The organism is Haemophilus sp. oral taxon 036 (assembly GCF_002998595.1).
GTDB lineage: Bacteria > Pseudomonadota > Gammaproteobacteria > Enterobacterales > Pasteurellaceae > Haemophilus > Haemophilus haemolyticus_K.
The window spans coordinates 57,672-115,342 of sequence record NZ_CP027235.1; the positions used below are offsets into that span (position 1 = coordinate 57,672).

Consider the following 57,671-nt stretch of genomic DNA (forward strand, 5'->3'; position numbering starts at 1 on the left):
CATCGTGATCGAATAAAAAAGTCACGAAGATTTTTGCGTAAGATAAATCACTCGACACTTCCACATCAGAAACCGTCACCATCCCAATACGAGGATCTTTCACTTCGCGTTGTAAAATGACTGCAATTTCTTTTTGTATTTCTTGAGCGACGCGATCGCTACGTTTAAATTCTCTTGCCATAATTATTCCTTATTTATAAAAGCGCCCCATTCTACTGGAAATCATTGGATTTAGCACGCAAAAATCCCTTTCAACCTGATACTGTTTTTCGATAAAATGACACCTGATAATTTGTTTGAATATTCAAACTTCTGATAAAAATTACTTTACAGAGGGCATAATTTATGCAAACGAGATGACCAAGATTGTCGATGAAAATCACTCATTACAACAAGCTTTTTTAAATGAATTAGACGAAAAACTCAAAGGCGTACTCCAACGCATCAGCGGCTATGCCGTAAACGAAGACACCCTACGCGGACTGATTATCCTCTTCTCCGATACCAACTTTACCCGCCCTAATTACAACACATATGACGTATAACGTGATGTGAATATTTCACTAGTCTACACTGGAAATCCAGTCGGTTTACTTGGCAAATGGGTTCTCGTTCATGTAGGCTTTGCAATGAGTGTTGTTGATGAAGATGAAGCCAAGAAAACCCTAGAAGCTTTACTTGCAATGAGTCAACTCGAACACGAAGTTGGGGATTTTTTAGGATTAAATCAAAAATAATAAAATAGTCGTTCTAATTGAACGACTATTTTATTTATATGCTATTCCAATCTAAATTCTGATAAAATATATAATTATCTTTATAAAATTTGGGGAAATCTTCATGATCTTCGTTTAACCAAGGTTTAAACTTTCCTGTGTAATGAATAATATTTGGTACAAAAGTAAAATGAGGACTTAAATCTATTTTCTCCTCTCTCAATCTATCTTCCAACAAACCTACTTGAAAATTAAACCTAACAGGTAATAATTTAATTAACTCCTTACTTAAACCAAAATTAATCGTATCTTGATCACCATATTCAAATTTCTTTCCATACTTTAATGCACTATCAATAAAATAGTTATCAACATTTAATTTACGCCATTTATTTAAATTAATTAGCATCACACCAGAATTAATATACTGTTGTTTATCAAAATACTTATGGAACCAATGGAATTCCATACCATAATCAGTAACAGCTCCCAATAAATAATTATCTATGTCAATATTCCAAAGTTCATCTATTGGCTTATTAATAATTACATCTACATCTAAATAAATAACTTTTTCTAGGTTTTCTGGGAGTAAACGATGAACAAACAATCGAACTAATGAAAATGCCCCAATATGATCTGGAGATCCTACTGTTGGAAATATAATTAACTTATTAACATCTTCAATATACAAGTCATACAGAGAATTGCCTCGATGAGCTAAATACTGCCCTACTCTCGTTAATTCAGCTCTTGAAATACCATCATGAATAATATAAATATTTACATCATGATGGTGATAGTGCACTGACTTCAGAGCTACCTCTAAATAACTAGAATAATTTTTATCTAGTACAAATACAATATTCATTATTTAAAAACCTTAATATAGAAAATAAAATCCTTTTCTCCTTTCAGTATATATTAGATTGCTATCAAGTTATTTCATCCCCAATTTTTCTGGTTTATCAGAAAATACTTAGCAAAACAAAGAAAAAAATAAAAACGTCGGAGAAACCGACGTTTTTATGATTGAAATTAAAGTGCTTCAATCGCTTTATACTGCTCTTGGATTTTTTCTAATCCTGATTGGTATTCCGCTTGTTTTTCACGTTCTTTGGCAATCACCGCTTCAGGTGCTTTAGCTACGAAAGCTTCATTGCTGAGTTTGTTCTCGATACGTTTAACTTCGTTTTGATATTTTTCAATTTCTTTAGTTAAACGGGCAAGCTCTGCTTCTTTATTGATAAAGCCAGCCATTGGTACGAGTAATTCAGCATTGCCAACAAGTTTCGCTACCGCAAGTGGTTCTGTTTCGTTTGCGGCTAATACTTGAACGTTGTCTAATTTCGCCATGGCTTTTAAAAGAGCGGTCTGTTTTTCGAGAATTTTTGCATTTTCTGCGCTTAAATTACGGAATAACAGATCTAAGCCTTTGCTTGGTGCAATATTGCTTTCTGCACGGATATTACGCACTGCAACGATCACTTCTTTCAACCACTCAATTTCAGCTTCTGCTTCTGGATCAAAGCCGTTCTCTTCCACTTGTGGGAAAGGTTGTAACATAATGCTATCAGCCGTAATGCCCACAAATCCTTTCACTTTTTGCCAAATTTCTTCGGTAATAAATGGAATAAGCGGATGCGCTAAACGTAATAATTTTTCTAACACGTGAACCAAAGTTTGGCTTGCCGCACGGATTTGTGCTGCATTGCCGTTGGCAAATACTGGTTTAGTCAATTCTAAATACCAGTCGCAGAATTGGTTCCAAGTAAACTCATAAATCGCATTGGCACAAAGATCGAAACGATATTGGCTTAATGAATTACGGAAAGTTTCTACTGTGCGATTAAATTCTGATTGAATCCAACGATCTGCTAATGAGAACTCAATCTCGCCTTCGCTTAAATCTAATTTGTCATTCGTTAATACGAAACGGCTTGCATTCCATAATTTATTACAGAAGTTACGATAACCTTCTAAACGTTTCATATCCCAGTTGATGTCACGGCCGTTTGAAGCCAACGCAGCTAATGTGAAACGTAATGCGTCTGTACCGTGAGCTGCAATACCTTCAGAGAATTCTTTGCGCGTTGTTTTAGCAATTTTCTCTGCTAATTGCGGCTGCATCATGTTACCAGTGCGTTTTTCAAGTAAATCTTCAAGGCTGATACCGTCAATCATATCGATTGGATCAAGTACGTTACCTTTTGATTTAGACATTTTTTGGCCTTGCTCATCACGGATTAAGCCCGTGACATACACGGTTTTGAATGGTACTTGTGGTTTGCCGTTTTCATCTTTCACAAAATGCATCGTAAACATAATCATACGTGCAACCCAGAAGAAGATGATATCGAAGCCGGTGATTAACACATCCGTCGGGTGGAACATTTTGAGTTCTTTGGTTTGCTCCGGCCAACCTAAAGTGGAGAACGTCCACAAGCCTGAGGAGAACCACGTATCCAGCACGTCTTCATCTTGTTTGAGTTCAACCGCAGAATCTAAGTTGTATTTTGACCGCACTTCTTCTTCATTACGTGCCACATAAACATTGCCCTCTGCATCATACCACGCCGGAATACGATGTCCCCACCAAAGTTGGCGAGAAATACACCAATCTTGAATATCTCGCATCCAAGAGAAGTAAAGGTTTTCGTATTGTTTCGGCACGAATTGGATTTCGCCATCTTCCACCGCTTTAATTGCTACATCAGCAAGCGGTTTCACGCTAACATACCATTGGTCGGTTAACATCGGCTCGATTGGCACACCACCACGATCGCCATAAGGCACTTTCAAATCATGTGGTTTGATTTCATCTAATAAACCTAGCGCTTCAAAATCTGCCACAATTTTCTTACGTGCAGCGAAACGCTCTAAGCCACGGTAATCCGCAGGAATAATTGCTTCATAGCCAGCAAGTGGTTTACCATCAGTACCGATAATTTCCGCTTCATCACGAATATCTGCATTTAAGGTTAATACGTTAACCATCGGCAAGCTGTGACGTTTACCCACTTCGTAGTCGTTGAAGTCATGCGCAGGGGTAATTTTTACCACACCAGTACCGAATTCACGATCTACATATTCATCGGCAATAATCGGAATTTCACGGTTTGCCAATGGCAGAACCACGGTTTTACCGATTAAAGATTGATAACGCTTATCTTCTGGATGCACAGCTACTGCCGTATCGCCCAACATGGTTTCTGGACGCGTGGTTGCCACCACTAAATAATCTTTACCATCTGCCGTTTTCGCACCGTTTGCTAACGGATAACGGAAATGCCAAAGAGAACCTTTGCTCTCTTTGTTTTCTACTTCTAAATCAGAAATCGCGGTGTGAAGTTTTGGATCCCAGTTCACCAACCGTTTGCCACGGTAAATCAAACCTTCTTCGTGCAAGCGAACAAACACTTCTTTTACGGCATTCGACAAACAGTCGTCCATCGTGAAACGCTCACGTTCCCAGTCGATTGAGTTACCTAAACGACGCATTTGTTGGCTTATTGTGCCGCCTGAATAGGCTTTCCAATCCCAAATTTTATTGATAAATGCTTCACGACCATAATCATGGCGAGTTTTACCTTCTTCTGCGGCGATTTTACGCTCCACCACCATCTGGGTTGCGATACCCGCATGGTCTGTCCCCGCTTGCCATAAAGTGTTATGCCCTTCCATACGGTTAAAACGGATTAAGGTATCCATTAAGGTTTGCTGGAACGCGTGTCCCATATGTAAAGAACCCGTTACATTCGGCGGTGGAATCGCAATGCAATAGCTCGGCGCGTTTTCATTTTCAGACGGTTTAAAATAACCGCTCTCTTCCCAATGTTGATAAAGGGCTTGTTCTACCGCAGACGGATTAAAACGGTCTGCCATTTCGAATTTTTGTGTCATTTATTTTTCTCTTTAACTAACTTACAGTCTAACTATTCACATTCAGGGAGATCCCATTTCTTTGCGGGAATTTCATTCTTATAACGAATAATAGTGTCATTTTCGCTGAGTAATCCATCTAATGTATAATGTCTCTTTGTTGTTTCACTATAGGTAGCGTTGTTATAAGTCCCATTTTTATCCGGTAAAAGATAGAAAATCTCATTAATATCCTCATCCATCTTTAAAATAGGTATAGGTTTATTAGCTATTCGTTGAAGATAATAATACCCTTTATTTTCAATAATAAATTTAAAAGTTTGAGAACTTATATTTGAATTATTAGATCTTTTTGTTAATTGCACATAAGATCCTGCTTTTACTCTACTTTCAGATAAATATTTTTCGGAGTCTTTAAATGGTGAATTATTAAATACCCCATTTTTAAAATCAGGTAGAAAAAGCTCACGTAAAACTAAAGCTCTTCGAGGGCCATCTTGTACTAAACATTGCTTAATATCATCTTTCTTATAGATAGTTATAAGATGAGTTGCGTAATTTTTTACACTTAATGTGCCATAGTCACTACCTTCATAATCTTTATATTTCGGATATATCCCATCGAAACTAAGACATGCCGACAACGATTGAAAAATAGGAAGCAATAAAATCAGTCTAATATATTTTATATACATGGTTTCCTCTGATTATTTTATCTTAAAATTGATTAATACGAACTTCTCTTCATTCAGATAAATCCCCCGAATCACCTCTTTCAACTCCTCCAATCCCATATTTTCCTGCTTCGCATGCTGTTCCGTTAGTTCATCAAGGGTAATCGGCGACACACCTAATACTTCAATAGTGCAGAAATATTGATTATCTTCAAATCGACCAACACGTAAAATATCGCCTGCTTTAAAATGGCTTTCGGATTTATCCCGAATGGTGATGGTTTTTCGCCCGGCGAGAATATCGGTTTCAAAGCGTTGGTAGAAAGTAATGTCGTTCATTTATTAACCCACGTTTTCAGTAGAAAGATTCCAACCTTGCAGACGTAATTGTTTATAGCGTTCTCGAGCTTGTGTTTTTAAGGCATCATCTTTCGGTACAAAATCAATAAGCTGTGTAAAGCTATGGCTAAAATCTGGGATTTCTTGTTGCAAATTAATTAGCACATCACGGCGTTGTAAATTTCGTTTCCCAAGCCATGAAATCTCAATCGGTGTAGGATATTGTGTTGCCTCACCCGATAAATTATGCGGAACAAATTCATTGGGATCTCGTTGCCACAAACGCTCATCAATCTCTAACGCTTGAGCCTCACTTTCACAGCTAATCAATACTTTTTTCCCTGAACGCCATATTGAGGCAGCAAGATTACAGGCTATTTCTTCAACAGTTAATGTACAATTTTCCGTAAGAATGTAAAATTGCGCAGTTTTTGCCATTTTAGCCCCGTTATTTTCTCAATCTTGCCCTATAAAAAGGGTAAAATTCTAACGAAAAAACCCTAAAAAATAAATAATTAAATATACATTATTACAAATGCGTGAAAATCCACCGCACTTTTATGATCTATGTCACAAAACTGATTTTTAACGTTTTTGTTACGTTCCACTCATAACTCGGAAGTGTTAAAATCAATCCAGTTTTAATTTTCATTCAATTCATAGGAGTACAGAATGGCATTTCGTATTGAAAAAGACACAATGGGTGAAGTTCAAGTTCCAGCAGATAAATACTGGGCTGCACAAACTGAACGTTCACGCAATAACTTTAAAATTGGTCCTGCCGCCTCAATGCCACATGAAATTATCGAAGCTTTTGGCTATTTGAAAAAAGCAGCCGCATTTGCTAATCATGATTTAGGTGTATTACCTCTTGAAAAACGTGATTTAATTGCACAGGCTTGTGATGAAATTTTAGCAAATAAATTAGATGATCAATTCCCACTCGTTATTTGGCAAACCGGTTCTGGTACACAATCCAATATGAATGTGAACGAAGTAGTTGCAAATCGTGCTCATGTGTTAAACGGTGGCAAATTAGGTGAAAAATCCATCATTCACCCAAATGATGATGTGAACAAATCACAATCTTCAAATGATACTTTCCCAACGGCAATGCACATTGCGGCATATAAAAAAGTAGTTGAGCACACCATCCCTTGTGTTGAACGTTTACAAAAAACTTTTGCGGCAAAATCTGAAGCCTTCAAAAACGTGGTAAAAATTGGCCGCACTCACTTAATGGATGCAACACCACTAACATTAGGCCAAGAATTTTCGGCTTATGCTGCTCAATTAGATTTCGGCTTAAAAGCATTAAAAAATACTCTTCCACATTTAAGCCAATTAGCATTGGGTGGAACTGCGGTTGGTACAGGTTTGAACACGCCGAAAGGCTATGATGTGAAAGTGGCAGATTACATTGCGAAATTCACCGCACTTCCGTTTGTCACTGCAGATAATAAATTTGAAGCATTAGCCGCTCATGATGCGATTGTTGAAACTCACGGTGCATTACGTCAATTAGCAATGAGTTTATTTAAAATTGCGAACGATATTCGTCTATTAGCATCAGGTCCACGTTCGGGAATTGGCGAAATTTTAATTCCTGAAAATGAACCAGGTTCTTCAATCATGCCAGGTAAAGTAAACCCAACTCAATGCGAAGCGATGACAATGGTCTGCGCACAAGTATTTGGTAACGACACCACCATCGCATTTGTAGGCTCACAAGGTCACTTCCAATTAAATGTGTTCAACCCTGTGATGATTGCAAACTTCTTACAATCTGCTCAATTATTGGGTGATGCTTGCGTATCTTTCGATGAACACTGTGCAGTGGGTATTGAACCAAACTATCCTCGAATTAAACAACAACTTGAAAATTCATTGATGTTGGTGACCGCACTTAATACGCATATTGGTTATGAAAACGCAGCTAAAATTGCAAAAACGGCGCACAAAAATGGTACAACATTGCGTGAAGAAGCAATTAATTTAGGCTTAGTTTCTGCCGAAGATTTTGATAAATGGGTTCGCCCAGAAGATATGGTGGGTAGCCTAAAATAATTCACTGCACAAATTAACACCATTGATATTAAAGGCGAGTAAAATTACTCGCCTTTTTACTCGTTTCTCATTTGTTTTTTGATGCGGTTTGTTATAATCAACACAATTTTATTCACGGCAATTTATTATGAAAATGAAATCCCTTTTTGTGGCAATAATCACGTTTTTTTCTGCCGCACCTTTTGCTCATTGGCAACCCATCGGAAATGCCGAATACACGTGGGGGCCGTTCCATGTTTATACCATTGGTTTATTTTCCGAAACGGGCACTTATCAAGAAAATGAACGCCCATTAATGCTCTCTTTCAAATATGAAAAACCCATTGAAGGGAAAAATTTTGCGATTACGCTTATTAAAGAAATCGAAACCTTAAAACTTAATGATGGCGATACTCAAAGTTGGCTTAAAGAAATGCAATCTACATTTCCTGATTTCTCACCAAACGATATCTTGAACTATATTGCCTTACCAGATAGAGGCTACTTCGTTTTAAATGACACTGTTTTGGAACATGATTTTGATGCTAAATTTAATCAAGCATTTATCGGCATCTGGCTTGCACCGAATAGTACTTTTGTAAAACTTCAGCCACAATTATTAGGCAAAACGAAAAGCAATCATGAAGCAGCTGAATTTTATCTTAAACCTGAAATTGAATCCTTTGATGAACAAGATTCTACGCCTGAACTACCGCCAAACTATCTGTTAAATCAAGAGAGAAAATCTTTTGGATAAATAAAAACGCCGCCTTTTATCAAAAAGTGCGGCGATTTTATTTCCATTTTATTTCTGAATAGTAGCAAGAAATTCTTTACGCGTATCACGATCTTTTAAAAATACGCCTCCATAAGCAGAGGTAATAGTATAACTATTTGTATCTTTAATTCCCCGCGCTTTCACACAAAAGTGTGTTGCCTTAATATAAACGGCGACATCATCTGTTTCTAAAATAGTTTGAAAAGCTGTGAGAAGTTGTTCTGTTAGCCTTTCTTGTACCTGTGGACGCTGTGCAAAAAACGACACAATACGATTAATCTTCGAAAGACCAATAACCCAATCTTTTGGATAGTATGCCACACAAACTTTACCATCAATCGTCACAAAGTGATGCTCACAAGTACTCGTCAATGTAATATCATTAACCTGTACCATTTCACTCACTTTCATTTGGTTTTTAATTTTTGTCATTTTAGGGAAATTTGCATAATCCATTCCACTAAAAATCTCATCAATAAACATTTTTGCCAAACGATTAGGTGTTTCTTCAAGACTATCATCTCGCAAATCCAATCCAATTAATTTCATCACTTCATGCATATGTTTTGCAATACCTAAGCGACGCACTTCTTTACATTGGTTTAGATCTATCATCGGCGTTTCAATGCCCTTAGCAATTAAAGCATCGCGCACACTTATTGCATCTTGTGAAATATCAGTCATAACAGTCTTTCCTAAAAAAATAATGCGTTATTCTAACAAAGGATAAAGCGAACGCAAAATGAGAAAAATCACTAAGTAAAATGAAATCTTTAGTTTTAAGATTTTTCAGACTACAATACTTTAAATTTTACTTTAATTAAGGAATCTCTATGCTCACGTTGGATCAAGCCCGTAATAATATGCTAGAACAGATCACCTTTCCTACACAAATTGAAACACTTAATTTACAACAAGCCGCTAATAGAATTTGTGCAGAAGATGTTATTTCCCCTATTAATGTCCCTTCTTTTGATAATTCTGCAATGGATGGCTATGCTGTACGTTTAGCTGATTTAGAAAAATCACTGACTCTTTCTGTTGCAGGTAAATCCTTTGCAGGAATACCATTTCAAGGCTCATGGCCTGCTCAGAGTGCAATAAGAATTATGACTGGGGCAATGATTCCTGAAGGCGCTGATGCTGTCGTAATGCAAGAACAAGTCAACATAAATGAAGACGGAACAATCACCTTCTCTGAATTACCTAAAATCAATCAAAATATTCGTCGTATTGGAGAGGATGTTAAAAAAGGAGATATTGTATTAACACAAGGTGATGAATTAAATGCCGTTTCTTTACCATTATTAGCTTCTTTAGGTATCTCAGAAGTAAAATGTTATCATCGATTAAAAGTGGCCATACTTTCCACTGGGGACGAACTTGTCGAGGTAGGTAAACCGTTACAAATTGGACAGATTTACGATACAAACCGATTCACTGTAAAATTACTGCTAGAAAAACTTCATTGTGAAGTTATTGATTTAGGATTATTACCAGACAATGAGGCTGAATTTGAAAAAGCCTTTATATCTGCACAAAAACAGGCTGATTTAGTGATTACCAGTGGTGGGGTATCTGTTGGAGAAGCAGATTTCACTAAAACAGTATTAGAAAAAGTAGGTGAAATTAATTTCTGGAAACTTGCCATTAAACCTGGTAAACCTTTTGCTTTTGGTAAACTAGAAAATGCATGGTTTTGTGGCTTACCTGGTAACCCTGTCTCTGCACTTGTGACTTTTTATCAACTCGTTCAGCCCCTTATTGTAAAATTGCAAGGTCAAAAACAATGGAAAAATCCAGCACGTTTTTCAGCAATTGCTTCAACAAACTTAAAAAAAGCTCCTGGTCGCTTAGATTTCCAACGAGGTTTTTATCACATCAACTCACAAGGACAAATTGAGGTTAAGTCTGTTGGGTTTCAAGGATCTCACTTATTTAGTGCATTCATAAAAAGTAATTGTTTTATTGTATTAGAACAAGAGCGTGGCAATGTATCAGCAGGTGAACGTGTAACCATAGAACTCTTCAATCATTTATTGGGATAACCTATGACTGAATTAAGTTACGAAGAAGAGCTACGATATAACCGGCAAATCATTCTTAAATCGATTGATTTTGAAGGACAAGAAAAACTAAAAGAGAGCAAAATTCTCATTGTAGGTTTAGGTGGATTAGGCTGTGCGGCTAGTCAATATTTAGCCGCTTCAGGTATAGGACACCTAACCCTATTAGATTTTGACCATGTTTCACTTTCCAATCTACAACGTCAAGTGCTTCATTGTGATGCTAGACTGAATATGCCAAAAGTTGAATCTGCTAAAATAGCTCTAGAACAGCTTAACCCACATATTGATATTCAAACAATAAATGAAAAACTAACCGAAGAAAAACTGTCCGAATTAATACCGCACTTTGATCTTGTCTTAGATTGCACTGATAACGTCGATATTCGCAATCAACTTGATCGCCAATGCGAGAAGGCGCACATTCCCTTAATCTCTGGTGCAGCAATCCGAATGGAAGGCCAGATTTCAGTCTTTACCTATGAATCAAATACACCAACCTATCGTGAACTAAGTAAATTATTTGGGCAGAATATATTAAGTTGTGTAGAAGCTGGAGTAATAGCCCCAATTGTTGGGATTGTTGGTTCTATTCAAGCATTAGAAGCAATTAAAGTGCGTTTAAAAATTGGCAAAAATTTATGTGGTAGATTACTCATTATTGATGGCTTCTCAATGAACATTCGAGAAATAAAATTACCAATAAATAACCCTTAGTTTTATGAGAATATTTTATGATGACTGAAATCAAAAAACTTGATCCTGATACAGCAATTGATATTGCGTACGATATTTTTCTAGAAATGGCAAGTGAAAATCTTGATCCAGCCGATATCCTTCTCTTCAACCTACAATTTGAAGAACGAGGTGGTGTTGAGTTTGTAGAAACTGCCGATAACTGGGAAGATGAAATTGGCGTACTCATCGATCCGAATGAATATGCCGAGATTTGGGTTGGATTAGTAAACAATCAAGATGAAATGGACGATATATTTGCAAAATTTTTAATTTCTCACCGAGAAGAAAATCGTGAATTTCATGTTATCTGGAAAAAATAATATCAAATACTAAAACTAAAAAATCCCTATTGAATTCACAATAGGGATTTTTCTATTTAATCACAAAATTATTTAGTAGCTTCTTTCACCGCATCAATTGTTTGATTCGCTTTTTCACCTATAGATTGTTTCATTTCTTCCATTTTTGAAGACGCTGCATTTTTGGCTTGTTCAACTTTTTCCATTGCCACATTCTTCGCATCTTCAACTTTAGCCATAGCTGCATCTTTAGTTTCAGCCATTTTTTCTGCTGCCGCTGATTTTGCAGAATCTACAGCGTTGCTTGCCATATCCTTCATATCAGATACAGCTTGTTGTGCAGTAGTTTTTACATCTGCTGCAGCATTAGTTGCAGCTTCTTTCACATCCGTAACAGCTGAAGTTGCCGCTTGTTTTGCCTCTGCAACTTTTTGTGCTGCCTCATCTTTATCAAAACAACCGGTTAAAGCGACCGTTGAACCCAACACTAATGCAGCTAATGCTAATTTTTTCATGATAAATCTCCATCTAGTATTCATTTTGCAAAGCCCTATTGCTTTGTGTGACGTAGTTTACGCATATTTCTTAAAAAGGAAATAGGTAAAATAAAAATTTACATTTCTTTAAAAATCTTTACAAACAAAAATAAAACTAACTAATTGATAAATAAAGAATATTTATAAAGCTCCATGGAGAATATTTATTTTTTGTAAAGATAAATAACCATTAATTTGATTATTAATAACATAATTAGATCAATGCATCTGCATTTTTATACATGAGAATTTTTGCATATTGTCCAGACCAATTTAAATATGCAATAGTCGCTGGGTAAAAACTGATTGGATTTCGCTTTCCATAGAGCTCCGCTACAATTTCACCGACTAAAGGTAAATGAGAAATAATAAATATAGATTTTATACCTTCATTACGCAATACAGAAAAATAATCCGTCACCATTTCTGCATGGCCATAAGGTGTAACACCGTCCCAAATTTCTATTTTTGATGATAGTTCACCATTAAAAGCCTGATTTACCTGCTCGAAAGTTTCTTGTGCTCGCACATAAGGACTAATAATAATACGATCTGGCGTGGCTAACTCTAACTGTTTTCTTAACCATTGCCCCTGAGTAAAGGCTTGTTTAATACCATAGGCAGTTAAGCGACGAGCTTTATCACTATTAGCCATTACTTCAGCCTCGCCATGACGCATAATAAAAATATTCATTTTGCTTTCCTAAGCATTTGATAAAAATAAACCGCACTAAATAAAGTGCAGTTAAAAAATTAATGAGATTTAACTACTTCTGCAATTTCTTCTGCACATTGTTGTGCAAGTTCAGCATCTTGGCATTCCACCATAACGCGAATAAGTGGTTCCGTACCCGATTTACGCAATAAAATACGACCTTTGCCTTCTAAACGTTTTTCAACGTCTGCGGCAACAGATTTTACAGCGTCACTTTCAAGTGGATTATCCCCACCCGCAAAACGTACATTAATTAACACTTGTGGGAATAATTTAACCGCACTCGCTAATTCATTTAATGATAATTTATGCTGAGCCATCGCCGCCAGTACAGCTAATGAAGCAATAATGCCATCACCCGTTGTATTCTTATCCGCAATGATAATATGACCTGAATTCTCACCACCAAGCGTCCAATCGTTTTCAACCATTTTTTCCAATACATAACGGTCACCCACATTTGCACGTAAGAAAGGAACGCCAAGCATTTTCAACGCAATCTCTAAGCTCATATTACTCATTAATGTGCCAACGACACCGCCTTTTAATTGACCTGAACGCAATGCTTCACGTGCAATAATAAAGAGAATTTGGTCACCATCGACTTTATTTCCTAAATGATCGACCATCATAATTCGGTCACCATCGCCATCATAAGCCAAACCAACATCCGCTTTAGTTTCAACAACTTTAGCTTGCAATGCTGTCACATCAGTTGCACCACATTTTTCATTAATATTCAAACCATTTGGATCTGTACCAATTTCAATGACTTCCGCACCAAGCTCTCTCAATACGTTAGGTGCAATATGATAAGTCGCCCCATTTGCACAATCTACCACGATCTTATAACCTTCCAAGCCTAAGTGTGCTGGAAATGTACTTTTACAAAACTCAATGTAGCGTCCTGCTGCGTCATTAATACGGCTTGCTTTACCTAATTCGGCAGATTCCACACAATCCATCGGTTGCTCTAACATCGCTTCAATGGCTTCTTCAATTTCATCAGGCAATTTAGTGCCTTTTGCTGAAAAGAATTTAATGCCATTATCATAATAAGGATTATGAGAGGCTGAGATCACGATACCCGCTTCAGCACGAAAAGTTCTGGTCAAATAAGCAATAGCAGGTGTAGGCATAGGGCCAGTAAATGCAGCAGATAAACCCGCAGCAGCCAAACCTGCTTCAAGGGCTGATTCCAACATATATCCAGAAATTCGGGTGTCTTTACCGATTAAAACCATTTTAGAACCTTGAGAAGCCAATACTTTTCCCGCAGCCCAGCCTAATTTTAATGCGAAATCTGGTGTAATTGGATAACTACCTACTTTTCCACGTACGCCATCTGTTCCAAAATATTTACGATTTGCCATAATACAATTCCTTTAATTTTTTTATAAAACCATCAGGCATTTTCTGTTGCCTGCCAAACTTTGAGCATATCTGATGTTGCAGCAACATCATGTACGCGTAAAATTTTTGCACCTTTTTGCGCTGCAATAAGCGCACCTGCCGCACTACCTATCACTCTCTGATCGACGGGTTTATCAAGCACCGCACCAATCATTGATTTGCGAGATAATCCCGCTAACACTGGATATCCGCTATGACAAAATTCATTAAGATTTTGTAATAATTGATAATTATGCTGTACAGACTTACCAAAACCAAATCCCATGTCCCAAATTAAGTTTTCTTTTTTAACACCAGCAGAAAGACATTCATTAGTACGTTTCTGTAAAAAAGCCAATACATCTTGCACGACATTTTCATAATGAGGATTTGTCTGCATCGTTCTAGGTTGACCTTGCATATGCATAATGCAAACAGGCAAAGCAAGTTTCACCGCCGTTTCTAATGCATTTGGCTCTTGCAAAGCACGAATATCATTAATCAAATCCATTCCAACACTTGCCGCTTCACGCATCACAACTGCTTTTGAAGAATCGACAGAAATCCAGCAATCAAAACGGCTTCGCACTGCCTCCACTACTGGCACAACACGATGCAATTCTACTTGCTCAGATACTTCATCCGCATTAGGGCGTGTAGATTCACCACCAATATCAATAATTGTCGCACCTTCTTCCAACATTTTTTCAACTTGAAAAAGGGCTTTATCCAAACTAAAAAACTGTCCGCTATCAGAAAAAGAATCAGGCGTAAAATTAAGGATTCCCATAATCTGAGGAACACTTAAATCAAGACATTTATTATTCGCGTAAAGTTTCATAAAGTGCGGTGGATTTTTAGATTAATTTTAGTCGGGCGATTATAGCGGAATACGCTGAAGAAAAAAATCATTAGGGAAAAATAAAGCCTTTCCGAAGAAAGGCTTTTTTGATTAGAGAGTTGATTAGGAATTAGAATCTGAAGAATTTTCACCCGCACTTTGAGCATTATTGCTATTTGCATAAGCAGCTTGCCCGGTGTGCTCTTCCCATCCAGATGGCGGAGTGACTGGTTCACGATTCATCAATTGTTTGATTTGTTCTTCTTCAATGGTTTCATATTTCACTAACGCATCTTTCATGGCGTGAAGAATATCCATATTGTCGATCAAAATCTGTCTTGCTCTCGCATAGTTACGATTTACAATTGCACGAACTTCTTCATCAATTGCATGAGCCGTTTCATCTGACATATGTTTTGCTTTCGCCATTGAACGACCTAAGAAAACCTCGCCCTCATCTTCCGTATAAAGAATCGGACCTAATTTGTCAGAGAATCCCCATTGCGTCACCATATTACGCGCGATATTAGTCGCGACTTTAATATCATTTGATGCACCCGTTGAGATATTTTCTTCACCATAAATCAAATCTTCTGCCAAACGACCCGCATACAAGGTAGAAAGCTTACTTTCTAATTGTTTTTGGCTAATACTAATTTGATCACCTTCAGGCAAGAAGAATGTCACACCCAACGCACGACCACGCGGAATAATAGTCACTTTGTGTACAGGATCATGTTCAGGCACTAAATAACCCACAATCGCATGACCAGCTTCATGATAAGCAGTCGATTCTTTTTGCTTATCCGTCATAATCATGGTACGACGCTCTGGCCCCATATTGATTTTGTCTTTTGCTTTTTCAAACTCAAGCATGGTTACCGTACGTTTATTCACTCGAGCAGCAAACAAAGCCGCCTCATTCACTAAGTTTGCTAAATCTGCACCAGAATAGCCAGGCGTACCACGCGCTAATGTCATTGCATCAACATCTGGTGCTACAGGCACTTTACGCATATGTACTTTTAAGATTTGCTCACGACCTTTCACATCAGGTAAACCAACAACAACTTGTCGGTCAAAACGGCCTGGACGAGTTAAAGCTGGGTCAAGCACATCTGGGCGGTTAGTTGCTGCAATAACAATTACGCCATCATTACCGCTAAATCCATCCATTTCAACTAGCATTTGGTTTAAGGTTTGTTCACGCTCATCATGTCCACCGCCTAAACCCGCGCCGCGTTGACGACCCACTGCATCTATTTCATCAATAAAGATTAAGCAAGGTGCATTTTTCTTAGCCTGTTCAAACATATCACGTACACGAGATGCACCAACACCCACAAACATTTCTACGAAATCAGAACCAGAAATAGTGAAGAATGGAACTTTTGCCTCCCCTGCGATAGCACGAGCAAGTAAAGTTTTACCAGTACCTGGAGGCCCAACCATCAGGATACCTTTTGGAATTTTACCGCCCAAGTTTTGGAATTTATTCGGATCACGCAAGAAATCAACAATTTCGCCCACTTCTTCTTTTGCTTCATCGCAACCAGCGACATCCGCAAAAGTAACCTTAATCTGATCTTGGTTCAACATTTTGGCGCGACTTTTACCAAAGCTCATCGCCTTGCCGCCACCGCCTTGCATTTGACGCATAAAGAATACCCAGACGCCAACAAGGAATAACATTGGGAACCAAGAAATTAAAATTTGGGATAAGAAACCACGTTTTTCAAATGGCGTACCTTCCACTTTCACTTTTTTGCTTAACAAATCATCAAGCAATTTTTTATCTTCAAGTGGGGGCATTACGGTTGAATATTTAGAACCATCCGTTTTCGTTACCGTAATTTCATTGGCATCAAAACGCGCTTCTGTCACTTGTCCATTGCTTACATCGTAAACAAAGGTTGTATAATCAGTAGAATTATCTACCGAAGAGGAATTAAAACTCTGGTATGCTGTCATCATAATGACCGCTACTACCACCCAAAGCACCAGATTTTTGACCATATCGTTCAAAGTCTAACCTACCTTTCCTAAGTTAAAAAATTTTTTACAAGATACTACACATCATTAGCAATGAAAAGCTATCAAAGCAATTAGCCTTTATAGCCTGTCGCCACAATATATACTTCACGAGAGCGTCCGCGTGATGCTTCAGGCTTACGCACTTTCACCACATTAAATAAAGAACGAATTTCTCTTAAATATTCATCAAAGCCTTCACCTTGGAAAACTTTAACAACAAAGCTTCCTTTGGTTGCCAAGACCTGTTTACACATATCTAAAGCAAGCTCGACCAAATACATTGCGCGCGGAATATCCACTGATGGCATTCCACTAAAATTAGGTGCCATATCAGACATCACAACATCAACTTTATCTTCGCCTACACGCGCTAATAAAGCATTCAAAACATTTTCATCACGGAAATCGCCTTGCAGAAAATCAACGCCTACAATGGGATCCATTTCCAAAATATCACAAGCAATCACTCGACCTTTGCCACCAATTTGTCCCACCACATATTGCGACCAACCGCCAGGTGCAGCGCCAAGATCGACCACAGTCATTCCTTGTTTAAATAATTTATCCGTTTGCTGAATTTCATCAATCTTAAAATACGCGCGTGAACGTAACTTTTGCTTATGCGCTTTTTGCACAAATTGATCACTAAAATGTTCATTTAGCCAGCGAGAAGAACTTGCTGAACGTTTTTTCTTTCCCATAATCTTCTATTTTTGGTAGTAGTTTTGCTTATATTTGGTTACAATCTGCCGAATTCAAGCCGAGGCTGATTGAAATCAGTGAAAAACATTGAGAAAATCAACCGCTCTTTTTAATTAGGAATCCTTATGACAACCTTATCAACCAAACAAAAACAATTTTTAAAAGGTCTTGCGCACCATCTTAACCCAGTCGTTATGCTTGGTGGAAATGGCTTAACCGAAGGCGTACTTGCTGAAATTGAAAATGCACTTAATCATCACGAACTCATTAAAGTAAAAGTTGCTGGTGCAGATCGCGAAACAAAACAACTTATTATCGATGCGATTGTGCGTGAAACTAAAGCAGCACAAGTACAAACTATCGGGCATATTTTGGTACTTTATCGCCCAAGCGAAGAAGCAAAAATTCAGCTTCCACGCAAATAACAACAAAAGTGCGGTCATTTTTAACCGCACTTTTTTATTTAAATATAATTCACTTCAATAATATCAAACTCAACGACACCGCCAGGCGTTGTAATATTAACGGTATCATCTAATTCTTTACCAATTAAACCTCGCGCAATGGGAGAATTAACCGAAATCAAACCCGATTTAATGTCAGCCTCATCATCGCCCACAATGCGATAAGTGACTTCTTCGTCTGTATCAGTATTTACAAGCACAACCGTTGCACCAAAAATGACTTTACCGTTATTTGGCATTTTTGTTACATCAATAATTTGAGCATTACCAAGTTTACCTTCAATCTCTTGAATACGACCTTCACAAAAACCTTGTTGCTCACGAGCTGCATGATATTCTGCATTTTCTTTTAAATCACCGTGCTCGCGTGCTTCTGCTATCGCTTTAATAATTTCAGGACGACGTACATTTTTTAAGAAATCCAATTCTTCACGTAATTGTTCTGCGCCACGCACAGTCATTGGAATTTGTTGCATTGTTTTTCCTTTTACTAAATAAAACAAAAACCACGGCAAAACCCTAAAATCTTGCCGCAGTATTATTAAAAATAAACTTGAAATGAGAAAATGATTTACTCAATTTCATTCGGGGCTTATTATTGTTCGTCTAAAAAAAAATAGCAACCATAACAAACCTAATATGAAAAAATTATCTTCAATTTCCACCGCACTTGGATCCTTTTTACTTTCCATAAGCTTTAGCCTTCCAACCTTCGCAAATATTAATGTTTCAGACTTGACACAACAATTGCCTGAAGGCTCTAGCGTAGGTTTTATCGCAAAAAATATAAATCAAAACCAAATTATCTCGGATTATAATGGCTCAACCTTTATGCTTCCTGCAAGTACACAAAAAGTTTTTACAGCTGTTGCCGCTAAACTTGCATTAGGTGATCAATTCCAATTTGAGACCGCGCTTTTGAGTAATGGGAAAATTCAAAATGGGAATTTAGAGGGTCACTTAATCGTGCGTTTCACAGGCGATCCAGATCTCACAAGTGGCCAACTTTATACCTTACTTGCAGAATTAAAAAAACAAGGTATCAAAAAAATTAATGGCGATTTAGTATTAGATACATCTGTTTTTTCGAGTCACGACCGAGGATTAGGTTGGATTTGGAACGATCTGACCATGTGTTTCAACTCTCCCCCATCTGCTGCGAATATTGATAACAACTGTTTCTATGCGGAACTAGATGCCAATCAAAATCCCGGTGAAACAGTAAAAATCAATGTGCCTGCACAATTTCCAATTCAAGTGTTCGGACAAGTCTATGTAGCGGATAGCAATGAAGCGCCTTATTGTCAGCTTGATGTTGTTGTACATGACAATAATCGCTATCAAGTAAAAGGATGTTTAGCCCGTCAATCTAAACCTTTTGGCTTAAGCTTTGCTGTGCAAGATACGGATGCTTATGCTGCCGCGATTATTCAACGCCAATTAAGACAATTAGGTATTGAGTTTAATGGCAAAGTCATGCTGCCACAAAAACCACAACAAGGTCAGCTATTAGCGAAACATTTATCCAAACCATTACCAGATTTATTGAAAAAAATGATGAAAAAATCGGATAACCAAATTGCCGATTCATTATTCCGAGCGGTGGCATTCAATTACTATAAACGCCCTGCATCCTTTCAATTAGGCACATTAGCGATTAAATCCATCTTGCAAAAACAGGGAATTCGTTTTGGTAACAGTATCTTAGCCGATGGATCTGGTCTGTCTCGCCATAATCTTGTAGCACCTAAAACGATGCTATCCGTTTTAGAGTACATCGCTAAAAACGAAGATAAATTGCATTTAATGGAAACTTTTCCAATCGCAGGTGTAGATGGCACGATCAGTGGGCGAGGTGGATTAATTAGCCCACCATTAGTAAAAAATGTTATTGCTAAAACCGGTTCTTTGAAAGGGGTTTATAACCTAGCCGGCTTTATGACAAATGCTCGAGGGGAAAAAGTAGCCTTTGTACAATTTATTAATGGCTACTCAACAGGCGATTTGGAAAGCAAAACCAAACGAGCACCATTAGTTCAATTTGAGAGTGGCTTATACAACGAAATCTATAAATATTGATAAAACCTTCTAAAAAACACCGTACTTTACCATCCAAAGTGCGGTGTTTTTTTAATTACTTAACATACTCATTACCTAAAAATAATGGCCCTAAATGGCTTTTAGGAAGACCAAATTTTTCAGGATAAATTACATCGACTAAATATAGTCCATCAGGTTTTGCAGTTGGTGCCGCAAGCTGACGATTTTTTTGCTCTAGTAACCATTTCATCCATTCAATTGATTCTTTACCTGCACCAACTTCAATCAAACTCCCAACAATATTACGGACCATATGATGCACAAAAGCATTGGCTTGAATATCCACAATAATATATTGCCCAATCCGAGTAACTGATAAGTGATGAACATTACGCCACGGCGTGTTTGATTGACATTGTGCGGCACGAAAAGAGGAAAAATCATGCTCGCCTAATAAATACTGACCAGCTTGATGCATTTTTTCTGCATCAAGATCTAAATAACAGTGAGTAATTCCTCCGTGTAAAATAGCAGACCGTAATTTATTACAATAAAGAATATAGCGATATCGACGAGCCATTGCTGAAAAACGCGCATGAAATTCATCATCAACTTTTTTTGCCCAAGTAACCGCAATATCATCAGGTAAATTCGCATTTGTCCCGAATGTCCATGCTTTATCAGGGCGTACCGCACTAGTTTCAAAATGTACGACTTGCCCTGTTCCGCTCACCCCTGAGTCAGTTCTCCCGGCACAAAAAATTTCAATTTTTTCATTAGCAATAATGGAAAGCGCGTTTTCAAGTTGTTCTTGTATGCTACGCACATTTTCTTGACGTTGCCAGCCATAATAATTTGTGCCTTGATATTCAATACCTAATGCGATTTTCATCTTATGCCTTATTTTTGATAGAGTGAAATTATGGTAACGCAACTTTATAAGGTACGCAAATTTCATTATGTAAGAATGAACATATTTTTTCATTAAATAATAATAATTACCATTGATATAAATTAACCTTTTAGATATACTCGCGCCTCTTTTTACCTATATCTAATCTACGGAAGCATTTTATGAAATTTAAATTAAGCCTAATTTACACCGCACTTTTTGCCGGAGTTTCGTTTGTAGCTAATGTAAATGCAAAAGAATATTCAACTAATGAACACACATTAGAAGGTATTGAAGTCATTACAAAACTTGTTAATGAAAAAGGCTATAAGGCTGAACGCACTGAAATTACAGGCGTAAATTCATCAATTATTGATACACCTTATAGTATTGATATTGTGACACAAGAACAATTACAAGATAAACAACCAAGTACTTTAGAAGACGCAGTAAAAGGAATTAGTGGTTTAAGTCAAGGTAATAATTTAGCAGGTACACTTGATACAGTAAAACGCCGTGGCTACGGTGGAAATCGTGATGGTTCTATTATGCGTAACGGGCTTGCAAGTCCACTAGCACGTAACTTTAATGCTAACGTAGAACGAGTTGAAGTACTAAAAGGCCCCGCTTCAGTATTATATGGCATGCAAAATCCCGGCGGCGTAATTAACGTTGTAACTAAAAAGCCTTCCAATGAAGGGCATAAAACAACGTTAGATACAAGTTACGGTTCAAATTATAGCCGTAATTTTGGCATTGATGTTACTGGCCCCATTACTGGTACTGGATTCGCTTATCGCATCGTTGCTGATCACAAGAAAAAACATTCTTGGCGTAATTTTGGGGAAAATAAAGAAACAATCATTGCACCATCTCTATCCTGGAAAAATGATTCAACAAAATTAACCTTGTCTTATGAATATCAAGATTATAAAGGTGATTTTGATCGCGGTATTTTCATTGATACAAATAAAAAAGTTGGGCTTAACCATAACCCAAATTATGGCAAACCTGTTGATATTCCATTAGAAAGAAGATTAGATGATCCAATCAATGTAACAACAGGTTACTCTCATACCATTCAATTTAATGCTGAACATAAATTAAACCCGAATTGGACTCTGAAAACAGATTATGGATATGCAAAAAATCATTATTCTGATTGGCAAGCTCGTATTACAAAATATGATGCCAAAACCGGAAAGGTAACACGACGAATTGACAGTACAAATCCGTCCGATGCAGTAAATAATAGTTTGAATTTATCTGCTATTGGGATTATAGAACAATCCCCTTCCGTTACTCACCAATTACGTACAGCTGTTGAACTACAAAAATATCAGTTAACGATTGGCGATTTACGCCGTAGCGGAACACATACAATGTCTATTGATACCCCAGAATATAATTCAACACAGGTGATTAATGGGCAGGCATCGTCAAAAACAGATGTACGAACTAGCGATATGTTAGAACAATATAAAACTCTTGGTTTAGTCGTGCAGGATGCAATCTATTTGGGTGACAAATGGATTGTTTCTGGTGGTGTTCGGGCACAATGGCATCAAATAAAATCAGGACAAGGACGCGAAAATCAAAAATTCCGTAATAATGACAGTGGTTTTGCCCTTTTACCACAATTAGGTTTAGTTCACTTAATTACACCTGACTGGTCTATTTATGGAAATGTAGGTACGTCAGCTAAACCTAATCCCTCTCGTAGCTGGGATTACAAAGGTGAAAAAATCAAACTTGAAACAAGTCGTCAATTTGAAATTGGAACCAAATACAATAATGAATGGTTAAGTGCTAACCTAGCTTTATTCCATATAATTAAAGATAACACCGCAAAACGCTATAAAGATCCTGCTACAAATGAAAATGTTATTAAAATTGCAGGCAAAGATCGTTCTCAAGGTATCGAAATTGATATTAATGGCAAGCTAACTGACAAACTAACAATTTCAGCCAATTATACTTATACTAAAACAAAAGTATTGCGTGATGATGCTGAACCACAAAATATAGGTACTGATTTTGATAGTACACCAAGACATCTTGCAGGATTAACATTAATCTACGATTGGGGTCACTTCTTAGGTGGTCATTGGCGTACGGGTGCTGGTGCTGAATATCAAGGAAGTTGGGGATTTAACTATATCAATAATGGTCAAGCGACTTGGTTCAAAATACCATCTGCTACGCTTTATAATGCCTTTATTTCTTATGACGTAAAACTTGGCAAGCAAGATCTTAATTTACGTTTAACAGGCAAAAACCTTACTAATAAACGTTATTTTGTCTCTCATACCACAGCCACAATGGAACACTTATCTATAGGTTCACCGCGTGAAGTTGTATTAAGCGCAAAATTCAGCTTTTAATTCATAAAATATATCCCCTATCTCTATATAGGAATAGGGGATTTTCATTTTTTATAGGAAATCAATGAACTGGCAAACCGAACTTAATAATAGTTTAAACTGGATTTTAACCGCACTTTTTTGGGTGATATTATGCTTTAGCGCAACAATCTTAGCCTTAAAACAAACTACTTTCGGCAAAAAATTCTGGTGTATCGTGTCACCATCGATTAGTAAAAAAACCAGCATTAAACTTATTTTAATGTTGTTAGTGCTCTTTATAATGATATTGCTAGAAGTAAGATTTAGCGTGCTTAATTCATTTTTTTACAATGGATTATATAGCTCAATGCAAGAAATGAATATAGAAAAATTCTGGTTCTTTGCTAAACTTAATGCTCTTCTTGTACTTGTTCAAGTCATTCACTCGATTAGTGATTACTTCTTCCGTCAGGTATTTGAAATTCGATGGCTTGAAAGTTTAAACTCATCATTGATTCAACGTTGGCTAAATAATAAAAAATACTATCGTTTAAAATACGAACAAGATTTACCCGATAATATTGATCAACGTATTGAACAAGATGCTCGTGAATTTATTACTAGTACCGTACAAATTGTGCGTGGAATGATTAATTCTATTCTTACAACGATAGAATTTACTATTATCCTATGGTCACTATCTGGTGTATTAAGTCTATTTAGTTTAAATATTGAGAAAGGTGTCGTATTCTTTATTTATTCCTTTATTATCTTTGCAACTTTAATGTCAGTCTGGATAGGTAAACCGCTAATTAAACTAAATTTTAATAAAGAAAAACTCAATGGGGATTATCGTTACTCTTTAATCCGTGTACGTGATAATGCAGAAAGCATTGCTTTTTATCATGGTGAAAAAAAGGAACAACTATTCTTACAACATAAATTTACTCAAATAATTCATAATCGTTGGTCTATTGTATTAAAAATGCTTGGATTGGATGGATTTAATTCTGGAGTTACTCGAGTAGCAAAACTCTTACCATTAATGTTACAAGCACCACGTTTCTTTGCTGGACAAATTAAACTTGGTGATATGCATCAAACTGTACAGGCTTTTAACCGGTTGATGACAGCCCTTTCATTTTTTAGATTATTTTATGAGCAATTTACACTCTATCAGGCTCGTTTAAACCGTTTATATGGTTTTATGAAAAAAATGGATGATTTAGATAATCAAGAGTTTTATCAACCATTTCTATGTTCTCATCGTGTCGCATTAAAAGACTTTGGGATTAAAGATGAAAAAGGTCGTGTATTACTTAATAATTTAAATATTAATTTAGTTAATGGAGATGCACTATTAATTCAGGGCGCATCAGGCACAGGGAAAACTTCATTATTAAAAGCAATTGCGGGAATTTATCCTTTTGAAACGATTGGTATTGCAGAACATCCTTGCTCTGGAAGTTTATTCTTACCACAACGTCCTTACATGCCACAAGGCACTTTACGGGAAGCAATTTGTTATCCTAATATCAATCCCAACCATCCAGATCTAATTCAAACAATGGAAGATTGTGCCTTAGGTAAATATATCCACGCCCTTGATCATATAAATGACTGGCAAGTTATTTTATCTCCCGGAGAATTACAACGTGTTGCCTTTATTCGTATTTTACTCACTAAACCCGATGTTGTATTTTTAGATGAAACAACATCTGCATTAGATGAAACAACTGAGTATTTGCTCTATCGAAAAATTCGATATCATTTACCTGAAATGATTATTTTAAGTATAGGCCATAGAAGTACACTTCAACAATTCCACAATAAACAATTGAAATTAGATATATGTTTATTATGTGAATAATCGTTTGTTTTAACATATTTTAGATAATAAAAAAGCGAACCAAACATTCGCTTTTTATTAAAATTTAATTTATAGCACTGAAACGTTAAGATCAGAACCGCCACCGACAATTCTAACCCGTTTTCCAGCAACAAAACTCGAATCAGCCTTTTGAACAACGACAATCTCTTGACCATCGTCTTTCTTAATCACTAATTCAGCACCATTTACTTGGCTCATTTTTTCTTCAATTTTACTGCCACCTACAGCACCAGCTAACGCTCCAATTACTGTTGCAATAGCCTGTCCACGGCCTCCACCAATTGCATTACCTGCTATACCACCTAAAGCACCTCCACCGATACCACCAACAATACCTTGGTTTTCGGCCTGGATTTTAACTGGTCTGACAGAAACAATTGTTCCATAGGTAATTGAACGCGCTTCTTTTGCTTGAGATGCTGTATAAACATCACCACTGAAAACATCTGTATTAGCACAGCCAGTCACAGAGAAAGCAACTAAAAGTGCTAATGTTGCTGTCATTTTTTTCATATGCTATATACCTTATTAAAGGGTTAAAAGAAATTAAAGTGGGTTTCTAGGTGATAATGTTGAAACATTTGTTGCTTTTTCATCACCAGAAACAATAACACATGCACCAACAACTAAAGAAGAATCATACTTACGAGTAATAACTACCTGTTCACCTTCTTGTTGATTACCTGAACAATCATTTTTACGAATAGTTAACTGTAAGTTTTCACCTTGTGGTTGACTAAATACAATATTACCTTTATAGGCATTTTCACCAACTGGCGCAGTTTGAGATGAACACGCAGATAAACCTAAACCAGCTAATACAACTAATGCTAAAGAGAATTTTTTCATTTGCTAAACCTCGAGTATTTTCTTAATAGAATAAGGATGAACCTTAATACAAGTATGATTTGATGTCTTATCAACAAAACTTACTGCAATAGATGGATTAGGCAATCTCTCGCCATCCACTTTAGGCTCGCTCACTTTAATGGTTAATTGAGTTAATTCGCTCCATAAAAAACGCATATTAATACGCTGTACCCATTCATTTATCGATTCATTCGGTAAAAATGGCATTACGACCTCAATATGCTCCCAACCTTCTACAAGATACTGCTTATTTTTAGGGAACGGTAGTTCAATAACATCAACGAACTGATTAGCGAACTTCACTGCTTTTTCTAACTGAATTAGATAAATCTTACGTCCGTTGACAATGTTATCAGATAAAATTCTACCGTATTTCAATAAAAGTGTCAGCCAGTTTTTTGCATTTTGTTCATTATTTACACGCACGGCAAGGTGATCGATTTCATAATTTGAAAAATCGATTGACATCATTTGAGCTAATTGTTGAATTTTTTTTTCAAATTCCGTCAAATCAGAAAAAAGTGCGGGTGATTTTTCCTGTAAATTTGTCATTTTGTCCCTTTGAGAAACTCATAAAGAACGGTATCATAGCCGATTATTTTCATTATTCAATTTGAACATAGGAAAAAACGTGAATATTCAATCTATTTTATCCGACAAAATCAAACAAGCTATGATTCTTGCTGGAGCAGATCAATCTTGCGATGCGCTTGTTCGTCAATCAGGAAAACCACAATTTGGCGATTATCAAGCCAATGGCATTATGGCTGCGGCAAAAAAATTAGGTTTAAATCCACGAGAATTTGCTCAAAAAGTTTTAGATAATGCTCAACTATCTGATATTGCAGAAAAATTAGAAATCGCAGGACCAGGCTTTATTAATATTTTCTTAAATCAAACTTGGCTAACAACTGAAGTTTCAGCTGCGCTTTCTCAAAAGAATTTAGGCATTCAAGCTACGGATAAGCAAACTGTTGTGATTGATTATTCATCTCCAAACGTAGCAAAAGAAATGCACGTAGGTCACTTACGTTCTACTATCATCGGTGATGCAGTTGTGAGAACTCTAGAATTTTTAGGTCACAATGTCATCCGCGCAAACCATGTTGGTGACTGGGGAACGCAATTCGGAATGCTTATTGCTTATCTTGAAAAAATGCAAAACGAGCATGCGAGTGAAATGGAATTGCAAGATCTTGAGGCCTTTTATCGCGAAGCCAAAAAACACTACGATGAAGATGAAGTTTTCGCTGAAAAAGCGCGTAATTATGTTGTGAAATTACAAGGCGGTGATGAATATTGCCGAGCGATGTGGAAACGTTTAGTTGACATCACCATGCAACAAAATCAACACAACTATGATCGCTTAAATGTGACTTTAACCGAAAAAGATGTGATGGGCGAAAGTCTTTATAATCCTATGTTACCAAGCATCGTAGAAGATCTTAAAAAACAAGGCTTAGCTGTAGAAGATGATGGTGCATTGGTTGTTTATTTGGATGAATTTAAAAATAAAGAAGGCGACCCCATGGGCGTAATTGTTCAGAAAAAAGACGGCGGTTTCCTTTACACTACAACAGATATTGCTGCAGCGAAATATCGTTATGAAACATTAAAAGCTGACCGCGCACTTGTTTTTTCAGATACTCGCCAAAGCCAACATATGCAACAAGCTTGGTTAATTACTCGTAAAGCAGGTTATGTACCAGACAGTTTCTCTTTAGAGCATAAAAACTTTGGGATGATGCTTGGTAAAGATGGAAAGCCATTTAAAACCCGTACCGGTGGCACGGTGAAATTAGCCGATCTATTAGATGAAGCGATTGAACGCGCCACTGTATTAATTAATGAAAAAAATACAAATTTATCTAATGATGAAAAAGAAGCAGTGATTGAGGCTGTCGGTATTGGTGCGGTGAAATATGCGGATCTCTCCAAAAACCGTACTACTGATTACGTTTTTGATTGGGATAACATGTTAAGCTTTGAAGGTAACACTGCACCTTATATGCAATATGCTTATACCCGAATTCGTTCGATCTTTAATAAAACAGATATAAATTCGACCGCACTTTTAGCAGCACCTTTAACGCTTGAAGATGATAAGGAAAGAGCGCTTGCAATTAAACTTCTACAATTTGAAGAAGCGGTACAAACTGTTGGAAAAGAAGGCACACCGCATGTACTTTGTGCTTATTTATACGAACTAGCAGGCATATTCTCGTCATTCTATGAACATTGCCCAATTTTAAATGCTGAAGATGAGTCCGTAAAATTAAGTCGTTTGAAATTGGCATTATTAACAGAAAAAACCTTAAAACAAGGTTTGGAGTTGCTCGGTATCAAAACCGTAGAAAAAATGTAATTTAGATACTTAAAATCCCTTTCTTACGAAGGGGATTTTTTATGCTTATTTACAGAATAAAAAAAGTGCCCCAATGGGGCACTACTCGGAAAGCAAAATAGATGTCGGCTATTTAAGATAGCACTTGTTTTTAGTGGTTTCAGAATAAAGAAATCCGATCAGTTATGCAAATACATATTTTCAGATTTGTGAAGTTGGTCACGGTTTTTTTATCAAAATCAAGTTTTTTAAGCTTTTAAATAGGAAAACTCGAGAAAAAGACTAATAACAACGGTGGTAATAAATTTGTCACCATACCAAAAGAAATGGCGATAGGCGTTACTTCAATTCCGCCTGATTTTTGAATAATAGGCAATGTACAATCTAATGCGGTTGCGCCTGTAATCCCAATAGCTGTAGAGCGATAATGTTGCATAAACAATGGAATCAAAAATAAGCTCAATATTTCACGCGATAAATCATTGAAAAAGGCAATACTCCCCTGCATTGGTCCCCAAGCATTTGTCAGCACGACGCTTGATAAAGAATACCAACCAAATCCTGATGAAAAAGCTAAACCTTGAGTAATTGGCATACTTAGAAAAAATGCTGAAATAACACCACCAATTAAAGAACTTAGGGTAAAAATTGCCCCCATTATTAAACCTTGCTTATTTAATAAGACTTCTTTCAAGGAAATGCCGTTATTACGAAGCTGAATCCCGACAAAAAAGATCAACGCAATAAGCACGTAAAGATTGGAACCATGTGGGAAATGCAACCAATCATTGCACAACCAACCTAAAACGATGCCAATAATTACCGCACTTAATAATTTAATTGAGTCCATTAACGAATGCCAACGAGATGGCAATTCTCCCTGTAAATAATTAACAGGCTTAGGCAAAGTGCGGTCATAAATAGCCAAACCTAGGATATTACAAGTCAGAATGATAACGGATAGCCCTAAAGCGGTCATTCCAATAATTGGCAATTTTTGTTCTAAATGCTCTAGCTGCCCAAGCATAAACCCCATCATAAATAAAATGACGTAAAGCAATAACATCACAATTTTATTAATGAATGCCAACGCATTTTGGTTATGTATTTTGACCAAGTAACCCAATGCCATCGGCACAAGCACGATGAGTAGTCCATTAATTATTTCTTCCATTGTATCCTTAACAAATATTACTTTTATCTCGTCTGTAAAAGTAAAGACCATTTCAATATCTAAACACTATTTATAATATATACTTTTTATCAATCTACCAAATACCCAATGAAAAAATATCTACGTTATGCCAGAAATAAAAAAGCGGCTGGTTAAATTTTAATTACCAGCCGCTTGATTTTATTTCTCAATAAACTTAATTATTTGCTCCCGTCCTAAATGTCCTGGCACAGTTTTCTTCACATTTAAATCAACATCTAAAAATAGATTAAACGGATAACCTCGAACATGAACACGATCAATGATTTCGCCACTTTCATCTAGCAAGACTTTAATATTTTTATATTCTAGCCCTTTGTACCATTCAATAAAATCAGCAGGTGATTTTTCACCTTTATGACTTGGCGAAACAATGGTTATTACTTCAAATCCACGATCTTTTTCCGCACTTAAATCATCAATTTCAGCTAATCCTGCCAAACAAATCGGACACCAAGATGCCCACATTTTTACATACACAGGTTTACCTTTATATTGGCTTAAAGTAACTGGCTGATTGTTTAAATCTTTGAGTTGCACATCCGCCAAATTAGTTCGTGCAAAAGCGTTTAGGCTGAATGCCATTAGAAATATTGATAGTAGTTTTTTCATTGCTTTTTTCCTTTTATAGATTTCTTTTGTTGAGGTTATGCCTTACGAAAAATTATTCGTAATCAATAAAATGCCCATCACGATAATTAAAATTCCGCCACCGATTTTAAATTTGTCTAAGTGTTTATTTAACCCTCTAGCACGTTTTAGCAAGCTGTCAGAGAAGAACGAAAACAGTACAAAAGGCGTTGCCAAGCCTAAAACATAAACGAACATCATTGATGCACCGTAAAGTGCAGAGCCTTCATCGCCCGATAACGCTAACACAGAAGCCAGAATTGGGCCAATACAAGGTGTCCAACCAAGACTAAACGTTAAACCAAGCACAAATGCCTCAAGTGCGGTTGATTTTCCTGATGTTTTGATTTCCACCAATTTCGTACGTTCCAACAAACCAATTTTGAAAATGCCAAGTTGATGAATACCCAAAATAATCACGATAACGCCAGCAATAATGCGAGTGGTGTTACTAAATAAAATATTCCCTAAAAAGCCAAAACTAAAACCTAGACTTACAAATGTAAGGGAAAGCCCTAAAATAAATAAAAAAGTATTTAAGACTTTTTTACCGCCTTTACTCAAAATACCAAAATAAATTGGGATAATCGGGAAAATACAAGGCGAAAGAAAAGAAGCAAGCCCCGCTAAAAATACCGTTCCAATAAGGAGTTGTTGATCTAACATCTTGCATCTCCTTATTTTTTAATGGATTGAATCAAATATCCGTATCCTGCCTTTTCCATTTCGGCTAACGGAATAAATTTAATTGATGCACTGTTAATGCAATAACGCAAACCACCTTTATCTTTCGGACCGTCGTCAAAAACGTGTCCTAGATGGGCATTTCCCGCACGGCTTAATACTTCGGTACGTTGCATATTAAAACTATTATCTGTTTGATAATGCACTACCTCTTTTGCTATTGGTTTCGTAAAACTCGGCCAGCCACAACCCGATTCAAATTTATCATTTGAAGAAAAAACAGGCTCGCCTGTGGTGACATCAACATAAATACCCGGTTGGAAATTATCCCAATATTCATTACTAAAAGAGCGTTCAGTATGTTTATTTTGAGTGACGGAATATTGCAACGGTGTCAATTTCGCTTTGAGTTCTGCATCACTCGGTTTCGGATAATCTTTCTCGTCAATTACGGGTTCATCAGCTTTGGTAATATCAATATGGCAGTAGCCATTTGGATTTTTCTTCAAATAATCTTGATGATATTCTTCTGCTACGATGTAATTTTTAAGCGGTTGCACCTCAATTTGTACTGGTTTTTTATATTTGGTTTGAAGCTGGGCGAGAGCTTGTTCGATCACCGCTTTATCTGCCCCATCTTGATAATAAATCCCTGTGCGATATTGTCTGCCACGGTCGTTACCTTGTTTATTTACACTGGTTGGATCAATCACTTTAAAATAATATTTAAGCAATTTATCTAACGAAATTTGGTTTGCATCGTAAGTGACTTTTACCGTTTCTGCGTGATCGGTTACCCCAATCATCTGATAACTGGTTTTCTCCGTATTACCATTGGCATAGCCAGAAATCGCATCTTTCACGCCGTGAATACGCTCCATATATGCTTCCATACCCCAGAAACAGCCACCAGCAAGATAAATTTCACGAATATTTTGCGTATTTTCCATTGCCATTTTTTGTTCTCCAGATGATGATGTTGAATTTTGTATTGCTAAAGTTGGTGTTGCACAGCAAAGTGCGGTAATAAATAGAAATGTTTTTGATAGTTTCATTGTTTTTCCTTATGATGTGAAAATTAACGTTACATAAGGTTAGACGGCGGATAATTCGATTTCTTACAGATTTTTGTAAAATTTTTAAAGAAATTGACTAAAATCCATTGTTATAACCAATAATAAAGCGTTAAAACACGCTATTTTCTAAGGCAAAAAAATCTATATGCAATCACATTCCACTCCTTCGCTTTATCACAAAGCGATTAGTTTTATGGTATCAGCGTACTTTTCCATTACCTTGATGAATGTATTTGTCAAAACTGCATCTCAAACAATCCCCGCAAGTGAAACCTTATTTTCACGGTTTTTAATCGGCTTGCTTTTCTTACTGCCTTTTGTAATTAAAGATCGCGATTTTAAAATAGATACCCGTCAATGGAAATTTTTAATCCTGCGGAATGCCGCGGGTGTATCGAGCATGTTGATTAACTTTTATGTCGTAAAGTTCTTACCGCTTTCCATCGCTGTCTTATTGATGAATACCTCGGCCCTATTTATCCCGATTTTATTGCTATTTTTCCATCAAAAAACACCGCTTAATGTACTTTTGTGTAGCTTAATCGGTTTTCTTGGCGTTTCCATTATTTTACTCACCAATCACAATGGCAATGTTGATCCTATTTATGTGCTGATTGGATTATCTGGTGCTGTATTGGCAGGAATGGCATTTATTGGCTTACAAGAACTAAACAAATACAACACACCAAAAAATATCGTATTTTATTTTCATCTGATTGGCACACTCATACTACCAATCTTCTTTATTAACCAATGGAAAATCCCTAATTTATACGAGCTTGGTTTATTGCTATTGGTGGGCGGATTTGGATTGATTTTCCAATTATTGCTCACTCGCGCTTTCAGATATGCGCCAGCCAACGTTATTACCCCTTTTGCTTTCACTGGTGTCATTTTCTCTAGCGTTTTTGACTGGCTCTTTTGGCATCATACGCCTAACCTCTATTTTTGGTTCGGCGCAGTTGTAATTGTGGGAGCAGTAAGTTTATTGGCAAAAATGAAAAAATAAACACTTTATTTATAAGAATATTAAATTTAGTGCGATTAGGTTATAGCTGGCTCAATAAAGTGCGATGAAAAGTAACGGTGTTTTTCACGCTGTCAAAATTCCTAATGTGAATCTTTAAATTTCTTCATCATCATACTTAACGTTTTGCAATTTCGTTGAAAACGACGGCAATGAGGGCAAGTTAACAAATGCATTTTTAAACCCATTTTTTCTTGCAGTTCTAATGGTCGCTCATGAGAATCAGAAATTATTCGAGTGGCTTGAATACAACGCATAATTTTCTCCTAAAGTTTTTTTGATAGACAATTTTGCAACTGCAAACGAGCCCGATAAAGTGTAGTATGCAAGTTGGAGGTGGTAAGCTGAGTTTCTTGACAAATTTCATCCGATGACAATTCTAAAAACTCTCTCATCATAAAAATTTTGGCATGTTTAGCAGGTAAACAAGTAAGGCAAGTTTCGAAAATCAACCAAAACTCATCAGAATACACCGTTTCCTCCTCACCCTGTAATTCGCTCGGATAATATTCTATTTTCCAATGGCCTGTATCATCAAAAAATGTATTAGTTGACTGTTCATCTTCAATTTCACTTTCTAATACAAAGCGTCCTTTCTGACGAAGGTAATCAATAATTTTATTTTTTAGAATGGCAAAAACCCAAGTTTTAAAAGCAGACTGATGTTTAAAATTCGCGAGATTGTTAAATGCACTTAAAAATGCTTCTTGTACTAAATCCTCAGCAAGGTCAGCATGGTGCAACTGTAATGTTGCAAATTTCAGCATCTGCGTGCGAATTTGTTGGAGTTCCGTATCAGAAATGGCATTCATTTTAATTCCTTTAAAATTTTTGTAAGAAATGAAAAAGTGTTTCGTCTAATAACATGAAAGAAAGAATTTCTTTCACTACTATTTTTACCACTCAAACAAGGAAATTTAAAATGAAAAATATTACATTGAAAAGCGCAATCTTAGGTATGGCTATGTTATTTGGTGCGACAACCGTTTATGCAGAAGAAATGAAATCTGATGCCATGCCAATGAAATCAGAACCAATGATGAATACCCCAATGAAAAAAATGATGAAATCAGATGATATGAAAATGCACTCTGGCCACATGATGAAATCTGACAATATGATGAAGTCTGATGAAATGGGCATGAAATCTGATATGAAAATGAAATCTGATATGAAAATGAAATCTGATATGAAAATGAAATCTGATAAAAAGATGAAATCAAATAAAAAAATGAAAATGACAAAAGAAAAAATGTAAAAAATTGTCTGTAAAAGTGCGGTGAAAATCTCAAAAATTTTTCACCGCACTTTGTTAAATCGGAGTTTACATCACCACCACATCAAACTGTTCTTGGTTATAAAACTGTTCTGTTTTTACTTTTACTCGTTTGCCAATAAACATTTCCACTTCTGGCAGCAAACCGTGAGATTCTTCATTAATAAGATATTCGGAAACCGCTGGCGAGGCATAAACAACAAATTGTTCACTACTGAATAAGTGATAAACCCGAATAATTTCACGCATAATTTCGTAGCAAACTGTCTCGACCGTTTTCACCCGACCGCGGCCATGGCAAGTTGGACATTCATCACATAGCACATGCTCAAGGCTTTCTCGGGTTCTTTTACGAGTCATTTCCACAAGACCTAATTGCGTAAAGCCATTCACATTGGTTTTCACACGATCTTTAGAAAGCGCATCACATAAAGATTCTAGTACTCGATTGCGGTGTTCATCTGTTTGCATATCAATAAAATCAATAATGATTATGCCACCCAGATTACGTAGTTGTAATTGCTGTGCGATAGCTTTTGTCGCTTCAATATTAGTATTGAAGATGGTTTCTTCTAGATTACGATGCCCCACAAATGCGCCGGTATTAATATCAATAGTAGTCATCGCTTCTGTTTGCTCAATAATTAAATAGCCGCCCGATTTGAGATTAACGCGTTTATCTAAGGCTGTTTGGATCGCACTTTCAACCCCATACACATCAAAGATAGGTTGATTGCCAGAATAAAGAACAAGTTTATCGCTTAATTCAGGCATAAATTCATCGGTAAATTCTTTCACTTCGCCAAAGCAAAGTTTAGAGTCGATACGAATTTTTTCTAAGTTTGTGCCGATAAAATCACGCAAAATACGTTGTGGAAGGGCTGGCTCGCCGTAAATTTTTGATTTGGTTGGATATTTAGATTTACGCTCTAAGACTTTACGCCATAAGCGTTTTAAAAATTCAGCGTCTTGACGTAATTCTTCTTCGCTTGCCCCTTCTGTGGCGGTACGAATAATAAAACCACCGAGTTCATCACAAAATGGCTCAACTAATGCTTTTAAACGGGCGCGTTCTTCTTCGCTTTCAATGCGTTGTGAAACACCTACGTGGCTATTTTCTGGCATAAAAACAAGATAACGTGATGGCAATGTAATGTCTGTTGTTAAACGTGCGCCCTTTGTACCAAGGGGATCTTTTACCACTTGTACAACAATATCCTGCCCTTCTCGTACTAATTCTGAAATGCTCTTAACTTTAAATTGCTTTTGTTCACTTTCATCTACACATTCTGTGTGGGACACAATGTCAGCAGCGTGTAAAAAAGCCGCTTTTTCCAAACCAATATCAACAAAAGCTGATTGCATTCCGGGCAACACTCGAGTCACACGACCTTTATAAATATTTCCGACAATTCCTCGTTTGGCTTGGCGCTCAATATGCACTTCGCGCAACATTCCTGTTTCTACTAGCGCAATGCGTGTTTCGTTAGGCGTTACGTTCATCAATAACTCTACAGCATCCATTTTATATTCCTAATTTCTTAAATTTCATCAAATATTCAGTCTAAATAGAATAATAGCCCGAAATAAGGTAAAATGCACCCTTTCTGAAATTTTTACCCCATTTTGGACTTATAAAATGTTTGGATTCGACCCAACTCTTATTACTTTTACTATTTATATTTTCGGGATGTTACTGATTGGCGTACTTGCCTATTATTATACGAATAATTTATCAGATTACATTCTCGGTGGACGTCGTTTAGGCAGCTTTGTCACCGCAATGTCAGCTGGTGCTTCAGATATGTCTGGTTGGCTTTTAATGGGCTTACCTGGTGCGGTATATTTATCAGGCTTAGTTGAAGGCTGGATTGCTATCGGCTTAACGCTTGGCGCTTATTTTAACTGGCTTCTGGTGGCTGGTCGTTTACGTGTTTATACTGAATTAAATAATAATGCCCTCACTCTTCCAGAATATTTCCACAACCGCTTTGCCACATCACATAAATTATTAAAAATTGTTTCTGCCACGATTATTTTAGTATTCTTTACCATTTATTGTGCTTCGGGTGTCGTGGCAGGTGCAAAATTATTCCAAAATTTATTTTCAGTGGAATATTCCACCGCACTTTGGTACGGAGCATTAGCCACCATTCTTTATACTTTTATTGGTGGTTTTTTAGCAGTAAGCTGGACAGATACCATTCAAGCAACCCTTATGATTTTTGCGCTGCTTTTAACGCCTATTTTTGTGTTATTAAGCATTGGCGATACCGCTCAATTTTCCTCGGTATTAGAGCAAGCTGAAGCGGCTGCCAATAAAGATTTTACAGATTTATTTACTGCCACTACGCCACTTGGTCTATTAAGCCTTGCCGCTTGGGGATTGGGGTATTTTGGGCAGCCACATATTTTAGCGCGTTTTATGGCGGCTTATTCTGTTAAATCACTTATCAAAGCTCGTCGCATTAGTATGACATGGATGGTGCTTTGCTTAGGTGGTGCAATTGGTATTGGTTTCTTCGCGATTCCTTATTTCTTTGCCAATCCAAACATTGCAGGCACAGTCAATAATGAACCAGAGCAAGTATTTATTGAACTCGCTAAACTTTTATTTAATCCTTGGATCGCGGGCATATTACTTTCCGCTATTTTAGCTGCAGTAATGAGTACATTAAGTGCGCAATTGTTAATTTCTTCTAGCTCAATCACAGAAGATTTCTACAAAGGTTTCATTCGCCCTCACGCATCTGAAAAAGAGCTCGTATGGCTTGGAAGAATTATGGTATTAGTTATTGCCGCACTTGCGATCTGGATCGCACAAGATGAAAACAGCAAAGTATTAAAACTTGTCGAATTCGCTTGGGCTGGTTTTGGTAGTGCATTTGGCCCAGTGGTGCTTTTCTCTCTTTTCTGGAAACGAATGACATCATCAGGTGCAATGGCGGGTATGCTGGTAGGCGCAGTGACAGTATTTGCTTGGAAAGAAGTTGTTCCAGCGGATACCGATTGGTTTAAAGTATATGAAATGATCCCTGGTTTTGCTTTCGGTAGCCTTGCAATTATTGTTATCTCATTGCTGTCTAGCAAACCGGAACAAAATGTTCTAGATACCTTTGACAAAGCAGAAAAGGCCTATAAGGAAGCAAAATGATCGACTTTCGCCCTTTTTATCAACAAATTGCGACCACAAATTTATCAGACTGGTTAGAAACCTTACCACTCAAATTAAAAGAATGGGAAACTCAAACTCATGGCGATTATACAAAATGGAGCAAAATTGTTGACTTCCTACCTGATTTACATGCTGATGAAATCGATCTCAAAAATGCGGTGAAATCAGACCGCACTTCTCCCCTTTCAGAAGGTGAAAAACAACGAATTATCCATCATTTAAAGCAATTAATGCCGTGGCGAAAAGGGCCTTATCATCTTTTTGGCATTCATATTGATTGTGAATGGCGTTCAGATTTTAAATGGGATCGTGTTCTTCCTCATTTGGCTCCACTGCAAGGTCGCACTATTTTAGATGTGGGTTGTGGCAGCGGTTATCATATGTGGAGAATGATAGGCGAAGGCGCAAAAATGGTCGTAGGAATTGATCCTACCGAACTTTTCCTTTGCCAATTTGAAGCTGTACGCAAACTGCTTAATAATGATCGTCGAGCAAATCTTATCCCGCTTGGTATTGAGCAAATGCAACCATTAGCGGCATTCGATACTGTATTTTCAATGGGCGTACTCTATCATCGTAAATCCCCATTAGATCATTTAAGTCAGTTGAAAAATCAATTAGTAAAAGGTGGTGAATTGGTATTAGAAACGTTAGTGGTGGATGGCGATGTAAATACTGTACTCGTACCGGCAGATCGCTATGCTAAAATGAAAAACGTTTATTTTATCCCCTCTGTCGCCGCACTAATTAACTGGCTAGAAAAAGTTGGCTTTACCAACGTACGTTGTGTGGATGTAGCGACAACCACATTAGAAGAACAGCGTAAAACTGATTGGTTGGAAAATGAAAGCCTGATTGATTTTTTAGATCCAAATAACCACAGTAAAACGATTGAAGGTTATCAAGCACCGAAAAGAGCGGTCATTTTAGCGAACAAATAAGCTTTCAATCAAAAAAGGGGGATATTATCCCCCTTATTTTTAACTACTACTATAAGATATTCTTTTCACCACGAGATAAACTAATTAATCCTGAACGAACTATTTCAAGCAATGTTGCTTCCTCTTTTAATGCATTAATAAAAGCATCAATTTTATCTTTCGTACCGCTAAGTTGAACGGTATAAGATTTTGGCGTCACATCTACAATCTGTCCACGAAAAATATCCGCTAAACGTTTGATCTCATCACGAGATGAACCGACCGCTCTTACTTTAACCAAAACTATTTCACGCTCTACATGCTCTTGCTCACTCAAATTAATCACTTTAAATACATCAACTAATTTATGAAGTTGCTTTTCGATTTGCTCTAAAACCTGCTCATCTCCCACAGCTTCTATCGTCATACGAGACAATGTAGGATCGTCCGTTGGTGCAACTGTCAAACTTTCAATATTAAATGCACGTTGGGAGAATAAACCAACAACACGCGATAAAGCACCAGACTCATTTTCGAGTAAAACAGATAAAATTCTACGCATTAGTTTGTCTCCTCTTGAGGTTTACTTAAAATCATTTCATTCATTGCGCCACCACGAATTTGCATTGGATACACATGCTCAGATTCATCTACATTAATATCTACAAATACTAATTTATTTTTAATACTGAATACTTCTTGCAATTTACTTTCAAGTTCATCTGGTGTCGCAATTTTTATACCGACATGACCATAAGATTCAGCCAATTTCACAAAATCAGGCAAAGAATTCATATAGGTTTGAGAGTGGCGGCCAGAATAAATCAAATCTTGCCATTGTTTTACCATTCCTAAGAAATGATTGTTCAAACAAATAATAACAACAGGGATGCCATACTGAGTTGCAGTAGAAAGCTCTTGAATATTCATTTGAATACTTCCATCGCCAGTAACACAAACAACCGTTGCTTCCGGATGAGCCAATTTCACGCCTAATGCAGCGGGCAAACCAAATCCCATGGTACCAGCGCCACCAGAGTTAATCCAATGACGAGGCTCATCAAATGGATAATGTAACGCTGCAAACATTTGATGTTGCCCTACATCAGAAGCCACATACGCCTGTCCTTTAGTAAGACGATATACTGCTTCCATGACTTGTTGCGGTTTAATCACGCCAGAAGAGCGGTCAAATTCCAAACATTTTTTTGCTTTCCATTGGTTGATTTCTTGCCACCAACTTTCAAGATCTGTTTGAGATTTTAATCCCTCTTCATTCAATAAACTCAAAAATTCTTCCAATACATTTTTCGCATTTCCGACAATTGGAATCGCCGCTGGAACATTTTTAGAAATGGAGGTTGGATCAATATCAATATGAATCACTTTAGCATTTGGGCAATATTTTTCTAAGTTATTTGTTGTACGATCATCAAAACGAACACCAATCCCTAAAATAAGATCACTTTCGTGCATTGCCGTATTGGCTTCGAAAGTACCGTGCATCCCTAACATTCCTAGGAATTGTTTATCTGTGCTTGGATACGCGCCTAATCCCATTAGAGAGGCTGTTACAGGTAAATTTAAACGATGTGCTAAAATTGTTAATTCTTCACTACACTCCGCTGAAATTGCCCCGCCCCCCACGAAAAGCACAGGTTTTTTCGCCACTAAAAGTGCTTTTAATGCTTTTTTAATTTGGCCTTTATGTCCATTTACTGTGGGATTATAAGAGCGTAACTCGACAGATTTTGGATATTCATACGGATATTTAAAATTAGGATTTACTGTATCCTTTGGAATATCTACAACAACAGGGCCTGGGCGACCGGTTGACGCGATATAAAAAGCTTTTTTTAGTATCTCCGGAATATCTTCTGCTTTTTTCACAATAAAACTATGTTTTACAACCGGGCGAGAAATCCCCACCATATCACATTCTTGGAATGCATCTCGGCCAATTAAACTACTCATTACTTGCCCTGAAATAATCACCATCGGTACAGAGTCTGTATAAGCCGTTAAAATGCCAGTGATTGCATTTGTTGCTCCAGGTCCTGAAGTCACTAGCACACATCCAACTTTACCTGTTGAACGTGCATAGCCATCCGCCATGTGAACAGCCGCTTGTTCATGGCGAACTAAAATATGTTCAATACCACCTAGTGTATGGATTGCATCATAAATGTCTAATACTGCCCCACCTGGATAACCAAATAAATACTCTACGCCTTCATCGCGTAAAGACTGAACTACCATCTCTGCGCCAGATAACTTCTTCATCTTTTACTCCTAAAACGAACCGCACTTTTTAAAAGTGCTCATGCTTTGTATCAATGATTTACATCATACTAAGCAAAAAGTTTTTGTCTAGTGTACATGACAGCTAAAAACAGCATTTAAACAGAATAAAAAATCAAACAATGACAAAAATTCAGCTTATTATAAAAAAATAATAATTTTAAATAAAAAAAATGCGACTATATGTCGCATTTTATAAATTAAGCAAAATTTAATTTTTTATTCGTTTTTTTGAACTAGATCACATTTTTAACGTTTTTTCACTGCAAATACGATTAAAAATAATGAAACCGCTGTCGCAACAAAACCAGCTAAACCTGAATAAGTGAAACCTACCACGATGTAACCGATGGCCGTGGCGGCTGCAACTGTCGCGGCATAAGGAAGCTGGGTAGTCACATGATCCATATGATTACATTTTGCGCCAGTTGAAGATAAAATCGTTGTATCCGATACTGGCGAGCAATGGTCACCACATACGGCCCCCGCCATTACCGCTGATAAACAAGGGAGTAATAATTCTGGCGCAGCATTTGCAGCCATAGCTGCTGCAATTGGTAACATAATACCAAATGTTCCCCAGCTAGTACCGGTTGAGAATGCCATTGCAGAACCAAGAATAAATAAAATTACAGGTAAGAATTGCATTGGGATATTACCAGAAACAAGAGAAGATAAATATTTACCAGTTTGCATATCCCCAACGACTTTATTAATTGTCCACGCAAAGAATAAAATCGCAATTGCACCAGACATTGATTTAATACCTACGATCCAAGAACGTGCATATTCTGGAACACTTACTTGACGATCAATAATAATTAATAAAGTAGAAACTAGAATTGAGCAAGTACCACCCACAACTAAAGAAGTTCCAACAACCGTATTTTCAAATGCACCTAAAATGCTAAATTCTTTACCATCCGCTGCTAATGCTGATGCACCAGTGTAAATCATCATTGTAACCGTTGAAAAAATTAAAACTAAGATAGGTAATACGAGATTACGTACGTGACCTTTTGCACCCGTTTCTTCTTCTAATTCATCTTCAGAATTTTCCAAAGCTAATTTTTCATGGCGTGCCATTGAAGCAATATCGAAAGAAAAATATGCTACAAAGAACACCATAATAATTGAGAAAATTGCATAGAAGTTCATTGAACTCATTGCCACGAATGCGCCAATTGGTGTGTACTCAGTGATGGAATAAGTCGCTAATAAACCGCCTACTAAAGTAATAATGTATGCGCCCCAACTTGAAACAGGCATCATTACACACATAGGTGCTGCCGTTGAATCCAAAATATAAGCAAGCTTAGCACGAGAAACTTTAAAACGATCTGTCACAGGACGAGCAATTGCGCCTACAGCAAGACTGTGGAAATAATCGTCAATAAAAGTAACAAAAACTAATGATGCAGCTAATAATTTAGCACCACGACGACCTTTAATACGGCTTTGTGCCCATTCAGCAAACGCACGATTACTACCTGATACAGTTAAAAGTGCGGTTAAAACACCAAGCAATAATAAGAACAAGACAATGTTCATATTAGAGTTAATTGCACCATCAGCATAAACAAGTGAAATCACGTTGCTTGATAGATAACTGAAAGAGGGGCCAATATTCCAGCCACCTAACATTAACGCACCAACAATAATCCCTGCACTGAGAGACACTAATACACGACGAGTTGCAATCGCCAAGACAATCGCCAGTAAAGCTGGGATGATTGACCAAACTGAGGATGAAAAATCGATAAGTTCCATTAAGAGATACCTACAATTAATGGAGAGAACGGAAAGCAAAGGACAGAATAAGACCAGAACAACCGTAGCGCTCCATAGTTAATCAAAAAAACTATGACAGTGACGCCCCTTTCAAGTACGCCACCAACTAGCTGAAATGACTTTCAACTAATTTCGGCAATCATTCCTTTCTTTTTTCTTCATCGTTATCCACTCAGAAAAAATACTTATAATAATTGCACCTCTACTTTTGTAGTGTCTAACAAGATTACCTTAAAAATCTTGCATTGCCAACAAAAATAATATTATTTTTATAATAAATTTAGATAAATACACCTTAATTTTAAAACAAAATATTAACATAATTTAATTTTAATATATTTATATAAATTCAGTATTTACAAATTTTTTAACTTTCTCTATTATTAATAGTGCCAATTTTAAATTAACAAACATTGATTTTTACTATGAGGTTTATAATGAATGAATTAACAAAAGGATTAATGAATCTACGCAGTTTGCGTGTTGCTGTACGTGAACTCACTTTAGAACAAGCAGAAAGCGCGCTTGAAAAACTACAAACTGTAATTGAAGAAAAACGTATTGCTGAAGAGGAATTGATTAAGTCTGAAGCAGAACGCAAAGAGCGTATTGCAAAATATAAAGAATTAATGGAACAAGATGGTATAACGGCTGAAGAATTCCAAGCTATTTTTAATGTGTCATCTGTTGCTCCTAGAGTTAAACGTGCACCCCGCCCTGCAAAATATGCCTTTATTGATGAAAATGGCGAGCGTAAAACATGGACTGGCCAAGGCCGAACACCTCGCCCAATTCAAAATGCATTAAATTCAGGTAAATCATTATCTGATTTCGAAATTTAATTTTTCTATTTGAAACTAGAACCCATTTTTATGGGTTCTATTTTTTTATCTAAACGTAGCACACAACATTATGATCGAAAAAAAATATTACTCACCGATTGTCCCGATGATAAAGGTCTAATAGCTAAAATAACTAACATTTGTTACAAACATCAACTAAATATTCTGCATAATAATGAATTTGTAGATTTTGAAACTAAACATTTCTTTATGCGCACAGAATTGGAAGGTATTTCTAACGAAGCTACTTTATTAGAAGACCTAAAATATAGCTTACCCGAAGGAACACATTGTCGATTAATTGGCACACAACGTAAACGAATTGTTATTTTGGTCACAAAGGAAGCTCACTGTCTCGGCGATATTTTGATGAAAAATTATTATGGTGCGCTTGATGTAGAAATTGCAGCCGTAATTGGCAACCATGATAATTTACGCGAACTCGTTGAGCGCTTCAATATTCCATTTCATTTAGTTAGTCATGAAGGCTTAACTCGTATTGAGCACGACAAATTATTAGCTGAAAAAATTGATGAATATACGCCAGATTATATTGTTCTCGCTAAATATATGCGTGTACTAAATCCCGAATTTGTTGCTCGTTATCCAAATCGAGTGATTAATATCCACCATTCATTTTTACCTGCTTTCATTGGCGCAAAACCTTATCAACAAGCCTATGAACGAGGTGTAAAAATTATTGGCGCAACAGCACATTTCATTAATAATGAATTGGATCAAGGTCCAATCATTATGCAAAATGTCATTAATGTGGATCATACTTATAGCGCAGAAGCGATGATGCGTGCTGGTCGTGATGTAGAAAAAACAGTATTAAGTCGCGCACTTGATCTTGCTTTACACGATAAAATTTTTGTTTATAAAAATAAAACGGTGGTGCTGTAATGGAAAAAATCACCCTTTCTCCAATAAGTGCGGTTGAAGGAACAATTAATTTACCAGGTTCTAAAAGTTTATCAAACCGAGCATTACTTTTGGCTGCCTTAGCTAAAGGCACAACAAAAGTAGTCAATTTATTAGATAGCGATGATATTCGCCATATGCTTAATGCATTCAGCTCCTTGGGCGTGAAATATCAGCTTTCTGATGATAAAACAATTTACGAAATTGAAGGCTTAGGAGGTTCGTTTAATATTCAAGATGGACTTTCTCTTTTCCTTGGCAATGCAGGAACCGCAATGCGTCCCTTAACAGCCGCGCTTTGTTTAAAGGGGCAAAAAACGGGGGAAATCATCTTAACAGGTGAACCTCGTATGAAAGAACGGCCAATTCTACATTTAGTAGATGCATTACACCAAGCGGGTGCAGAGATTCGCTACTTAGAAAATGAAGGTTATCCTCCGCTCGCAATTCGTAACAGTGGGATAAAAGGGGGAAAACTCAAAATCGATGGTTCTATTTCATCCCAATTTTTGACCGCACTTTTAATGTCTGCTCCACTTGCAGAAAATGATACAGAAATTGAAATTATCGGTGAATTAGTCTCTAAACCTTATATTGACATCACCCTTTCAATGATGAAAGATTTTGGTGTTCATGTTGAAAATCATGATTATCAAAAGTTCTACGTAAAATGCAATCAGTCCTATATTTCACCTGGTAAATATTTAGTAGAAGGTGATGCCTCATCAGCCTCTTACTTTCTCGCAGCTGGCGCTATTAAAGGAAAAGTAAAAGTAACAGGAATTGGCAAAAACTCAATTCAAGGCGATCGTTTATTTGCTGATGTATTAGAAAAAATGGGTGCAAAAATCACTTGGGGAGAGGATTTTATTCAAGCCGAACATAATGAATTACACGGTATTGATATGGATATGAACCATATTCCTGATGCTGCAATGACGATAGCAACCACTGCTCTTTTTGCCAACAGCGAAACCGTCATTAGAAATATTTATAACTGGCGCGTAAAAGAAACTGATCGATTAACAGCAATGGCAACTGAGCTACGTAAAATTGGTGCAGAAGTCGAAGAAGGTGAAGATTTTATTCGTATTCAACCGCTTGCATTCAATCAGTTTAAACATGCTGATATTGAGACTTATAACGATCACCGCATGGCAATGTGCTTTTCGTTAATTGCACTTTCAAATACATCAGTCTCAATACTTGATCCTAAGTGTACAAGCAAAACATTTCCGAAATTCTTCTATGAATTTGAGAAAATTTGTATAAGAAAATAACTTAAAGTGCGGTCAAAAATATGACCGCACTTTTCGTACATTATAATCCTACATTATCTTTAATCCGTTCAGCAAACATGCCGATGCTCAATGCAAAATAATTAGATTTATTCCAATCTAAAATAGTACGGAAATTATTCGAAACTAAAAATGCTCTGCCTGCTTCACGATCAGGGCGAACTAACCAAAGCTCAGCATTTTCAAGTGTACTTAACTTGGCTTGCTCCTGTGGATTGGCGCTTTTTAATATTAGCCCCATCGCTTGCCAATCTTTTAAAGAGCGAGCTTTATTGCTTTCTGTACCAGAATAACTCAAATCAATAGGTTGCGTGAGCATCACCTCTACGCCCCAGGGCAAACTATTATCCCAGCCTACTGTATGCAAATAATTTGCAATAGAAGCAAAAGTATCAAACTGGTTTTTCCAAATATCTTTTACGCCATCATTATTTCCATCAGCCGCATAACGTAAGAAAGTGCTTGGCATAAACTGAGTTTGTCCCATCGCGCCCGCCCATGAACCTAACATACATTCACGTTGAATATGATCTTTTTCAAGCATTTTCATGGCTGAGATAAATTCTTTCGTAAATAATTTTTCTCTCCGACCTTCAAAAGCCAACGTTGCCACTGCAGAAAGTACATCATATTTGCCTTGATAATGCCCGAAACTACTTTCCATTCCCCATAACGCAAGCAAATATTCCTGCTGAACACCATATTTTTGGCTTGCTTTTTGCAATGGGGCTTGCACTTCCGAATAACGCTCACCCGCGACATTCACTTTATTTTGCGTTAGCACTCTATTGAGATAATTGCTCGTTCCATTAGGATTAGCCACTGGAGGTGAATTCGGATCTCTTTTACGAATTTTACCAGCTTGTTCACGATCTAAATCTACTGCCTTTTGCATATAGAGAATATTATTTTGAGCATTTAATACCGATAATGACACGCCTTCAGAGGCGGCTTTACCTTTTAAAAATTGAACATAATCATTAAAATTTTCTGGCGTTCTTTGCTTAGTATAACTGGTACTATTGACCACTGGCTTAATATCAGACGAACTAGAACAGCCAACTAAAAAAACTGCGGTGGATAATGCAGAAATTTTAAATAACATATTTAATTTCATCGTATTTCCTATTTACGTAAAAAAATTTGATAAAGGTTTTTCAATAACGAGGTTGGCAATAAACGAGAACCAAAGCGCAATGCAAAAGTAAATAATCCAGATAACAACCCCTGAATTCCCAAACGATATTTTAATTTGAACAAACGCCATTCTGCCTTGGCTTGATTGACACCACGGCGACGACTCACCATGCCATTTCCTACTCGCGCATAAACTAAAATATCTGGCAAATTCGCCACATATAAACCTTGTGCGACAAGTTTGATCCACAAATAATAATCTTCTTGAAGATCTTCATATCCACCACAATTAATGACCGCACTTTTTTGATATGCCACCGTCATGTGATTAAACGGACAACGTTTTTGCGTGAATTTGATAATTTCTTGAGCAGACGTTGGTACATTACGATATGCCACAATATCATTTATATTTTCACCAAATTCAGCAATTTGTCCGCCAAAGATAATGATTTCAGGATGTTGTTCAATAAACGCCACCTGTTTTTCAAAACGATCAGGCACGCAAATATCATCGGTATCCATACGGAAAACCCAGTCATAATCACAATGCAATAAACCTTCGTTTAAGGCTTTGCCTAATCCTCGATTTTGCGGCAATTTAACTAATTTTAATGGCAATTTTGTTTCAAACTCCGTCACAACAGATTCTAATTCTGGCGTTACTGCGCCATCAAAAACCAATACAATTTCATCGGCTTGACGAGTTTGTGCCACAAGACTTTCAAAGCACCCCCGCAAGAATTGAGGATTTTCCTTAATATATAAGGACATAAGGACTGAAAATTTCATTTTATTTTCCTACATAAACCGTTTTAAATTAATGGCTAATTTTGGCGAAATTAAAATAACCAAAGTAATAATGAATTGCTTAATGCTTTTTGTTTTCTTAAAAATATCAAAATAATATTTCGCTGCTTTACGCGATAAATTCATGATATGGGGATAAGCCAAAATATAGCTCGCGTTAATATCAAAATTACGAGCTTGCTCTACCGTTTTCACATAATGCTCACGAATATAATCAATCGCTTTTTGCGTGTTGGTAGTATCCGTAGACACACTTGAACGTTTAGTATGGAAAGTACAATAAGTCAGTGGCTCATTAATTTTATAAGGTTTAAAACTCGGCTCTTGTAGCAGTTTTAACAAAAAATCATAGTCTTCCAAAGAACGAAGTGCGGTCGATAATCCGCCTATTTTTAAAAACATCTCTTTTTTAATCGCAACCATTGGCATACCACCAATCTTATTGGCTAACAAAATACGTTCTGTCGAGATTTCTTGGGGTTCAATCGGTTGAGTCACATAAGTAAACCCTTCATTGACCATTTCACACTTAGCTGGATGATAAATAAAATTAACGTCCGGATTTTGCTCAATCACTTGTAGTACTTTTTCACATTTTTCCGGCATAAAACGATCATCATCATCGAGAAAAAGCAACCAATCTCCCTTTGATGCACGCACACCAATATTACGACTTTCTGCTGCACCTTGATTCGTTTCATTACGAATCACTGTAACTGGAAAAGAATAGCGTTGCTCAACGACGACTTTTTCTTTTGAGCAATCATCCACAATAATCACTTCAAAATGAGTCGATGTTTGTTGAGTTAAACTTTCTAATAAAGTTGGCACTTCTGCTTTTCGATTATAAGAAGGCACAATAATGCTTAACATAATTCCTTCCTTTAATTAGCCAAATTTTTCTTAATCGCAAAGATTTTTTTTAATGGATATTTCATTAATTTTTTAAACAAATTATTGGATAAAGATCCACGGATACTTTCTAAATTGCTTATCAATACAGGATTTTCAATTACCATGAGAGGGCGAACCACTTTATTTCTTATATTAAAATCCTGTTCAAAGAGTAAAAAATCATCTGCTAACCAAAATGGTTTGTTTTGAGAAATTTTCTGGATAAATCTTCTTGCAGCAGATTTTTTAATAAGATAGCCCACAGTTCCAGCAAAATAACTTTTATAAGGGAAAGCGTAATTTACATTGCCTGTTTTTTTGCATAAAAAAGAAAAAGTTGTCGGGTAATTAATTTCTAAATCGGCATCATTGAAATCATTAATCTTTGATTGTCCAACCAATACAATTTCAGACTCAAGTTTTTCTGCTAAAAGTGCGATTAAATTTTTCTGAAAATCTTGGTGGAATAAAGCGTCATCTTCACAAACTAACGCATAGCTATCTTCAGCGATGTCATTGTCTTCAACAATTTTTTGGTACACAGAAAGATGGCTTAATGTACAGCCGATTTCGCCCTTAGTGACATTACGACCATAATGTGCTTTAAATTGTTCAATATTAAAAATAGAGGATAACTCATCCCAATCTTTTTGCATGGTATTAATGGCAGAAAATACTTGGAAATCCTCAGTATTTTTTTGAGAAAAGAATAATTCCCGACGCTGAATATCTTTATCTAAAGAGATCAAATATTTTTTTAACATAAAATTATTCCTTATAAAATCGCTTTCCATTCTTCAATAATTTTCTCAATGCCATAATTTTCACTCATTAAACAAGATTTGTCTGACATCTGCTGATAAAGTTCAGGATTATTCATTAATAAATCTAAACTATTAACCATTTCTTCAACATTATTTTTTTCACAAAGAAAACCATTTTCTTTATGTTCCACTAATTGCTTGACGCCAGGAGAACAATTAAAGGCAACAATAGGTAAGCCAAATGCCATTGCTTCAATAACGACTAAAGGCAAGCCTTCTGTTTGTGAAGGTAAACAATAAATTGAGCTGCTTTCATAATAAAAAGCAACATCATTGGTACGAGGAATAAAATTAACTGAATCTTCAATATCCAATGCTTTAGCAAGATTTTTTAAATTCTCTTCTTCCTCACCCGACCCCACTATTTTTAAATTCCAATCTGGGTGATTTTTTGTCAAAACGTGCCAGGCTTTTAATAAATAATCAAAACCTTTATAAGAAAATAAATGCCCTACAGATAAAATAGTTTTATTTTCCCATTTTGCTAATTTATTCTTTGGCAAAAGCGTATTTGGGTTAGCTATACTGATTATATTGTTCGTTTTAAATTTTTCTTGCCACAGCGTTTTTTCTGACTTGGTTAATGTGACGACTTTATCACATCTTGTTGCAGCTAAATATTTACCTAGAGTGCGAACTAGACGATTGCCACTAAAGTTAAAAGAATAATGCTCCCATAAAATATGCTTTACATTTACATTGACCAACGCCAAAGCAGAAAAGAGCATTATCGCACCATCAACCACAACTAAAGTATCCAGCTGCAATTCTTTAACCAATTCTCTTAATTTTTTTGTGATAGAAAAATAATCTTTTTTCAATGAATAGGGCAATTTATTCATTGCGTAAATATTAATTTTTTCATCGACTTGGAAAAAAGGCTTATTACCGCCAATGCTAATAAAAGAAACATCATATCCCTGTTTAGCGAGAGCATTGGCAACATTAATAGAAACGCGCTCCGTTCCACCCGCACTTTCGATATTCATAATAAAGAAACCAATTTTTTTCATCTTAGATTTCCTTATAAATCGTTAATCCAAGTTCTGGGAATGAATCGTAACAGAATTGCCATCTTGGAATACTCGTTCTAATAAAACGAATTTCTACATTAGGATGACTTAATAAATTAAACGCAACAGAACTGAAGAACGTGTAAATAATCACTTTTTTATTCGATAAATTCTTAAATACGTAATCTTCAAAAATGAGTTCTGATTCAACATAATTTACCCCATCTACTCGGTAATCTTCTGCAGGATGAGGGAAATAATAGTCAAAAGGAATCTGATCTTTTAATTTTTTTATTAATGAGAGGTTTTCCTCTTTTGTATTTAATAAGGGCTGCCCAATAAAAAATGAGACCTCTCCATCTATATCGCAATCTACTTTATTATCCCATAAGGAAATAGGTTCAATATTGGAAACAATATTTTTGTAATTAGGATAAATCGTATAATGTTTTTTTATTTTTTTAAATAATTTATGCACATTATATTTATCGCCAATAAAGGCTTTAATCAGTTTATATTTAAATGTATCAGGCTCTCTCAATAAATTGGGGTGAGGGAAAATATTATCTGAGCCATCATCAAAGGTGTAAAGCTCTTTAAATGAAACATGGCTAAGATAAGTTTGTAGCCATAATGAATTAAGATTGGCGAGAAAAACCTTATCAAAACTTTTATGCGTAATTTTATTCTTAAGCTGGCGCATTAACTTGAGAGAATCGAAACCTTTTAGATCTTTTCCCGTATCAATGTTCACCGAATCACTACAAACTTCCGCTAATTTACTCGCGTACAAGGTTCTTTTTTTATCCCACACACCACCAAACATGACGCCAAAGAATTGCTCGTTAGGATGTAATTCAATGATTTTTCTCGCAATTAATACTTGCAATGGTGTGCAACAAAGAATGAGATTCATAGGGTTTTACTCACTTTAGATGTCATAAAATAAAGAATAGGAATAATGGAAAGAGAACCAATAATTCCAGCATAAGGGATATATTTAATTTCTGTAAAAGTTAAAACCACAAGGCTCGCTACATAAATGATTGTAGATAAAACCGAACATTGGGAAATAAGTTTATTTTTTCCATAATAGAAAAGATAATTAACTAAAATCAAATAAGGAATACTTAATGTGGTCGAAATTAAAAATAAAATAAAATAATATTTCGTTCCCACAAATTGGCTACCTAAAATCCAAACTAACACATCTTCAGGAATAATCCACATGACTAAAGCAGGAATAGGTATCAGCAAAAAGGAAGACAACGCCCATTTATGTAACTGTTGAATCACTAATTTTTTTTGTTTTAAGGCTTCATAAAAATAAGGAATAATCGCTTTATTAAGAGCTTGAATAGCAATAGAAACCACCAAAGCAAGTTGAGCGCCCATTGCATAAAGCCCTAAATCTGTTTCACTGAATTTATGATAAATAAAAATACGGTCTAACTGCCCTTTTAAGAAAAAGCTCGCATGATGCAAAATGAGCGGTAATCCAAATCCTAAAATATAAAATAATGCAGATTGATAATGTTTAAATTGATATTTTTTAGATGTTGCACTCTTTCTATAAAGAAAATAAGAAAAAAACCAAACGACTAAATTACTCAATAAAATGGCCAAAATTCTTTTTTCAACAAGATCATTTTGATAATACTCGAGCAATGCGACGGTAAATACTGCGCCAGTAACAGTGAGTGAAAATTGAATAAAAGCATAAGACCAAGCCTTTTTCTGGCATTGTCTTACACTTAACTGAACATTTAAGAAAGATTGGAAAATTGAGGAAAGTGCGGCATAGAATAATATTTCTGACTGAGCAATCCAACAGCCAATTAAAATAATGCTGCCAATTATCGTGGTATAAGCATAGCCAGTATTTACCACTAAATTTAATGAACGTTTTCCGTAAAAATAAAAATAACGGGAAATTGCGCCCTCTTGAGTTAAAGAAACCACAATCAAAAATAAACTTAAAAAAGTTTGATAATAAGAAAGTGAACCATACCCTTCTACGCCCAATTTACGCGATAAATAAGGCAAAAGTAAAAAAGGAACTAACTTTGACGATAATTCCCCAACAAGGTAAATGACACTGTCTTTAAAAACTTTCATAAATATAACCGCACTTTTGATGAATTCGAGCGTTTGTTTATCAAAAAATAAGGGGCTTATTTTAACAAAATCAACATAGACAAGCTATGACTAATCATTATAATGAAACCGCTCTATATCAAGGATCTTATCTATGTTAGAACTAGGAAAACTTCTTACCGCACTTATCGCACCACCTCTCAATACCTTTGTATTACTAATTATTGCAGCAATTCTTTATCGTGTTCATTTCAAAAAATTAGCCAAATTTATTGCGCTTATCAGTTTCACTTGGCTTTATGTCATGAGTGCGCCTTTTACTGGTTTATTGCTAACAGATAATGATGATTCTCCAGCCCTTACCCTAGATGAGTATAAACAAGCTCAAGCCATCGTCATATTAGGCGGTGGATCTTACCCAACCAAAGAACTGTATGCAGAAACGGCTTCTGGCGCAGCGCAACTAGAACGTTTACGTTATGCAGCATTTTTACAAAAAGAAACGGGCTTGCCTGTTTTAACTACGGGCTATTCTTTGATAGGCATTTCTGAAGGCGACTTAATGGCAAAAGAACTTAACCAATTCTTTAATGTGCCAACGCAATGGATCGAAAATAAAGCCCGTAATACGGAAGAAAATGCCAGTTTTACTAAAACTATTTTAGTTAAAGATCATATTCAAAAAATTATTTTAGTAACAAATCAATGGCATATGAAACGAGCCAAATATCTTTTTGAAAAACAAGGATTTGATGTACTTCCTGCTGCAGCGGCAAGCTATGGCAGCAAAGGAAATTTATCTGCCAAATCTTTTGTTCCTGACTTAGGTGCATTGAATAGCAATATGGTTTTATTAAAAGAGTGGATTGGTTATTGGAAAGTTCATTAATCTGATATAAAAGAGGTCACAAAATGCGACCAATCTTCTAAAATTCTTTTGAGATTAAACTTTCAGCTAATTGTAAATCCAGAGTTGAATCAATATCAATCGAGCGATAAGTAGGCATTAAATAAAAACGCATAGGCTCAATAAAAAAACGTTTTTCTACAAATAAACTCTCAATATCATTAATATAAATAGCTCCATTTGCACGGTAAGATTTAGGTAATTTTTGACGCGGTGCTTCAAAATCACTTATCTCATGAATAGGTTTTACATCTTCATTTTCTAAAGTAAATGATTTATAAGGATGATGTTCGCATTCACAAGCTGATATGACCGACTTATATTTTCCTCCTAGGAAAATTTCCATTGCATTACGAATATCTAAAGCATTGCGTAATGGACTTGTTGGCTGTAACAAAACAGCTACTCCCTCAGAAATATTTAGGCTTTCTAAACAATGTAAAATAGCATCAATTGTGCGAGTATCACTTTGTGCTAAACTCTCAGGGCGAGCCACCGAAATTGCACCATATTTTTCTGCTTCTTTCAGAATCTTCTCCCCATCAGAGGTTACAACAACCTGATCAAACATTCCTGATTCTTGTGCGGCTAAAATGGCACGACCAACTAAAGACACACCTCCAACAAGCTGTAAATTTTTATCTTTAATTCCTTTTGAACCAGCCCTGGCAGGTATAATTGCAATTCTTTTCATTTTTTCACTCCACATGACAAAGTGTCTTTCATTTTAGAATGTTTCCCTTGTTTTAGCAAAAATTAATCTTTAACATATCCTCATCTATTTGCTAATAAAAGGAAAACAGATGATTCAACTTACTCGCGAACAACTTATTGAACTATTCAATAGACGTAGCTCTACACGCTATTACGATCCAAACAAAAAAATTAGCATCGAAGATTTTCAAGCTATTTTAGAATGCGCAAGATTATCACCAAGTTCTGTTGGTTCCGAGCCTTGGAAATTTTTAGTCATCCAAAATAAAACCTTACGCGAAAAAATGAAACCATTCAGCTGGGGAATGAGCAATCAATTAGATAACTGTAGCCATCTAGTGATCATCCTTGCAAAGAAAAATGCACGTTATGATAGTGAGTTTTTTACCGATGTAATGACACGTAAAGGTCTAAATATAGAACAACAACATGCGGCACTAGAAAAATATAAAAGCTTTCAAGAAGAAGACATGAAATTACTTAAAAATGAACGCGCTTTATTTGATTGGTGTAGCAAACAAACATATATTGCCCTTGCCAATATGTTAACTGGGGCAACCGCACTTGGTATTGATTCCTGCCCGATTGAAGGATTCAATTATGATAAAATGAATGAATGCTTAGCTCAAGAAGGTTTATTGGATCCTAATGAATACGGCGTTTCTGTTGCAGCAACCTTTGGTTATCGTTCACGTGATATTACTAAAAAATCTCGAAAGGAATTTGATGAAATCATACAGTGGGTAGAATAATCCTGTATAAAGTAAAAAGCTCCCAACTTGGGAGCTTTATTTTTAGCATTTAAAATTAGCGACGTAAACCTAAACGAGCGATAGTGCTTTGGTATAAAGCAAGATCAGTACGTTTTAAGTAGTCTAAAAGTTTACGACGACGAGAAACCATACGTAATAAACCACGACGACCATGGTGGTCTTTTTTGTGCTCTGCAAAGTGAGCTTGTAAGTGGTTGATTTGTGCAGTTAATAATGCGATTTGAACTTCAGAAGAACCTGTATCTTTCGCATCGCGACCAAATTCAGCAACGATTGCTGCTTTTTTTTCAGTACTTAGAGACATTTTTTACTCCTAAAAGGTAGTGTTGTTAATACATCATTCGCCGATCTCTAACTCAGCGACGACAAGGAGCCTGCATTCTAGCGATGAATAAACTCAAATGCAAGGTTTATTCAAGCAAAAACCCATCATTCTGATTTGTTTGTCTTGAATCAATTGTAAAATTTGAAAGCATGTAGCTAGGAATTATTACCACTATAGTGAAATTCTATACATTTCATTGGCTATTTCTTTATTATAAACATGATGATCTGTTTCAATAATTTTAATAGTTTCACTCTCTGAAATTTTAATTTGTTTTAACTCATTGATAAATTGATCATACTCTGTAGTGTGAGCAAGAATAAATTTATCAATTCCCATATAACTATTTCTATCTGCTCGTCTAGTTTTGACTTCACTTTCAGAAAGCGTTAAAAGATAACACTTTGCATCTCTATGAACATATTTTGTTGCAACAGCCTCAAGATCGGCTTGTTTCCAACGTTCCCTTAATGACGTTTTAGCACTAATAGTGATGGGCGTTCTACGATTATAGAGGACAATATCAAGAATTACATTTGGTACAAAAGCAAGTTTTGCTTGAACATAAACGGGGCCGATTCCTTCTCTAAGTAATGAAAGGACAAGTAATTGCTCAAACACTCCCCCATTTACCGAATTATCTTCTTTATAATCAGATTTATAAATACCCCAATAAGTAGAAATAAATTCACTTGCAGTCCACTCTTTGTTAATAGGATATTCTTCTATCATTTGTTTGATAATAGTGACAACCTTTCGTCCTTTAGTAGTCATATTATTTACCTATGTTTAATTCATTTAATATTTGTTTTGCTGTTGCTTGAATAGCTGGCACAGCAACAGAATTGCCAAATTGTTTATATGCCGAGGCATCTGCAACAGGAATTACATAACTATCAGGAAAACCTTGTAATCTGGCCCATTCTCTTGGAGTCATCTTACGAATCCCCTCTCGATTAACTTCGCCTTTAATCCGAGTTGTTGGGGTAAAATCAGTAATTCGATGATCAATAATCAAATTACGCTCTCTTCCCATGCCACCAACAACAATTGCATTCGCTATTCCATTATCAGAAATAATTTCATATCCAAAGCCGTTACCTTTACTTTCATGACGAGCTTTATGCTTCCGTAATGTATTAATATATTGGGTTGATAAATAATATTTCGTTGCAACTGGTTTATCTTCACGAATATCAATAAAACGCACTGACTGATTGGTCGGCTTTGGATAATTAAATGAATTCACCCCTGTATCTTTATGAAATCCCACAATATAGATCCGTTCTCTATTTTGTGGCACACCGAAATCTTTAGCATTTACAATTTCAGGATCTGGTACAAAATAACCTAAATCCTCTCTCAATGTGTTTAAAATAATTTTAAGCGTACGTCCTTTATCGTGATTAATTAATCCTTTCACATTTTCTAAAAAAAAGGCTTTCGGTTGATGACGATGAATAATCTCAGCGACATCAAAAAATAACGTTCCTCTGGTATCTTCAAATCCGCCTCTTTTCCCTGCAATAGAAAAAGCCTGACAAGGAAAGCCAGCACAAAGGATATCGAATTCTTTAGGAATTCTAGCCTTTGTTTCTTCTAAAGTAATATCACCGTAAGGAATATCTCCAAAATTTGCAGCATACGTTTTTTGAGCTTGCTCATCCCATTCACTAGAAAAAACACATTTTCCACCCAAATTTTGCATTGCTAGTCTAAAGCCACCAATTCCAGCAAAAAGATCAATAAAGGTAAAACTTACTGTATTCTGCACTAGGTGCTTATTTTCTGAAAACAAATGATATTGTGCTTCAGGTTCTTCAATTATATTTTGCTGTTCTAAAATTTCAGCCATGTACATCTCTAAAAAAGTAGTATTCAGTAAAAATATGTCTAATTATATTTATATAACAACATAAAAAATCGTAGATGCAATAATTCTATTTCCTACAGTCTACTCTTTTAATGTCCTAATTTTTTCAATCACATTTGTTGTTGAACAACCATTTTCAAAGTTTAGCACTTTAACATCACCGCCATTTGCCCAAACTTCTTTACTGCCTGCAATCTCTTCGGGTTTGTAATCGCCGCCTTTGACTAAAAGATCTGGTAGAATTTCACCGATTAAACGTTGTGGTGTATCTTCAGTGAATGGTACCAACCAGTCTACTGATGCCAAACCAGCAAGCACAGCCATTCGAGTTTCAAGGTTGTTAATTGGGCGACCGTCACCTTTTAAGCGTTTAACGGAATCATCGCTGTTTACCGCGACAATTAAACGATCGCCCAATTTACGTGCATTTTCTAAATAAGAAACATGGCCTGGATGCAAAATATCGAAACAGCCATTAGTCATCACAATTTTTTCACCGCGCGCTTTAGCTTGTGCGACAGCATCTTTTAATTCTGCTTCGCT

60 protein-coding genes, 1 pseudogene and 1 riboswitch (2 of these 62 cut by a window edge) are annotated in these 57,671 nt (G+C 36.3%); of the genes and pseudogenes, 21 read left to right on the plus strand and 40 right to left on the minus strand.

Annotation, left to right across the window (positions count from 1 at the left end):
- A protein-coding gene (gene rbfA, locus C3V42_RS00300; RefSeq protein ID WP_005628626.1) for a 30S ribosome-binding factor RbfA crosses the window boundary here: on the minus strand, positions 1–181 show its 5' portion. Its footprint begins 206 nt before the window's first position; only the first 181 of its 387 coding nucleotides appear in the window; it begins with the start codon at positions 179–181; its stop codon lies off the left edge, out of view.
- A 175-nt stretch (positions 182–356) separates the two neighbouring features.
- On the opposite strand from rbfA, the gene C3V42_RS08680 reads away from it, so the two are divergent.
- Together C3V42_RS08680 and hypC are read left to right on the plus strand one after the other, a co-directional pair.
- Positions 357–545, plus strand: a complete 189-nt coding sequence (locus C3V42_RS08680) for a hypothetical protein (RefSeq protein ID WP_240610379.1) — start codon at positions 357–359, stop codon at positions 543–545.
- Positions 540–737, plus strand: a pseudogene (hypC, locus tag C3V42_RS08685) (HypC/HybG/HupF family hydrogenase formation chaperone); the annotation flags it as partial. The gene C3V42_RS08680 and the pseudogene hypC, both read left to right, overlap by 6 nt.
- Before the next feature lie 34 nt (positions 738–771).
- Here hypC and C3V42_RS00310 read toward each other — a convergent pair.
- From C3V42_RS00310 to C3V42_RS00330, 5 genes are all read right to left on the minus strand, one after another.
- Positions 772–1,587: a glycosyltransferase family 8 protein gene (locus tag C3V42_RS00310; RefSeq protein ID WP_106013248.1), complete on the minus strand. Its 816-nt coding sequence runs from the start codon at positions 1,585–1,587 to the stop codon at positions 772–774.
- Between the two features lie 167 nt (positions 1,588–1,754).
- On the minus strand, positions 1,755–4,619 hold the full coding sequence (gene valS / locus C3V42_RS00315; protein ID WP_106013249.1) for a valine--tRNA ligase: 2,865 nt from the start codon (positions 4,617–4,619) through the stop codon (positions 1,755–1,757).
- Between the two features lie 32 nt (positions 4,620–4,651).
- The gene (locus C3V42_RS00320) at positions 4,652–5,293 is read right to left on the minus strand and encodes a hypothetical protein (protein ID WP_106013250.1); all 642 of its coding nucleotides are present in this window, start codon (positions 5,291–5,293) and stop codon (positions 4,652–4,654) included.
- 12 nt (positions 5,294–5,305) lie between these two features.
- Positions 5,306–5,611: a N(4)-acetylcytidine aminohydrolase gene (gene yqfB / locus C3V42_RS00325; protein WP_106013251.1), complete on the minus strand. Its 306-nt coding sequence runs from the start codon at positions 5,609–5,611 to the stop codon at positions 5,306–5,308.
- Between the two features lie 3 nt (positions 5,612–5,614).
- The gene (locus C3V42_RS00330) at positions 5,615–6,049 is read right to left on the minus strand and encodes a DNA polymerase III subunit chi (RefSeq protein WP_106013252.1); all 435 of its coding nucleotides are present in this window, start codon (positions 6,047–6,049) and stop codon (positions 5,615–5,617) included.
- A 234-nt stretch (positions 6,050–6,283) separates the two neighbouring features.
- On the opposite strand from C3V42_RS00330, the gene fumC reads away from it, so the two are divergent.
- A complete protein-coding gene (gene fumC, locus C3V42_RS00335; protein ID WP_005626500.1) occupies positions 6,284–7,678 on the plus strand; it encodes a class II fumarate hydratase in 1,395 nt (464 codons plus the stop codon).
- Between the two features lie 127 nt (positions 7,679–7,805).
- Positions 7,806–8,414 carry a chalcone isomerase family protein gene (locus tag C3V42_RS00340; protein WP_048952566.1) on the plus strand — a complete coding sequence of 203 codons (609 nt, stop codon included), beginning with the start codon at positions 7,806–7,808 and terminating at the stop codon, positions 8,412–8,414.
- A 48-nt stretch (positions 8,415–8,462) separates the two neighbouring features.
- On the opposite strand, the gene folE is transcribed toward C3V42_RS00340, so the two are convergent.
- Complete coding sequence (folE, locus tag C3V42_RS00345; RefSeq protein WP_106013253.1) at positions 8,463–9,119, minus strand: GTP cyclohydrolase I FolE; 657 nt, start codon at positions 9,117–9,119, stop codon at positions 8,463–8,465.
- 149 nt (positions 9,120–9,268) lie between these two features.
- On the opposite strand from folE, the gene moeA reads away from it, so the two are divergent.
- The 3 genes from moeA to C3V42_RS00360 are packed head-to-tail and all read left to right on the plus strand — an operon-like array spanning position 9,269 to position 11,559.
- Complete coding sequence (gene moeA / locus C3V42_RS00350; protein WP_106013254.1) at positions 9,269–10,483, plus strand: molybdopterin molybdotransferase MoeA; 1,215 nt, start codon at positions 9,269–9,271, stop codon at positions 10,481–10,483.
- A 3-nt stretch (positions 10,484–10,486) separates the two neighbouring features.
- On the plus strand, positions 10,487–11,218 hold the full coding sequence (moeB, locus tag C3V42_RS00355) for a molybdopterin-synthase adenylyltransferase MoeB (RefSeq protein ID WP_106013255.1): 732 nt from the start codon (positions 10,487–10,489) through the stop codon (positions 11,216–11,218).
- A gap of 20 nt (positions 11,219–11,238) precedes the next feature.
- Positions 11,239–11,559: an HI1450 family dsDNA-mimic protein gene (locus C3V42_RS00360; protein WP_179222760.1), complete on the plus strand. Its 321-nt coding sequence runs from the start codon at positions 11,239–11,241 to the stop codon at positions 11,557–11,559.
- A 68-nt stretch (positions 11,560–11,627) separates the two neighbouring features.
- On the opposite strand, the gene C3V42_RS00365 is transcribed toward C3V42_RS00360, so the two are convergent.
- The 6 genes from C3V42_RS00365 to rlmE form a co-directional block, all read right to left on the minus strand.
- Positions 11,628–12,053, minus strand: a complete 426-nt coding sequence (locus C3V42_RS00365; protein ID WP_048952571.1) for a hypothetical protein — start codon at positions 12,051–12,053, stop codon at positions 11,628–11,630.
- A 235-nt stretch (positions 12,054–12,288) separates the two neighbouring features.
- Positions 12,289–12,768 carry a phosphohistidine phosphatase SixA gene (sixA, locus tag C3V42_RS00370; RefSeq protein WP_048952572.1) on the minus strand — a complete coding sequence of 160 codons (480 nt, stop codon included), beginning with the start codon at positions 12,766–12,768 and terminating at the stop codon, positions 12,289–12,291.
- 59 nt (positions 12,769–12,827) lie between these two features.
- Positions 12,828–14,162 carry a phosphoglucosamine mutase gene (glmM, locus tag C3V42_RS00375; protein ID WP_106013256.1) on the minus strand — a complete coding sequence of 445 codons (1,335 nt, stop codon included), beginning with the start codon at positions 14,160–14,162 and terminating at the stop codon, positions 12,828–12,830.
- A gap of 32 nt (positions 14,163–14,194) precedes the next feature.
- Entirely contained in the window at positions 14,195–15,022 is an 828-nt protein-coding gene (gene folP, locus C3V42_RS00380) for a dihydropteroate synthase (RefSeq protein ID WP_106013257.1), read from the minus strand.
- A 123-nt stretch (positions 15,023–15,145) separates the two neighbouring features.
- Positions 15,146–17,038 carry an ATP-dependent zinc metalloprotease FtsH gene (ftsH, locus tag C3V42_RS00385; protein ID WP_106013258.1) on the minus strand — a complete coding sequence of 631 codons (1,893 nt, stop codon included), beginning with the start codon at positions 17,036–17,038 and terminating at the stop codon, positions 15,146–15,148.
- 89 nt (positions 17,039–17,127) lie between these two features.
- Positions 17,128–17,757 carry a 23S rRNA (uridine(2552)-2'-O)-methyltransferase RlmE gene (rlmE, locus tag C3V42_RS00390; RefSeq protein ID WP_005637911.1) on the minus strand — a complete coding sequence of 210 codons (630 nt, stop codon included), beginning with the start codon at positions 17,755–17,757 and terminating at the stop codon, positions 17,128–17,130.
- A gap of 126 nt (positions 17,758–17,883) precedes the next feature.
- Here rlmE and yhbY point away from each other — a divergent pair, with 126 nt between their 5' ends.
- Positions 17,884–18,183: a ribosome assembly RNA-binding protein YhbY gene (gene yhbY, locus C3V42_RS00395; RefSeq protein WP_005628915.1), complete on the plus strand. Its 300-nt coding sequence runs from the start codon at positions 17,884–17,886 to the stop codon at positions 18,181–18,183.
- A gap of 38 nt (positions 18,184–18,221) precedes the next feature.
- On the opposite strand, the gene greA is transcribed toward yhbY, so the two are convergent.
- A complete protein-coding gene (gene greA, locus C3V42_RS00400) occupies positions 18,222–18,698 on the minus strand; it encodes a transcription elongation factor GreA (RefSeq protein WP_005637913.1) in 477 nt (158 codons plus the stop codon).
- Between the two features lie 163 nt (positions 18,699–18,861).
- On the opposite strand from greA, the gene dacB reads away from it, so the two are divergent.
- Positions 18,862–20,301, plus strand: coding sequence for a serine-type D-Ala-D-Ala carboxypeptidase (gene dacB, locus C3V42_RS00405; protein ID WP_106013259.1), 1,440 nt, complete (start codon positions 18,862–18,864; stop codon positions 20,299–20,301).
- A gap of 55 nt (positions 20,302–20,356) precedes the next feature.
- Here the strand turns inward: dacB and truA are convergent, their stop codons facing one another.
- Positions 20,357–21,154: a tRNA pseudouridine(38-40) synthase TruA gene (gene truA, locus C3V42_RS00410; RefSeq protein ID WP_065264752.1), complete on the minus strand. Its 798-nt coding sequence runs from the start codon at positions 21,152–21,154 to the stop codon at positions 20,357–20,359.
- A 182-nt stretch (positions 21,155–21,336) separates the two neighbouring features.
- Here truA and C3V42_RS00415 point away from each other — a divergent pair, with 182 nt between their 5' ends.
- On the plus strand, positions 21,337–23,538 hold the full coding sequence (locus C3V42_RS00415; protein WP_106013260.1) for a TonB-dependent siderophore receptor: 2,202 nt from the start codon (positions 21,337–21,339) through the stop codon (positions 23,536–23,538).
- A 64-nt stretch (positions 23,539–23,602) separates the two neighbouring features.
- A complete protein-coding gene (locus C3V42_RS00420; RefSeq protein ID WP_106013261.1) occupies positions 23,603–25,369 on the plus strand; it encodes an ABC transporter ATP-binding protein/permease in 1,767 nt (588 codons plus the stop codon).
- Positions 25,370–25,438: 69 nt separating this feature from the next.
- On the opposite strand, the gene C3V42_RS00425 is transcribed toward C3V42_RS00420, so the two are convergent.
- From C3V42_RS00425 to C3V42_RS00435, 3 genes are read right to left on the minus strand one after another with little or no spacing between them, the layout of a single operon-like run.
- Positions 25,439–25,903, minus strand: a complete 465-nt coding sequence (locus tag C3V42_RS00425; protein WP_048952581.1) for a glycine zipper 2TM domain-containing protein — start codon at positions 25,901–25,903, stop codon at positions 25,439–25,441.
- Between the two features lie 33 nt (positions 25,904–25,936).
- Complete coding sequence (locus C3V42_RS00430) at positions 25,937–26,239, minus strand: hypothetical protein (protein WP_048952582.1); 303 nt, start codon at positions 26,237–26,239, stop codon at positions 25,937–25,939.
- A gap of 3 nt (positions 26,240–26,242) precedes the next feature.
- On the minus strand, positions 26,243–26,812 hold the full coding sequence (locus tag C3V42_RS00435) for a VOC family protein (protein WP_106013262.1): 570 nt from the start codon (positions 26,810–26,812) through the stop codon (positions 26,243–26,245).
- Between the two features lie 79 nt (positions 26,813–26,891).
- Between C3V42_RS00435 and argS the strand changes: the two genes are divergently transcribed.
- Positions 26,892–28,625, plus strand: a complete 1,734-nt coding sequence (gene argS / locus C3V42_RS00440) for an arginine--tRNA ligase (RefSeq protein ID WP_106013263.1) — start codon at positions 26,892–26,894, stop codon at positions 28,623–28,625.
- A gap of 235 nt (positions 28,626–28,860) precedes the next feature.
- Here argS and C3V42_RS00445 read toward each other — a convergent pair whose 3' ends face one another.
- The 4 genes from C3V42_RS00445 to msrAB form a co-directional block, all read right to left on the minus strand.
- The gene (locus C3V42_RS00445; RefSeq protein WP_106013264.1) at positions 28,861–29,778 is read right to left on the minus strand and encodes a lysine exporter LysO family protein; all 918 of its coding nucleotides are present in this window, start codon (positions 29,776–29,778) and stop codon (positions 28,861–28,863) included.
- Between the two features lie 180 nt (positions 29,779–29,958).
- On the minus strand, positions 29,959–30,429 hold the full coding sequence (locus C3V42_RS00450) for a redoxin family protein (protein ID WP_106013265.1): 471 nt from the start codon (positions 30,427–30,429) through the stop codon (positions 29,959–29,961).
- Positions 30,430–30,471: 42 nt separating this feature from the next.
- Positions 30,472–31,113: a cytochrome c biogenesis protein CcdA gene (locus C3V42_RS00455; protein WP_106013266.1), complete on the minus strand. Its 642-nt coding sequence runs from the start codon at positions 31,111–31,113 to the stop codon at positions 30,472–30,474.
- An 11-nt stretch (positions 31,114–31,124) separates the two neighbouring features.
- Positions 31,125–32,186 carry a bifunctional peptide-methionine (S)-S-oxide reductase MsrA/peptide-methionine (R)-S-oxide reductase MsrB gene (gene msrAB, locus C3V42_RS00460; RefSeq protein WP_106013267.1) on the minus strand — a complete coding sequence of 354 codons (1,062 nt, stop codon included), beginning with the start codon at positions 32,184–32,186 and terminating at the stop codon, positions 31,125–31,127.
- Positions 32,187–32,352: 166 nt separating this feature from the next.
- On the opposite strand from msrAB, the gene C3V42_RS00465 reads away from it, so the two are divergent.
- On the plus strand, positions 32,353–33,216 hold the full coding sequence (locus C3V42_RS00465) for a DMT family transporter (protein ID WP_106013268.1): 864 nt from the start codon (positions 32,353–32,355) through the stop codon (positions 33,214–33,216).
- Positions 33,217–33,317: 101 nt separating this feature from the next.
- On the opposite strand, the gene C3V42_RS00470 is transcribed toward C3V42_RS00465, so the two are convergent.
- Together C3V42_RS00470 and C3V42_RS00475 are read right to left on the minus strand one after the other, a co-directional pair.
- Entirely contained in the window at positions 33,318–33,491 is a 174-nt protein-coding gene (locus C3V42_RS00470) for a zf-HC2 domain-containing protein (protein ID WP_005636028.1), read from the minus strand.
- A 9-nt stretch (positions 33,492–33,500) separates the two neighbouring features.
- Positions 33,501–34,046 carry a sigma-70 family RNA polymerase sigma factor gene (locus C3V42_RS00475; protein WP_106013269.1) on the minus strand — a complete coding sequence of 182 codons (546 nt, stop codon included), beginning with the start codon at positions 34,044–34,046 and terminating at the stop codon, positions 33,501–33,503.
- A 110-nt stretch (positions 34,047–34,156) separates the two neighbouring features.
- Between C3V42_RS00475 and C3V42_RS00480 the strand changes: the two genes are divergently transcribed.
- Entirely contained in the window at positions 34,157–34,492 is a 336-nt protein-coding gene (locus C3V42_RS00480; protein ID WP_106013270.1) for a hypothetical protein, read from the plus strand.
- Positions 34,493–34,558: 66 nt separating this feature from the next.
- On the opposite strand, the gene rng is transcribed toward C3V42_RS00480, so the two are convergent.
- Positions 34,559–36,034, minus strand: a complete 1,476-nt coding sequence (gene rng / locus C3V42_RS00485; RefSeq protein ID WP_106013271.1) for a ribonuclease G — start codon at positions 36,032–36,034, stop codon at positions 34,559–34,561.
- 115 nt (positions 36,035–36,149) lie between these two features.
- Between rng and putP the strand changes: the two genes are divergently transcribed.
- Complete coding sequence (putP, locus tag C3V42_RS00490) at positions 36,150–37,664, plus strand: sodium/proline symporter PutP (RefSeq protein ID WP_106013272.1); 1,515 nt, start codon at positions 36,150–36,152, stop codon at positions 37,662–37,664.
- Positions 37,661–38,626 carry a tRNA 5-methoxyuridine(34)/uridine 5-oxyacetic acid(34) synthase CmoB gene (gene cmoB, locus C3V42_RS00495; RefSeq protein ID WP_106013273.1) on the plus strand — a complete coding sequence of 322 codons (966 nt, stop codon included), beginning with the start codon at positions 37,661–37,663 and terminating at the stop codon, positions 38,624–38,626. The genes putP and cmoB overlap by 4 nt, the downstream gene beginning before the upstream one ends.
- A 49-nt stretch (positions 38,627–38,675) precedes the next feature.
- Here cmoB and ilvN read toward each other — a convergent pair whose 3' ends face one another.
- The 3 genes from ilvN to C3V42_RS00510 all read right to left on the minus strand — a co-directional run bounded on the left by ilvN (position 38,676) and on the right by C3V42_RS00510 (position 42,676).
- Complete coding sequence (ilvN, locus tag C3V42_RS00500) at positions 38,676–39,167, minus strand: acetolactate synthase small subunit (protein ID WP_048952595.1); 492 nt, start codon at positions 39,165–39,167, stop codon at positions 38,676–38,678.
- A complete protein-coding gene (locus tag C3V42_RS00505) occupies positions 39,167–40,888 on the minus strand; it encodes an acetolactate synthase 3 large subunit (protein WP_106013274.1) in 1,722 nt (573 codons plus the stop codon). Before C3V42_RS00505 ends, ilvN begins: the two co-directional genes overlap by 1 nt.
- 267 nt (positions 40,889–41,155) lie before the next feature.
- A complete protein-coding gene (locus C3V42_RS00510) occupies positions 41,156–42,676 on the minus strand; it encodes a Na+/H+ antiporter NhaC family protein (RefSeq protein ID WP_129587483.1) in 1,521 nt (506 codons plus the stop codon).
- A 57-nt stretch (positions 42,677–42,733) separates the two neighbouring features.
- Positions 42,734–42,910, minus strand: a riboswitch (Lysine riboswitch).
- Positions 42,911–43,134: 224 nt separating this feature from the next.
- Between C3V42_RS00510 and C3V42_RS00520 the strand changes: the two genes are divergently transcribed.
- From C3V42_RS00520 to aroA, 3 genes are read left to right on the plus strand one after another with little or no spacing between them, the layout of a single operon-like run.
- Complete coding sequence (locus C3V42_RS00520; protein WP_048952598.1) at positions 43,135–43,539, plus strand: H-NS family nucleoid-associated regulatory protein; 405 nt, start codon at positions 43,135–43,137, stop codon at positions 43,537–43,539.
- A gap of 30 nt (positions 43,540–43,569) precedes the next feature.
- Positions 43,570–44,445, plus strand: a complete 876-nt coding sequence (gene purU / locus C3V42_RS00525) for a formyltetrahydrofolate deformylase (protein WP_106013276.1) — start codon at positions 43,570–43,572, stop codon at positions 44,443–44,445.
- Positions 44,445–45,743 carry a 3-phosphoshikimate 1-carboxyvinyltransferase gene (aroA, locus tag C3V42_RS00530; RefSeq protein WP_106013277.1) on the plus strand — a complete coding sequence of 433 codons (1,299 nt, stop codon included), beginning with the start codon at positions 44,445–44,447 and terminating at the stop codon, positions 45,741–45,743. The genes purU and aroA overlap by 1 nt, the downstream gene beginning before the upstream one ends.
- A gap of 40 nt (positions 45,744–45,783) precedes the next feature.
- Here aroA and C3V42_RS00535 read toward each other — a convergent pair whose 3' ends face one another.
- The 7 genes from C3V42_RS00535 to lsgA are packed head-to-tail and all read right to left on the minus strand — an operon-like array spanning position 45,784 to position 52,557.
- The gene (locus tag C3V42_RS00535; protein ID WP_106013278.1) at positions 45,784–46,878 is read right to left on the minus strand and encodes a lytic murein transglycosylase; all 1,095 of its coding nucleotides are present in this window, start codon (positions 46,876–46,878) and stop codon (positions 45,784–45,786) included.
- Positions 46,879–46,886: 8 nt separating this feature from the next.
- Positions 46,887–47,690 carry a lipooligosaccharide biosynthesis galactosyltransferase LsgF gene (gene lsgF / locus C3V42_RS00540; protein ID WP_164994200.1) on the minus strand — a complete coding sequence of 268 codons (804 nt, stop codon included), beginning with the start codon at positions 47,688–47,690 and terminating at the stop codon, positions 46,887–46,889.
- A gap of 9 nt (positions 47,691–47,699) precedes the next feature.
- A complete protein-coding gene (gene lsgE, locus C3V42_RS00545; RefSeq protein WP_106013279.1) occupies positions 47,700–48,581 on the minus strand; it encodes a lipooligosaccharide biosynthesis N-acetyl-glucosamine transferase LsgE in 882 nt (293 codons plus the stop codon).
- 11 nt (positions 48,582–48,592) lie between these two features.
- Positions 48,593–49,366, minus strand: a complete 774-nt coding sequence (gene lsgD, locus C3V42_RS00550; RefSeq protein WP_106013280.1) for a lipooligosaccharide biosynthesis galactosyltransferase LsgD — start codon at positions 49,364–49,366, stop codon at positions 48,593–48,595.
- A gap of 11 nt (positions 49,367–49,377) precedes the next feature.
- The gene (gene lsgC / locus C3V42_RS00555; RefSeq protein ID WP_106013281.1) at positions 49,378–50,439 is read right to left on the minus strand and encodes a lipooligosaccharide biosynthesis family 4 glycosyltransferase LsgC; all 1,062 of its coding nucleotides are present in this window, start codon (positions 50,437–50,439) and stop codon (positions 49,378–49,380) included.
- Position 50,440: 1 nt separating this feature from the next.
- Positions 50,441–51,355, minus strand: a complete 915-nt coding sequence (gene lsgB / locus C3V42_RS00560; RefSeq protein WP_106013282.1) for a lipooligosaccharide biosynthesis sialyltransferase LsgB — start codon at positions 51,353–51,355, stop codon at positions 50,441–50,443.
- Positions 51,352–52,557 carry a lipooligosaccharide flippase LsgA gene (gene lsgA / locus C3V42_RS00565; protein ID WP_106013283.1) on the minus strand — a complete coding sequence of 402 codons (1,206 nt, stop codon included), beginning with the start codon at positions 52,555–52,557 and terminating at the stop codon, positions 51,352–51,354. The genes lsgB and lsgA overlap by 4 nt, the downstream gene beginning before the upstream one ends.
- 133 nt (positions 52,558–52,690) lie before the next feature.
- Between lsgA and C3V42_RS00570 the strand changes: the two genes are divergently transcribed.
- Complete coding sequence (locus C3V42_RS00570; protein WP_106013284.1) at positions 52,691–53,425, plus strand: YdcF family protein; 735 nt, start codon at positions 52,691–52,693, stop codon at positions 53,423–53,425.
- Between the two features lie 37 nt (positions 53,426–53,462).
- Here C3V42_RS00570 and C3V42_RS00575 read toward each other — a convergent pair whose 3' ends face one another.
- Positions 53,463–54,137, minus strand: a complete 675-nt coding sequence (locus tag C3V42_RS00575) for an acylneuraminate cytidylyltransferase (protein ID WP_106014294.1) — start codon at positions 54,135–54,137, stop codon at positions 53,463–53,465.
- 109 nt (positions 54,138–54,246) lie between these two features.
- On the opposite strand from C3V42_RS00575, the gene C3V42_RS00580 reads away from it, so the two are divergent.
- Complete coding sequence (locus tag C3V42_RS00580) at positions 54,247–54,909, plus strand: NAD(P)H-dependent oxidoreductase (protein WP_106013285.1); 663 nt, start codon at positions 54,247–54,249, stop codon at positions 54,907–54,909.
- Between the two features lie 55 nt (positions 54,910–54,964).
- Here C3V42_RS00580 and rpsO read toward each other — a convergent pair whose 3' ends face one another.
- From rpsO to hldE, 4 genes are all read right to left on the minus strand, one after another.
- The gene (rpsO, locus tag C3V42_RS00585) at positions 54,965–55,234 is read right to left on the minus strand and encodes a 30S ribosomal protein S15 (protein WP_005628925.1); all 270 of its coding nucleotides are present in this window, start codon (positions 55,232–55,234) and stop codon (positions 54,965–54,967) included.
- Positions 55,235–55,426: 192 nt separating this feature from the next.
- Positions 55,427–56,029 carry a hypothetical protein gene (locus tag C3V42_RS00590; protein ID WP_106013286.1) on the minus strand — a complete coding sequence of 201 codons (603 nt, stop codon included), beginning with the start codon at positions 56,027–56,029 and terminating at the stop codon, positions 55,427–55,429.
- Position 56,030: 1 nt separating this feature from the next.
- Positions 56,031–57,110, minus strand: coding sequence for a DNA cytosine methyltransferase (locus C3V42_RS00595; protein ID WP_106013287.1), 1,080 nt, complete (start codon positions 57,108–57,110; stop codon positions 56,031–56,033).
- 99 nt (positions 57,111–57,209) lie between these two features.
- Positions 57,210–57,671, minus strand: the 3' portion of a protein-coding gene (gene hldE / locus C3V42_RS00600; RefSeq protein ID WP_106013288.1) for a bifunctional D-glycero-beta-D-manno-heptose-7-phosphate kinase/D-glycero-beta-D-manno-heptose 1-phosphate adenylyltransferase HldE. The gene runs 969 nt beyond the window's last position; the window shows 462 of its 1,431 coding nt (coding positions 970–1,431); its start codon lies off the right edge, out of view; the stop codon is at positions 57,210–57,212.

Bases quoted from the DNA above. Each gene is read 5' to 3' on its own strand.
- C3V42_RS08680 (WP_240610379.1), top strand. From the start codon at position 357: ATGACCAAGATTGTCGATGAAAATCACTCATTACAACAAGCTTTTTTA.
- C3V42_RS00310 (WP_106013248.1), bottom strand. From the start codon at position 1,587: ATGAATATTGTATTTGTACTAGATAAAAATTATTCTAGTTATTTAGAG.
- valS (WP_106013249.1), bottom strand. From the start codon at position 4,619: ATGACACAAAAATTCGAAATGGCAGACCGTTTTAATCCGTCTGCGGTA.
- C3V42_RS00320 (WP_106013250.1), bottom strand. From the start codon at position 5,293: ATGTATATAAAATATATTAGACTGATTTTATTGCTTCCTATTTTTCAA.
- yqfB (WP_106013251.1), bottom strand. From the start codon at position 5,611: ATGAACGACATTACTTTCTACCAACGCTTTGAAACCGATATTCTCGCC.
- C3V42_RS00330 (WP_106013252.1), bottom strand. From the start codon at position 6,049: ATGGCAAAAACTGCGCAATTTTACATTCTTACGGAAAATTGTACATTA.
- fumC (WP_005626500.1), top strand. From the start codon at position 6,284: ATGGCATTTCGTATTGAAAAAGACACAATGGGTGAAGTTCAAGTTCCA.
- C3V42_RS00340 (WP_048952566.1), top strand. From the start codon at position 7,806: ATGAAAATGAAATCCCTTTTTGTGGCAATAATCACGTTTTTTTCTGCC.
- folE (WP_106013253.1), bottom strand. From the start codon at position 9,119: ATGACTGATATTTCACAAGATGCAATAAGTGTGCGCGATGCTTTAATT.
- moeA (WP_106013254.1), top strand. From the start codon at position 9,269: ATGCTCACGTTGGATCAAGCCCGTAATAATATGCTAGAACAGATCACC.
- moeB (WP_106013255.1), top strand. From the start codon at position 10,487: ATGACTGAATTAAGTTACGAAGAAGAGCTACGATATAACCGGCAAATC.
- C3V42_RS00360 (WP_179222760.1), top strand. From the start codon at position 11,239: ATGACTGAAATCAAAAAACTTGATCCTGATACAGCAATTGATATTGCG.
- C3V42_RS00365 (WP_048952571.1), bottom strand. From the start codon at position 12,053: ATGAAAAAATTAGCATTAGCTGCATTAGTGTTGGGTTCAACGGTCGCT.
- sixA (WP_048952572.1), bottom strand. From the start codon at position 12,768: ATGAATATTTTTATTATGCGTCATGGCGAGGCTGAAGTAATGGCTAAT.
- glmM (WP_106013256.1), bottom strand. From the start codon at position 14,162: ATGGCAAATCGTAAATATTTTGGAACAGATGGCGTACGTGGAAAAGTA.
- folP (WP_106013257.1), bottom strand. From the start codon at position 15,022: ATGAAACTTTACGCGAATAATAAATGTCTTGATTTAAGTGTTCCTCAG.
- ftsH (WP_106013258.1), bottom strand. From the start codon at position 17,038: ATGGTCAAAAATCTGGTGCTTTGGGTGGTAGTAGCGGTCATTATGATG.
- rlmE (WP_005637911.1), bottom strand. From the start codon at position 17,757: ATGGGAAAGAAAAAACGTTCAGCAAGTTCTTCTCGCTGGCTAAATGAA.
- yhbY (WP_005628915.1), top strand. From the start codon at position 17,884: ATGACAACCTTATCAACCAAACAAAAACAATTTTTAAAAGGTCTTGCG.
- greA (WP_005637913.1), bottom strand. From the start codon at position 18,698: ATGCAACAAATTCCAATGACTGTGCGTGGCGCAGAACAATTACGTGAA.
- dacB (WP_106013259.1), top strand. From the start codon at position 18,862: ATGAAAAAATTATCTTCAATTTCCACCGCACTTGGATCCTTTTTACTT.
- truA (WP_065264752.1), bottom strand. From the start codon at position 21,154: ATGAAAATCGCATTAGGTATTGAATATCAAGGCACAAATTATTATGGC.
- C3V42_RS00415 (WP_106013260.1), top strand. From the start codon at position 21,337: ATGAAATTTAAATTAAGCCTAATTTACACCGCACTTTTTGCCGGAGTT.
- C3V42_RS00420 (WP_106013261.1), top strand. From the start codon at position 23,603: ATGAACTGGCAAACCGAACTTAATAATAGTTTAAACTGGATTTTAACC.
- C3V42_RS00425 (WP_048952581.1), bottom strand. From the start codon at position 25,903: ATGAAAAAAATGACAGCAACATTAGCACTTTTAGTTGCTTTCTCTGTG.
- C3V42_RS00430 (WP_048952582.1), bottom strand. From the start codon at position 26,239: ATGAAAAAATTCTCTTTAGCATTAGTTGTATTAGCTGGTTTAGGTTTA.
- C3V42_RS00435 (WP_106013262.1), bottom strand. From the start codon at position 26,812: ATGACAAATTTACAGGAAAAATCACCCGCACTTTTTTCTGATTTGACG.
- C3V42_RS00445 (WP_106013264.1), bottom strand. From the start codon at position 29,778: ATGGAAGAAATAATTAATGGACTACTCATCGTGCTTGTGCCGATGGCA.
- C3V42_RS00450 (WP_106013265.1), bottom strand. From the start codon at position 30,429: ATGAAAAAACTACTATCAATATTTCTAATGGCATTCAGCCTAAACGCT.
- C3V42_RS00455 (WP_106013266.1), bottom strand. From the start codon at position 31,113: ATGTTAGATCAACAACTCCTTATTGGAACGGTATTTTTAGCGGGGCTT.
- msrAB (WP_106013267.1), bottom strand. From the start codon at position 32,186: ATGAAACTATCAAAAACATTTCTATTTATTACCGCACTTTGCTGTGCA.
- C3V42_RS00465 (WP_106013268.1), top strand. From the start codon at position 32,353: ATGCAATCACATTCCACTCCTTCGCTTTATCACAAAGCGATTAGTTTT.
- C3V42_RS00470 (WP_005636028.1), bottom strand. From the start codon at position 33,491: ATGCGTTGTATTCAAGCCACTCGAATAATTTCTGATTCTCATGAGCGA.
- C3V42_RS00475 (WP_106013269.1), bottom strand. From the start codon at position 34,046: ATGAATGCCATTTCTGATACGGAACTCCAACAAATTCGCACGCAGATG.
- C3V42_RS00480 (WP_106013270.1), top strand. From the start codon at position 34,157: ATGAAAAATATTACATTGAAAAGCGCAATCTTAGGTATGGCTATGTTA.
- rng (WP_106013271.1), bottom strand. From the start codon at position 36,034: ATGGATGCTGTAGAGTTATTGATGAACGTAACGCCTAACGAAACACGC.
- putP (WP_106013272.1), top strand. From the start codon at position 36,150: ATGTTTGGATTCGACCCAACTCTTATTACTTTTACTATTTATATTTTC.
- cmoB (WP_106013273.1), top strand. From the start codon at position 37,661: ATGATCGACTTTCGCCCTTTTTATCAACAAATTGCGACCACAAATTTA.
- ilvN (WP_048952595.1), bottom strand. From the start codon at position 39,167: ATGCGTAGAATTTTATCTGTTTTACTCGAAAATGAGTCTGGTGCTTTA.
- C3V42_RS00505 (WP_106013274.1), bottom strand. From the start codon at position 40,888: ATGAAGAAGTTATCTGGCGCAGAGATGGTAGTTCAGTCTTTACGCGAT.
- C3V42_RS00510 (WP_129587483.1), bottom strand. From the start codon at position 42,676: ATGGAACTTATCGATTTTTCATCCTCAGTTTGGTCAATCATCCCAGCT.
- C3V42_RS00520 (WP_048952598.1), top strand. From the start codon at position 43,135: ATGAATGAATTAACAAAAGGATTAATGAATCTACGCAGTTTGCGTGTT.
- purU (WP_106013276.1), top strand. From the start codon at position 43,570: ATGGGTTCTATTTTTTTATCTAAACGTAGCACACAACATTATGATCGA.
- aroA (WP_106013277.1), top strand. From the start codon at position 44,445: ATGGAAAAAATCACCCTTTCTCCAATAAGTGCGGTTGAAGGAACAATT.
- C3V42_RS00535 (WP_106013278.1), bottom strand. From the start codon at position 46,878: ATGAAATTAAATATGTTATTTAAAATTTCTGCATTATCCACCGCAGTT.
- lsgF (WP_164994200.1), bottom strand. From the start codon at position 47,690: ATGAAATTTTCAGTCCTTATGTCCTTATATATTAAGGAAAATCCTCAA.
- lsgE (WP_106013279.1), bottom strand. From the start codon at position 48,581: ATGTTAAGCATTATTGTGCCTTCTTATAATCGAAAAGCAGAAGTGCCA.
- lsgD (WP_106013280.1), bottom strand. From the start codon at position 49,366: ATGTTAAAAAAATATTTGATCTCTTTAGATAAAGATATTCAGCGTCGG.
- lsgC (WP_106013281.1), bottom strand. From the start codon at position 50,439: ATGAAAAAAATTGGTTTCTTTATTATGAATATCGAAAGTGCGGGTGGA.
- lsgB (WP_106013282.1), bottom strand. From the start codon at position 51,355: ATGAATCTCATTCTTTGTTGCACACCATTGCAAGTATTAATTGCGAGA.
- lsgA (WP_106013283.1), bottom strand. From the start codon at position 52,557: ATGAAAGTTTTTAAAGACAGTGTCATTTACCTTGTTGGGGAATTATCG.
- C3V42_RS00570 (WP_106013284.1), top strand. From the start codon at position 52,691: ATGTTAGAACTAGGAAAACTTCTTACCGCACTTATCGCACCACCTCTC.
- C3V42_RS00575 (WP_106014294.1), bottom strand. From the start codon at position 54,137: ATGAAAAGAATTGCAATTATACCTGCCAGGGCTGGTTCAAAAGGAATT.
- C3V42_RS00580 (WP_106013285.1), top strand. From the start codon at position 54,247: ATGATTCAACTTACTCGCGAACAACTTATTGAACTATTCAATAGACGT.
- rpsO (WP_005628925.1), bottom strand. From the start codon at position 55,234: ATGTCTCTAAGTACTGAAAAAAAAGCAGCAATCGTTGCTGAATTTGGT.
- C3V42_RS00590 (WP_106013286.1), bottom strand. From the start codon at position 56,029: ATGACTACTAAAGGACGAAAGGTTGTCACTATTATCAAACAAATGATA.
- C3V42_RS00595 (WP_106013287.1), bottom strand. From the start codon at position 57,110: ATGGCTGAAATTTTAGAACAGCAAAATATAATTGAAGAACCTGAAGCA.